This is a genomic window from Spirosoma validum (assembly GCF_014699035.1).
Taxonomy (GTDB): domain Bacteria; phylum Bacteroidota; class Bacteroidia; order Cytophagales; family Spirosomataceae; genus Spirosoma; species Spirosoma validum.
Genome location: NZ_JACXAA010000012.1, coordinates 1 through 57,671 on the forward strand (window position 1 = coordinate 1; position 57,671 = coordinate 57,671).

General features: G+C 48.0%; 45 protein-coding genes and 2 pseudogenes (1 of these 47 running past the window's edge). 14 read left to right on the forward strand and 33 right to left on the reverse strand.

Going from position 1 to position 57,671, the window contains the following annotated elements:
• Nucleotides 1–177: 177 nt before the first annotated feature.
• The 16 genes from IC230_RS25655 to IC230_RS25730 form a co-directional block, all read right to left on the reverse strand.
• The gene (locus tag IC230_RS25655; RefSeq protein WP_191041935.1) at nt 178–1,860 is read right to left on the reverse strand and encodes a glycoside hydrolase family 43 protein; all 1,683 of its coding nucleotides are present in this window, start codon (nt 1,858–1,860) and stop codon (nt 178–180) included.
• Between the two features lie 31 nt (nt 1,861–1,891).
• Entirely contained in the window at nt 1,892–4,351 is a 2,460-nt protein-coding gene (locus IC230_RS25660) for a glycoside hydrolase family 95 protein (RefSeq protein ID WP_191041936.1), read from the reverse strand.
• Nucleotides 4,352–4,638: 287 nt separating this feature from the next.
• Complete coding sequence (locus IC230_RS25665) at nt 4,639–6,453, reverse strand: RagB/SusD family nutrient uptake outer membrane protein (RefSeq protein ID WP_191041937.1); 1,815 nt, start codon at nt 6,451–6,453, stop codon at nt 4,639–4,641.
• A gap of 13 nt (nt 6,454–6,466) precedes the next feature.
• A complete protein-coding gene (locus tag IC230_RS25670) occupies nt 6,467–9,928 on the reverse strand; it encodes a TonB-dependent receptor (protein ID WP_191041938.1) in 3,462 nt (1,153 codons plus the stop codon).
• A gap of 234 nt (nt 9,929–10,162) precedes the next feature.
• Nucleotides 10,163–11,230 (reverse strand): FecR family protein, encoded by a 1,068-nt coding sequence (locus IC230_RS25675; protein WP_191041939.1) that lies wholly within the window; start codon nt 11,228–11,230, stop codon nt 10,163–10,165.
• 58 nt (nt 11,231–11,288) lie between these two features.
• Entirely contained in the window at nt 11,289–11,879 is a 591-nt protein-coding gene (locus tag IC230_RS25680; RefSeq protein WP_191041940.1) for an RNA polymerase sigma factor, read from the reverse strand.
• A 283-nt stretch (nt 11,880–12,162) separates the two neighbouring features.
• Nucleotides 12,163–13,119, reverse strand: a complete 957-nt coding sequence (locus IC230_RS25685) for a transketolase family protein (protein ID WP_191041941.1) — start codon at nt 13,117–13,119, stop codon at nt 12,163–12,165.
• 13 nt (nt 13,120–13,132) lie between these two features.
• Nucleotides 13,133–13,990: a transketolase gene (locus tag IC230_RS25690; protein ID WP_191041942.1), complete on the reverse strand. Its 858-nt coding sequence runs from the start codon at nt 13,988–13,990 to the stop codon at nt 13,133–13,135.
• Between the two features lie 71 nt (nt 13,991–14,061).
• Entirely contained in the window at nt 14,062–15,393 is a 1,332-nt protein-coding gene (gene xylA, locus IC230_RS25695) for a xylose isomerase (RefSeq protein WP_191041943.1), read from the reverse strand.
• Between the two features lie 23 nt (nt 15,394–15,416).
• Nucleotides 15,417–15,656: a hypothetical protein gene (locus IC230_RS25700; RefSeq protein ID WP_191041944.1), complete on the reverse strand. Its 240-nt coding sequence runs from the start codon at nt 15,654–15,656 to the stop codon at nt 15,417–15,419.
• A 260-nt stretch (nt 15,657–15,916) separates the two neighbouring features.
• Nucleotides 15,917–16,603, reverse strand: coding sequence for an NUDIX hydrolase (locus IC230_RS25705; RefSeq protein WP_191041945.1), 687 nt, complete (start codon nt 16,601–16,603; stop codon nt 15,917–15,919).
• A gap of 396 nt (nt 16,604–16,999) precedes the next feature.
• Nucleotides 17,000–18,727 carry a RagB/SusD family nutrient uptake outer membrane protein gene (locus tag IC230_RS25710; RefSeq protein WP_191041946.1) on the reverse strand — a complete coding sequence of 576 codons (1,728 nt, stop codon included), beginning with the start codon at nt 18,725–18,727 and terminating at the stop codon, nt 17,000–17,002.
• Between the two features lie 22 nt (nt 18,728–18,749).
• A complete protein-coding gene (locus IC230_RS25715; protein ID WP_191041947.1) occupies nt 18,750–22,052 on the reverse strand; it encodes a SusC/RagA family TonB-linked outer membrane protein in 3,303 nt (1,100 codons plus the stop codon).
• 197 nt (nt 22,053–22,249) lie between these two features.
• Nucleotides 22,250–23,356, reverse strand: a complete 1,107-nt coding sequence (locus IC230_RS25720) for a FecR family protein (protein WP_191041948.1) — start codon at nt 23,354–23,356, stop codon at nt 22,250–22,252.
• Nucleotides 23,357–23,404: 48 nt separating this feature from the next.
• Nucleotides 23,405–23,983 carry an RNA polymerase sigma factor gene (locus tag IC230_RS25725; protein ID WP_191041949.1) on the reverse strand — a complete coding sequence of 193 codons (579 nt, stop codon included), beginning with the start codon at nt 23,981–23,983 and terminating at the stop codon, nt 23,405–23,407.
• 1,018 nt (nt 23,984–25,001) lie between these two features.
• Nucleotides 25,002–26,363 carry a hypothetical protein gene (locus IC230_RS25730; RefSeq protein WP_191041950.1) on the reverse strand — a complete coding sequence of 454 codons (1,362 nt, stop codon included), beginning with the start codon at nt 26,361–26,363 and terminating at the stop codon, nt 25,002–25,004.
• Nucleotides 26,364–26,515: 152 nt separating this feature from the next.
• On the opposite strand from IC230_RS25730, the gene IC230_RS25735 reads away from it, so the two are divergent.
• The 4 genes from IC230_RS25735 (at nt 26,516) to IC230_RS25750 (ending at nt 28,875) form a co-directional block, all read left to right on the forward strand.
• Nucleotides 26,516–26,779, forward strand: a complete 264-nt coding sequence (locus IC230_RS25735; protein ID WP_191041951.1) for a redox-active disulfide protein 2 — start codon at nt 26,516–26,518, stop codon at nt 26,777–26,779.
• A 493-nt stretch (nt 26,780–27,272) separates the two neighbouring features.
• The gene (locus tag IC230_RS25740) at nt 27,273–27,578 is read left to right on the forward strand and encodes a hypothetical protein (protein WP_191041952.1); all 306 of its coding nucleotides are present in this window, start codon (nt 27,273–27,275) and stop codon (nt 27,576–27,578) included.
• Nucleotides 27,579–28,296: 718 nt separating this feature from the next.
• Nucleotides 28,297–28,581 (forward strand): TlpA family protein disulfide reductase, encoded by a 285-nt coding sequence (locus tag IC230_RS25745; RefSeq protein WP_191041953.1) that lies wholly within the window; start codon nt 28,297–28,299, stop codon nt 28,579–28,581.
• A gap of 90 nt (nt 28,582–28,671) precedes the next feature.
• Complete coding sequence (locus tag IC230_RS25750) at nt 28,672–28,875, forward strand: hypothetical protein (RefSeq protein WP_191041954.1); 204 nt, start codon at nt 28,672–28,674, stop codon at nt 28,873–28,875.
• 512 nt (nt 28,876–29,387) lie between these two features.
• Here the strand turns inward: IC230_RS25750 and IC230_RS25755 are convergent.
• Together IC230_RS25755 and IC230_RS25760 are read right to left on the reverse strand one after the other, a co-directional pair.
• Nucleotides 29,388–30,293 (reverse strand): NAD-dependent epimerase/dehydratase family protein, encoded by a 906-nt coding sequence (locus IC230_RS25755; protein ID WP_191041955.1) that lies wholly within the window; start codon nt 30,291–30,293, stop codon nt 29,388–29,390.
• A 226-nt stretch (nt 30,294–30,519) separates the two neighbouring features.
• Nucleotides 30,520–31,587: an SDR family oxidoreductase gene (locus IC230_RS25760; RefSeq protein ID WP_191041956.1), complete on the reverse strand. Its 1,068-nt coding sequence runs from the start codon at nt 31,585–31,587 to the stop codon at nt 30,520–30,522.
• Nucleotides 31,588–32,109: 522 nt separating this feature from the next.
• On the opposite strand from IC230_RS25760, the gene IC230_RS25765 reads away from it, so the two are divergent.
• Both IC230_RS25765 and IC230_RS25770 read left to right on the forward strand, forming a co-directional pair.
• Entirely contained in the window at nt 32,110–32,904 is a 795-nt protein-coding gene (locus IC230_RS25765) for an SDR family NAD(P)-dependent oxidoreductase (protein ID WP_191041957.1), read from the forward strand.
• 11 nt (nt 32,905–32,915) lie between these two features.
• The gene (locus IC230_RS25770) at nt 32,916–33,830 is read left to right on the forward strand and encodes a helix-turn-helix domain-containing protein (protein WP_191041958.1); all 915 of its coding nucleotides are present in this window, start codon (nt 32,916–32,918) and stop codon (nt 33,828–33,830) included.
• A 211-nt stretch (nt 33,831–34,041) separates the two neighbouring features.
• On the opposite strand, the gene IC230_RS25775 is transcribed toward IC230_RS25770, so the two are convergent.
• Nucleotides 34,042–38,208 carry a hybrid sensor histidine kinase/response regulator transcription factor gene (locus IC230_RS25775; protein ID WP_223860846.1) on the reverse strand — a complete coding sequence of 1,389 codons (4,167 nt, stop codon included), beginning with the start codon at nt 38,206–38,208 and terminating at the stop codon, nt 34,042–34,044.
• A gap of 540 nt (nt 38,209–38,748) precedes the next feature.
• Here IC230_RS25775 and IC230_RS25780 point away from each other — a divergent pair.
• Complete coding sequence (locus tag IC230_RS25780) at nt 38,749–39,153, forward strand: hypothetical protein (RefSeq protein ID WP_191041959.1); 405 nt, start codon at nt 38,749–38,751, stop codon at nt 39,151–39,153.
• A 21-nt stretch (nt 39,154–39,174) separates the two neighbouring features.
• On the opposite strand, the gene IC230_RS25785 is transcribed toward IC230_RS25780, so the two are convergent.
• The 4 genes and pseudogenes from IC230_RS25785 to IC230_RS25800 form a co-directional block, all read right to left on the reverse strand.
• A complete protein-coding gene (locus IC230_RS25785; protein WP_191041960.1) occupies nt 39,175–39,678 on the reverse strand; it encodes a hypothetical protein in 504 nt (167 codons plus the stop codon).
• 1,001 nt (nt 39,679–40,679) lie between these two features.
• Nucleotides 40,680–40,826 carry a hypothetical protein gene (locus IC230_RS25790; RefSeq protein WP_191041961.1) on the reverse strand — a complete coding sequence of 49 codons (147 nt, stop codon included), beginning with the start codon at nt 40,824–40,826 and terminating at the stop codon, nt 40,680–40,682.
• Nucleotides 40,827–40,912: 86 nt separating this feature from the next.
• Nucleotides 40,913–41,062, reverse strand: a pseudogene (locus IC230_RS25795) (transposase); the annotation flags it as partial.
• A 74-nt stretch (nt 41,063–41,136) separates the two neighbouring features.
• Nucleotides 41,137–41,576, reverse strand: a pseudogene (locus tag IC230_RS25800) (glycosyltransferase family 1 protein); the annotation flags it as partial.
• A gap of 282 nt (nt 41,577–41,858) precedes the next feature.
• Between IC230_RS25800 and IC230_RS25805 the strand changes: the two are divergent.
• Entirely contained in the window at nt 41,859–42,347 is a 489-nt protein-coding gene (locus tag IC230_RS25805) for a response regulator (RefSeq protein ID WP_191041963.1), read from the forward strand.
• 15 nt (nt 42,348–42,362) lie between these two features.
• Here the strand turns inward: IC230_RS25805 and IC230_RS25810 are convergent, their stop codons facing one another.
• The 4 genes from IC230_RS25810 to IC230_RS25825 all read right to left on the reverse strand — a co-directional run bounded on the left by IC230_RS25810 (nt 42,363) and on the right by IC230_RS25825 (nt 45,657).
• Complete coding sequence (locus IC230_RS25810) at nt 42,363–43,145, reverse strand: LytTR family transcriptional regulator DNA-binding domain-containing protein (protein ID WP_191041964.1); 783 nt, start codon at nt 43,143–43,145, stop codon at nt 42,363–42,365.
• Nucleotides 43,146–43,174: 29 nt separating this feature from the next.
• Nucleotides 43,175–43,591: a response regulator gene (locus IC230_RS25815; RefSeq protein WP_191041965.1), complete on the reverse strand. Its 417-nt coding sequence runs from the start codon at nt 43,589–43,591 to the stop codon at nt 43,175–43,177.
• A 186-nt stretch (nt 43,592–43,777) separates the two neighbouring features.
• Complete coding sequence (locus tag IC230_RS25820; RefSeq protein WP_191041966.1) at nt 43,778–45,091, reverse strand: sensor histidine kinase; 1,314 nt, start codon at nt 45,089–45,091, stop codon at nt 43,778–43,780.
• Nucleotides 45,092–45,324: 233 nt separating this feature from the next.
• Nucleotides 45,325–45,657 carry a hypothetical protein gene (locus IC230_RS25825; protein WP_191041967.1) on the reverse strand — a complete coding sequence of 111 codons (333 nt, stop codon included), beginning with the start codon at nt 45,655–45,657 and terminating at the stop codon, nt 45,325–45,327.
• 317 nt (nt 45,658–45,974) lie between these two features.
• Here IC230_RS25825 and IC230_RS25830 point away from each other — a divergent pair, with 317 nt between their 5' ends.
• The gene (locus IC230_RS25830) at nt 45,975–46,583 is read left to right on the forward strand and encodes a hypothetical protein (protein ID WP_191041968.1); all 609 of its coding nucleotides are present in this window, start codon (nt 45,975–45,977) and stop codon (nt 46,581–46,583) included.
• Between the two features lie 406 nt (nt 46,584–46,989).
• On the opposite strand, the gene IC230_RS25835 is transcribed toward IC230_RS25830, so the two are convergent.
• The 4 genes from IC230_RS25835 to IC230_RS25850 all read right to left on the reverse strand — a co-directional run bounded on the left by IC230_RS25835 (nt 46,990) and on the right by IC230_RS25850 (nt 50,269).
• The gene (locus IC230_RS25835; protein WP_191041969.1) at nt 46,990–47,898 is read right to left on the reverse strand and encodes a manganese catalase family protein; all 909 of its coding nucleotides are present in this window, start codon (nt 47,896–47,898) and stop codon (nt 46,990–46,992) included.
• A gap of 213 nt (nt 47,899–48,111) precedes the next feature.
• The gene (locus IC230_RS25840) at nt 48,112–48,522 is read right to left on the reverse strand and encodes a DUF4142 domain-containing protein (RefSeq protein WP_223860847.1); all 411 of its coding nucleotides are present in this window, start codon (nt 48,520–48,522) and stop codon (nt 48,112–48,114) included.
• A 91-nt stretch (nt 48,523–48,613) separates the two neighbouring features.
• Nucleotides 48,614–49,693, reverse strand: a complete 1,080-nt coding sequence (locus IC230_RS25845; protein WP_191041971.1) for a winged helix DNA-binding domain-containing protein — start codon at nt 49,691–49,693, stop codon at nt 48,614–48,616.
• A 90-nt stretch (nt 49,694–49,783) separates the two neighbouring features.
• On the reverse strand, nt 49,784–50,269 hold the full coding sequence (locus IC230_RS25850) for a GNAT family N-acetyltransferase (RefSeq protein WP_317171843.1): 486 nt from the start codon (nt 50,267–50,269) through the stop codon (nt 49,784–49,786).
• Between the two features lie 207 nt (nt 50,270–50,476).
• On the opposite strand from IC230_RS25850, the gene IC230_RS25855 reads away from it, so the two are divergent.
• Nucleotides 50,477–51,013, forward strand: coding sequence for a pyridoxamine 5'-phosphate oxidase family protein (locus IC230_RS25855; protein WP_191041973.1), 537 nt, complete (start codon nt 50,477–50,479; stop codon nt 51,011–51,013).
• Between the two features lie 190 nt (nt 51,014–51,203).
• Here the strand turns inward: IC230_RS25855 and IC230_RS25860 are convergent, their stop codons facing one another.
• Nucleotides 51,204–51,410 (reverse strand): DUF4287 domain-containing protein, encoded by a 207-nt coding sequence (locus IC230_RS25860; protein WP_191041974.1) that lies wholly within the window; start codon nt 51,408–51,410, stop codon nt 51,204–51,206.
• A 217-nt stretch (nt 51,411–51,627) separates the two neighbouring features.
• Between IC230_RS25860 and IC230_RS34685 the strand changes: the two genes are divergently transcribed.
• Both IC230_RS34685 and IC230_RS25870 read left to right on the forward strand, forming a co-directional pair.
• Nucleotides 51,628–52,410, forward strand: coding sequence for a helix-turn-helix domain-containing protein (locus IC230_RS34685; RefSeq protein WP_191041975.1), 783 nt, complete (start codon nt 51,628–51,630; stop codon nt 52,408–52,410).
• Nucleotides 52,411–52,486: 76 nt separating this feature from the next.
• Entirely contained in the window at nt 52,487–53,137 is a 651-nt protein-coding gene (locus tag IC230_RS25870; RefSeq protein ID WP_191041976.1) for a hypothetical protein, read from the forward strand.
• A 33-nt stretch (nt 53,138–53,170) separates the two neighbouring features.
• Here IC230_RS25870 and IC230_RS25875 read toward each other — a convergent pair whose 3' ends face one another.
• Nucleotides 53,171–54,277, reverse strand: a complete 1,107-nt coding sequence (locus tag IC230_RS25875) for a serine hydrolase domain-containing protein (RefSeq protein ID WP_191041977.1) — start codon at nt 54,275–54,277, stop codon at nt 53,171–53,173.
• Nucleotides 54,278–54,592: 315 nt separating this feature from the next.
• Between IC230_RS25875 and IC230_RS25880 the strand changes: the two genes are divergently transcribed.
• Nucleotides 54,593–55,183: a hypothetical protein gene (locus IC230_RS25880; RefSeq protein WP_191041978.1), complete on the forward strand. Its 591-nt coding sequence runs from the start codon at nt 54,593–54,595 to the stop codon at nt 55,181–55,183.
• A gap of 402 nt (nt 55,184–55,585) precedes the next feature.
• Nucleotides 55,586–57,671, forward strand: the 5' portion of a protein-coding gene (locus tag IC230_RS25885) for a SusC/RagA family TonB-linked outer membrane protein (protein ID WP_191041979.1). Its footprint extends 1,040 nt past the window's final position; the window shows 2,086 of its 3,126 coding nt (coding positions 1–2,086); the start codon lies at nt 55,586–55,588; the stop codon falls past the right edge of the window.

Here is a 57,671-nt window from a genome sequence, read left to right on the forward strand (position 1 = left end):
GTTTTGCCGTCGCCCGAAGTGGGGTAAAATATGATCAAAAATTAGCCTTACCTATTGTTTCTTAACACAGTTCATCCTGACGTAGGAGGGATCTTCGGGTAAATGGTTTTTTTGTATTCTCCGGAGATCCCTCCTGCGTCGGGATGACAAAAAAGCACTGCTAATCAATCCATTTATTTACTTCCCCAACATCGGGTCATCACCTGCGTATTTCAGGTACTGGAACGAAGCCGAATTCGTGCTGGCTTCCCCCGACGACGTAGCGTACAAGCCATACACGCAGCCGATAAATCCACCTGACACTTTGGTACTCAAGAATTTGCCGTCTACTTTGTCTTTCAGCAGCGTCCAGTTTTTCGAATCGGTGGAATACTGAAACGAATAGCTATCGCCCTGCGACGTGATACGTAGACCTACTTTACCCGCTTTAGCGTCCAGCGGCACTTCAGTCAGCAATTCCATCGTCTTCTCTTTAGGAACGCTTTTGTAAAGTTGCAGTACGTCTTTATCCTGAGATTTCGATTTACACAGGAAGTAGAAGTGGCCCTCATCCTGTAGAATCACCAAACCGGCTTTTTCCTTGTCCGATTTTGGTGTAAACATTAGCTCCGTTTCGGCTGTACTATTGAGGTGTTGTTGGCGTTTTCCGATAAAGGCCGGATTGCCCAGCTCCATCACAGTTTCGGGCTTCAATTTCAGCGTCAACCCATCTTTCTTCGATAGTGAGTACCAACTTTTGTCATGAGTCCGCATGAACAAAAGCGACGGGTCAAGTTCTTTGTCCAAGGAGATTGTGTAAGCAAAATTGCCCGACTGCGGCAGTGCTCCTTTCTGCTTAACTTCTTTGTAATTAACAGGGTAACTATATGCGATAGCCTTCTCGCCATGCTCGATCATCGGCCAGTCATCTTTCCATGTCAAGGGCGCAATAAACGTTTCGCGGCCCGTGTTGTAGTAATCGCCTTCGTAAGGACGTACCGCTAGAAAAATCGAATACCATTTTCCATCCGGGCCTTCCACAAACTGCGCGTGCCCCGCCGACGTAATGGCGTCTTTGCGGTCGGCAGGCAACTCGCGCTGCGTCAGGATCGGATTGCCTTCAAACGGTACGTATGGTCCCCAAACATCTTTACTACGTAGTACCACTTCGGAGTGATTGACCGACGTGCCGCCTTCAGCCGCGTAGAGGTAGTACCAGCCGTTCCGTTTCAGAATATGCGGTCCTTCAATCCAGACTGGTTTTTTAGAAAGATCCACACCCCCGTTGACCAGTTGTTTCTCTTCACCAATTACGGTTAGTTTGATCGGGTCAAACTCATACATCCGAATGGTTCGGTGGCCCGAGTACAGCGGCTTTCGGTCGGGTGCATCGCTGTTATAAATGATATAGGCTTTGTCGGTACTTTCATCGAAATAGATAGATGGGTCGATGCCTTTCACCTGCGGAATCTTCACCGGATTGCTCCACGGACCGGCTGGATTTTTGGCTGTTACGACAAAGTTGCCGTCGTGGTCAATATCGGTGCAGGTCACGTAGAACGTTCCTTTGGAATAACTGATGCCGGGTGCGAAAAGACCGCGAGTCAGCCGTTCGCCCATGAAATCCATTTGTTCAGGGCGGTCGATGACATTGCCGATCTGCTTCCAGTTTTTCAGGTCTTTGCTGTGCATGATCGGAAGACCGGGGAAGTACGAAAACGTCGAATTAACCAGGTAGTAATCCGGGCCAACCTTCACGATGCTCGGATCGGGGTAAAAGCCGGTCAGAATCGGATTAACCAACGTGGTTTGAGCCGAAACCGGATGGCTCAATAGTAGACTAAGCGCTGCGAAAAAAACAGCGGCAATACGTTTTCTCATTGTCTTGATCGGAGCAGACATAATCTTTAATTTATTGCGCCACCAGCGTATACACCTTCCCGCTTTGCGTTGGCATATCGTAAACTACTGTTTCTTTTAACGTCGGTGCTGTTACGTTAGCCTGTGGTGATTTGATGGCCGCTGGTGTCTCTTCCACTACGTAGAACGGATTCAGATTCTGCCCTGATGCGGGTTTTAATTCACTGCCACTACTTACTTTCAGTGCATTCGGCACTCTCAGACGAAGGTTACCGCCCAGATTCGACTTGACGGTGACCTTGGTCAGCTTACCGCCTTTCCATTCCATATTTACGACCTCAAAGCCACCGCGTGCTCGCAAGCCGCTGATGCTGCCGGTCGGCCACACATCGGGCAACGCGGGCAATAGATGCAGGCTCCCGTCCGCACTTTGCAGCAGCATTTCCGTAATCCCCGACGTACAACCGAAGTTGCCGTCGATCTGGAATGGTGGGTGAGCGTCGAACAGGTTGTTGTACGTACCACCCCCGTCTTTGTTGACGCCCAGCGGAGTCAATTGATTCTGAATGAGCGTGTAGGCATGATTACCATCCTGAAGCCGGGCCCACCAATTTACTTTCCAGCCCATGCTCCAGCCCGTCGATACGTCGCCCCGATGAACAAGGGATGTTTTGGCGGCAGTATACAGGTCAGGCGTCCGATAGGCTGAAATCTGATTGGAGGGAAATAGGCCGTACAAATGCGAAATGTGCCGATGTTTATCGTTTGGATCATCAATATCTTCGAGCCATTCCTGCAACTGGCCGTGTTGCCCGATGTGCATAGGCGGCAACTTGCTACGTTTCTGCACCAACGTATCCACGAAAGCGGCATCTTTATTCAGCGCCTGGGCGGCCCGGATGGCCGTGCTGAACACATCGAAAGCAATCTGATTGTCCATCGTCGTACCTGCGTCGAGCGAAGAGCCGCCGTGCGCTTTCGGTGCGTTTTCAGGCGACGTACCGGGGTTCACCACCAGCCAGTGATACTTGGGATGTTCAACCAGATAGTCTACGTAGAACAGGGCTGCTCCTTTCAGCGCCGGATAAACCGAGGCCAGGTACGCCTTGTCGCCGTTGTAGAGGTAGTGTTCCCACAGGTGCTGGCTGGTCCAGCCGCCCCCAGCGATCCACATGCCCCACAACGCCCCATCGATAGCACCGGTTGCCCGCCAGATGTCGGTGTTGTGGTGGGCCATCCAGCCTCTGGCTCCGTACATGACCTTCGCCGTTTCCTGACCCGTTTCCGAAAGCTCTCTCACCATTCGCAAAAACGGTTCATGCAGTTCAGCCAGATTGGTCCGTTCGGCAGGCCAGTAGTTCATCTGAGCGTTGATGTTGATGGTGTATTTGCTGTCCCAGGGTGGGCGCATTTTGTTGTTCCAAATCCCCTGCAAATTGGCGGCCTGCCCCCCGGGCTGTGAAGAAGAAATCAGCAGATACCGCCCGTATTGATAATACAACGTAACAAGTTGAGGGTCGTTGACAGAGCGAAAATTGCTTAGTCGTTCATCGGTGGGCAACTTGGCGGCTTCGGTCGCGCCTAAGTCGAGCCTGACCCGATTGAAGTATTTCTGATACGTAGTAATGTGCGGATGCAGAATGGCCGCAAATGATTTTGGATAGGCTTTGTTTAGGTACGTAGCGGCCCGTGCATTTTCGTCACCACTAATGTCTTTGTAGTTATTAAAATTGGTCGCAATCGCTACATATACCGTTGCCGCATTGGCATTTTTCACGGTCAACGTAGTGTCGTTTGCCGAAAGGGTACCGCCTTCTGATTTAATCCGGGTAATGCTTTTAAACTTTACCATGCCCTTTACACCTTCGTGATCCGACGTAGTGCCAGAAAGCGTGAGTTCGTTGGCTGATGAGGTTTTACTTTCGTATGGTTTATGCTGGGTGGAATAGGAAGCGGAAAACGACAGCTTGCCAGGTTTACTTGCAGTTAAGTGAATGACAATAACATTATCAGGAAAAGACGCCAGTATTTCCCGCGTGTACGTTACATCGCCAACGGTGTAGGATGTTTTCGCAACGGCCCGTTCGATGTCCAATTCGCGGTAATAGTTTGTAACATTGTCGTGTCCATCAAACGTAAGATTGAGATTGCCAACGGGTTGAAACATCTGCCCGTGGGATTTTTTGGACAAGATGGATTTATTAGCCAATTGTTCGGCTTCTTTTTGCTTTCCATCAAAAATCAATTGCCGGACCTGGGGTAAAGCGGCCAGTGCATCGGGGTTATCGTTCCGGTTCGGGCTACCGCTCCAAACGGTATGTTCGTTGAGTTGGATGGTTTCCTTCGCTATGTTCCCGTAAATCATGGCACCCAGTTTACCGTTACCAACGGGCAGGGCGTTTTCCCAGGTTTGCCCGGCGGGTTTGGTGTACCAAAGTTTTAAGGCTGGCCGGGTTTGTGCATAGCCCGCCGTGGTGATGATTAGTAAAAAAAAGCAAAGAAATTGTCTCATCAGTTGTCAGCAAATCTTTTATCGATAGCGCTGTTTAATACGGTTGTACTCTTCAAATAACAGTTTTTTCTGTCATCCCGACGCAGGAGGGATCTTCGGAGAATACTAAAAACCATTTACCCGAAGATCCCTCCTGCGTCGGGATGACAGAAAAGAGATAACCTAATCACCCAGGTCAGATAGCTATAAAGGATGCATAGTTGAGCGATTTGTTGTAAAATAAATAATGCAGCCTGAGTGATGGCCAATACATCAGGCTACATTATGCATCTTAAGCTTCCCTATTCTTAATAGCCCGGATTTTGCGGGAACTTTGGCCCATCAACAACCCGGTCAATTTGCGTTTGCGGAATGGGACGTAGCATATGAAAATCCTGTACATAGGGAGCTGCTTCCGGATTCCAGGCTTTTACGCGCCGAACGAGCGACCGGGTACGGACCAGATCATGCCACCGTTGCCATTCGCCAAAGAGTTCGCGGGTCCGTTCATCCAGAATAAAGTCAACCGTTACGTCGGAAGCCGTAATGGTCATAGCTGTTGCAGCGGCTGTATTTTGAGCGGCTGTGTTCGTTTTTCGGTAAGCGGCCCGTTGTCTGACCGTATTCAACAAAGCAGCCGCTTTTGTCGCATCACCTGCTTTCAAATAGGCTTCGGCCCCCGTCAGGTACACATCGGCAAAGCGGTACAGCACACAGGGCCGGGTCGATGGATCGTTGAAGTTGGCACCCCGACTCGGGTCCATGAATTTCTTCAGAGCCGGGAAAACATTATTATCCCATAAGCTAGGTGGAACAACAATTCCCTTAAAAGGACGTGTCCCGATAAATTGTGGGGCACCGGCCACTTCAACATCAGGCAGCCAAATGGCGGTATCCGCGCCAACCACGGTTGTATAGCCAATACCCCGGCTGTTGTTGGCGGCCGTAGCGGTATTGGTAACAGACGTATTAGCGATGTAAACCGTGTAGAACGAGTTTATAAACCGCGAATCGACATTCCGGTTGGTAAACGCCTGATCCAGAAAGTAATTCTTACCCGCATTGGCACCAGATGGCCATTTGTAGCTGTTTGGGCGCATACGGCTGTAGGGACGTCCATACTGTGAATCGCGGATCATCAACGACGTACCATTATTGACAATCGTTCCCGCAGCACTTTTATAAGAGTTAATGCCGCTGAAGTTGGGGTAATTCCAGTTCGTAAACCAGGGGGACAGATTATTGGCAAATCCTCCACCTTCTGCAGCACCTACCTTATAATAGCCATATTTCGGGTCAAGTACGTGGTCACTGACGAACATGGTTTCCTTCCCATAGTCATTAGCCGGTACAAACGCATCGCCGAAATCTTGCCATAGATCGAGTCCGTACGTTGATTTATTGGCAATAATGTCGGCGCAAAGAGTAGCCGCCTGCGTAAAATCAGCGGCCGTGTTGTTGAGCCAGCCCCGGGTCAGATACGCTTTGGCCAGCAGTAACTGGGCCACCGGTTTCGTAGCGGCTTTTCCCAAAAATGGAGCCGTAGGCGTGTTGGGAAGATCGGCCGCTGCTTCGGTTAAATCTTTGATAATTAGTTCATAGACCTGAGCTGCCGGTTGACGGGAGGCCGCCTGGGAGGGTACCGTAATGAATTCGGTACTGAGCGGTACATCTCCCCAGGTCTGTACCAGATAAAAGTACCAGAACGCCCGTAAAAACTTGGCCTGAGCCAGGTATTGCTTGCGGGTAGCGTCAGGTAAATCGATCGTTTGGCCGTATTTAAGTACGCCATTCAGCGTGTTAATGTCCTGAAAAGCTGTGCCCCAGGCTGAACCGAAGTTACTCCCGTTTAACCCATTATACGTATAAGCCGGGCCTCCTCCGCTACTGGAACCCTGGATAAAATCGTCGGTACCTACCTGCATTTCTACCGTGAATCCTTCGGTACCCCACTGACCCCGAATGTCGTTGTAGACTCCGGCAATCCCGCCCAACACGCCCGATGGACTATTGAAATAGGTAGGAACAATTTGGGACTGCGGGTTCTCCTGTAATATTTTTTCGCAGCCCGTGTTGAGCAGGGCGGCAAGGCCAATGATGGACCAGATTTTTATTGTCTTCATTGTTCGTCAATGATTAGAATTTAAGATTTACCCCAAGCGTGAATTGCCGCGTGGGTGGGTTGTTCAGGTTTACGGCGATCTGACGCTCCGGTGTACCGCGCTCACTGGCATTCTGCGGATTCAGCGTCGACTGACCACTGGCATAGCTGTTTCCTTCCGGATCGATGGCTAGCTTCTGGCTCACCAAGGGCGAATAAAGGATAAACGGATTCGTGGCGTTGAAATAAACCCTGGCCGAGTTCATGCCGATTTTTTTGATCAGCTGGCTGGAAAAGGTGTAGCCCAGGTTGATACTTCTGACTTTAATGAACGAACCGTCGTAATAGCCTAACGTAGAACCAAAGTTGGCAACCGCACCACCGGCATCGGGAGCGGGATAGTTATTGGTCGGGTTCGTTTCTGTCCAGTAATCAGTTTTCACTTGGTTTACCCGACCCTGGTTGAAAAACGCAAACCCACCCGAACCCGTAGAGTTACCTGTCAGATAGGGCACGATGACCTTCATACCCATGCGGGCAAAGGTTACAATGGATAGATCAAAGTTTTTGAAGCTAAACCGGTTGGTGATGCCTCCTTCCCAGTTCGGCTGGAAATTGCCAAGGATCTGCCGGTCAGCCGGATCAATTTTACCATCCCCGTTCACATCCTCAACCCGAATCTGGCCGGGAAACTGAACTGGTGATGTTTGTTTGGCTAACGTACCGTTTTCTTTGTCCGATGTCTGCCAGATACCAATTTTCTTATAGTCGAAAATCACCGAAAGAGGCTGTCCTACAAACCATCCTGCTCCTAGATTGCTAAGTTCGGTTGGCGTCGTGAGCTGCGTGATTTTTTCCCGGTTAAAGAAATACGTTAGGTCTGTGCTCCAATTGAAGCCCTTCGGGTTCCTGAAAATTTCAAACGTCATCGCAACCTCTAGGCCCTTACCTTCGGTTCGTCCCAGATTTTTCAGGGTCGAACCGGCCCCATTGCTAGGCGGCAGTGGCACGGACAATAGAATATCTTTCGTTTGCTGGTGATACCAGTCGACCGAACCTGTAATCCGGTTATTCAGGAAACCAAAGTCAATTCCAAGGTCCACCTGTGAAGTTGACTGCCACCCCAGACCGGTTGCGGGTAAACTGGTAACCGTGTACGCCAGTTGCTGTCCGGCCGTACTCGTACCGAAATTGTAATAACCAGCTGATAATGCTCCCAATGTCGCGTAAGCCCCTACGTTTCTATTGCCGGATAACCCCCAGCTACCCCGCAGTTTTAGATTCGATATGGCAGGAACTTCTTTCATGAAGCCTTCCTCTATAATGTTCCACCCCGCCCCGATTGCCGGATAGTTGAAATACTGGTTACCGGGCGATAACGTAGAGGAACCATCCCGTCGCAGCGTCAGGGTTAACAGGTAGCGATCGTTGTAGCTATAGTTCACCCGACCCATGTAAGAAAGCAGGCCGAGTTCCGAAAAGGAGTTACCGAAGTCCGAAGGGGCAACCGGCGTTCCGGAAGCCAGCGAGAAATTAGATGTCTTGATGTAATCGGCCGGAACCCCCGTGATCGTAAATCGGCTGCCCAGCGAATGGTTTTTCGTAATCTCATAGAGCCCGGTAACGCCTATTCTATGTTTGCCAATCGTCTTGTCATAGTACAACAGGTGCTGGAGGTTGATGTCCCAGTATTCGGTGTTGCTAATCTCAGCACTAGAGGACGATTGAACCGTAGCGTTATTGAAATAGGTGAGTGGGCCGCCATAGCCATTGTAGCTCGACTGGCTGTAATTCAACCCGGCATTCATCCGATAGCGCAAACCAGGTAAAATATTCACCTCGGCATAGATGCTATTGAACGTTCGCAAGGCGCGTGTACGGCCCAGATACGAGTCTTTCTTAGTAATAATTGTCAATGGGCTAATCGTAGCCGCATCAATAGAGCCTTCCGCCGGGAACAGGTTTACTGAACCGTCGGCATTGTAAGGGGCTGCCAATGGCGTTAATCGCACCAGACCACCCGGAACACCACCACCACCCGGTGTATTGGTATAGGTAAGGGTGTTTAGTGTGTTCAAACCAATCTTGATACGTTTGCCAAGACGTTGGTCGATCGTTGCCCGGATGGTATAGCGTTCAAACTTTTGACTGGGAATAATACCCGTCTCGTTGAAATAACCTAGCCCCAACGAATACTGCGTATTTTCAACCCCTCCGGCCATGCTCAACTGATGGTTGGTATTGAAGCCGGGTTTGTATAGTAAATCCTGCCAGTCGGTTGAAATCCCGGCCGCTAAGGCATCTTTCTCTTTCTGCGTAAGCGGATAGGCGGTCGTGCCAGGGCTGGTGCGGTTATATTTGGTCGCATCGTCTTTAAACTGAGCATATTCCTGACCATTCATTACGTTGAACTTGCCCATAACCGAGGTCACACCGTGGTAGCCGTCGTAGCTGAATACGGGCTTTCCGATCTTACCGCGTTTGGTCGTGATCAAAATAACGCCCCCCGATCCTCTCGACCCGTAGATGGCCGTCGCCGACGCATCTTTCAGAATCTCAAGGTTCGCGATGTCATCCGGATTTATATCGTTGAGCCCACCATACGGTATCCCATCGACCACAACCAACGGGCCATCCAGCCCATCACTTGAGCCAGAGCTGGTCGTTAAGGTTCTGTTCCCTCTAATTCTGATCTGTCCCTGAGAACCCGGAGTCGAGCCATTACTGACAATCGTTACGCCCGCGGCCCGGCCTTTTAACTGATTGACCAGGTTAGGGGCGGGCACTTCTCGTAGAGTTGTTTCATTAACCGACACGACCGAGCCCGTAACGTCCCGTTTACGTTGAACGCCATATCCGACGACCACCACTTCGTTCAGTGTTTTGTCATCCGTAGCCAACGTAACATTGATGGTCGATTGCGAACCAACGGCTACTTCCTGAGTAACGTAGCCAATGAAGGAGAAAACCAGTACAGCGTTCCGATCCGGGACACTAATTCGATACGTACCGTTTCCGTCGGTCGTCGTTCCGCGCTGGGTTGACTTAATCTGAAGGTTGACACCCGGTAACCCTTCGCCATTTTCAGCCGTAACCCGGCCCGTTATCTGGATGTCCTGCGCCTGCTCTACGTTGATCTCGCCGGAGGTCTTGTTCTGCTGAAGGTTTGCTGGCAGTGCCTCTCTCTTAATCACGATTTGTTGACCAACGACCTCATAGCTTAAATTAAGTGGTGCCAGAATATGGTCTAAAACCAGAGACAGCTGTTCATTTTTAGCCTGATAATTAACCTTCCGCTTCGACTGGATAATCTCCCGGCTGAATAAAAACTGAACGTTAGCCTGTTTTTCAATTCGCCGGATCGTCACTTCAACATCCTCATTCTGAGAGGAAATCGTGACTCGTCGACTCAAAAGTTCCTGGGCCTTGCCATCAAGGGCAAAGCCTATATTCGTTAGGGTAAGGGCAAGTAAGAGTTGCAGGCTTGAAATTTTCATAATCCTGATCCAAACGTTGCGATTGGTGAAACTGTAATGCATACATTTATGCGTTTTTGTTGTTTTGGGAAGAAATGACAAAAAGCTGTTCCAGCTATAGATAAAGAGCTAATGTGTGTATCTGACACATTTGCGAACATGCGAGCGATAGTGTTGGTAGCACTATCGCTTTTCTGTTAAAAAAGGATAGTTTTTAAACCATAGGATGAGGGGGTGTTAGGGTTAAAGGTGTACTTAATGACAACCGTGGCTGTGAATGATTACCTGGTTATCAACGATTTCGAACGTAGATTCAATGGTTAGACAGATCAGTCTGATTTTTTCAGAAAAAGGTACATCGTTAAGTTGTCCGGTAAATGTACAGTTGCTGAGCAGCTGCCGGTCATAGCGAATGGGCATATTGTAGCTGGATTCCAGTTGCGCAAATATGTCTGGTACAGGCGTGAACTCGAAGCTGAATTGCTGATCAACAATAGTCGACGAAGTTTCCTTTGCGGGAATTATTGCTCGTTTAACGACTTTATCCGTTCTGGTTTCCAGACTGAGCTGTTCGTTTTTTGTCAGCAACACCGGTTTATCAGGAGAATCGACCGGAGTAACCGACACTTTACCCGTTTTTACCTTTACATAGGCTGCCGTCTCCTTATCAAAAGAACGTACCTGAAAGCTGGTGCCCAGTACTTTAGTCGTTAGATTGGTGGTGTAAACGATGAACGGCTTAACCGGATTTTTGGTCACTTCGAAGAATCCTTCTCCTTGCAGATACACTTCCCGAAGGTTACTGGTAGTCTGTTTGGCATACCGTAGCTGACTACCCGTTGATAGCAACACCGACGAGCCATCGGGCAGCAACACAACTAACGATTGCCCCGTACCATTCTTTACCGTCTTCCAAAGGTTCTGTGGTACAGGTTGATCTACCTTTTTAGTAAATATCGCTAGTTGTTGGATAGTGGAATTGCCCAATTGCCACCAGATCAGCAAGCCAGCCACCGCTGCTGCGGCAGCCCAGCGCCCCCACTGCCATAAGGGTTTAATTACCGTAAACGAATCGGGGATATGGGCAAGAATTTTCTCTTTTCTGTCCCTTACCTGCTGATCAGACAGGTCAACCTGTTTTCCCTGAATCACCAGGAATGTAGCAACAGCTTGCTCATACAAGTCCCTTTTTTCGGGGTATTGCGCTAACCATTGTTGCCAGTACACCTGATCTTCCGGCCGCCGTTTCGTGACCCAGGTCCGAAAAGCGTCGTTTTCTAAAAAATCCTCGACTGTAGAAAAATTTTCGAAAGGAAGGTGCATTGGTACTTTTCTGCGATTTTCATTGATAGTATGGAGAATCGCCCTGATGATACCCTACTTAAAGCAAATTTTTTTGAAAAAAAATGCAAATAGTCAAAAATGCATGGACAAGCCACTGATTGCGAAGCTTGCTGAGTGCTTTCTGAAGAAAATTGGATACCGACTGCCGGTTTACATTCATCACCTCGGCAATCTCCGGAATGGATAAATCTTCGTAAAAGCGCAGGTAAAGTGCCTCCCGTTCACGAGCTGGTAACAAGGCCAGCTGATCCTGAATCGTCTTCGTCAGATTGACCAATGTTTCCTGACGTATTAATAATGTTTCTGAATCTACGTCGGCCACTACGGATGTATCCCAGTCTAGTTCGTCATATTGCACCCGTTTTTGACTCCGCAAATGCTGAAGGATATGATGTCTAAGCCCTTTTAACAAATAATGCCTAACCGACTCCGTTTCATTAATCTGTAGTCGATTTTGCCAGAGCTGTAGAAATAATTCCTGTATGCAATCTTCGACCACCGCTCCATCAACCATAAATTTTAGGCCGTAGTGTTTTAGCGCTCGGTAATAGCGTTCAGCCAGTACTCCTAAAGCCTGTTTATCACCGGCGCGGAATAATTGCCATAACACGTGGTCGTCAGAAGTCATGAAATTTAGGGATATATACTCAGGCTAAACTAAGATAAGATATAAATATAGGCAAAATTGTACAATAATGAGCCTATATTCTATAAAATAGCTAACGTATTTTTTCCTGCTTCTCACATCGAACCCGTCGACATAAATTTGGTCCAACATAGTAAGAATAGCTCCACCAGATGCTGATGGAGCTTTACCAACTACTAACCTATGATAAAACTTGAGCTGATCAATATCGACTTCTTACCGTTGTCTGTATGGTCAGACGCATATGAGTAAGAATCAGCATCAGTTACTTTTTTCGCTGGATGACGGCCAGGGCTTTAGCCACAATAGAAGCCGCCGTTAACCCGTATTTTTCCATGAGTTGATCCGGCGTACCGCTCTCCCCGAACGTATCATTCACGGCTACCATTTCCAGCGGGGCCGGATGGTTCAGGGACAGTACCTGCGCGACGCTGTCGCCCAGGCCACCGTTCATCTGGTGTTCTTCGGCCGTGACAGCACAGCCCGTTTTTTCAACTGATTTTAGAATGGCTTCCTTATCCAGCGGCTTGATTGTATGGATATTTATAATGTCTGCTTCTACACCCTGCTCAGCCAGTAATTTACCCGCTTCCAGCGCCTGCCAGACCAAATGGCCCGTAGCAAATATGGATACGTGATTTCCTTCCGTTAACGTAATGGCCTTGCCAATTTCGAACGGCTGATCAGTAGGTGTAAAGTTGGGAACTACCGGACGACCAAAGCGCAGATACACGGGCCCGTCCCAGTCGGCAATGGCGATAGTGGCGGCCTTAGTCTGGTTGAAGTCACAGGGATTGATAACGGTCATACCGGGCAACGATTTCATCATACCGATGTCTTCGAGCACCTGGTGGGTAGCGCCATCTTCGCCTAAGGTCAGACCCGCGTGTGATACGCAGATTTTTACGTTCTTATTCGAGTAAGCCACCGCCTGTCGAATCTGGTCATAGACCCGGCTGGACCCAAAATTAGCGAACGTAGTGGCATAGGGAATCAGGCCGCTAAGCGTCAGACCAGCCGCTACGCCAATCATGTTCGCTTCGGCAATGCCACACTGAATAAACCGCTCCGGATTTTCTTTAATGAACGTATCAAGTTTAAGCGAAGCTACCAAGTCGGCACACAACGCCACGACGTCGGGATTCTGACGGCCCAGTTCGGCCATACCCGCGCCAAAACCAGAACGGGTATCTTTTTTTTCGGTAAATGTGTAGGTTTTCATGGTGCGTTCGAAATTAGTAATCGCCGAAAGATTCGTCCAGTTGAGCCAAAGCTGCCTTTAGTTGCTCATTGTTGGGAGCCGTACCGTGCCACTTGTGGGTGTGCATCATAAAATCAACACCCTGCCCCATTTCAGTTTTCATGATGATACAAATGGGTGACCCTTTACCCGACGCCTGCTTCGCTTTCTTCAGCGTTGTCGTTACGTCGGTTAAATCGTTGCCATCCATGTGCAGTACGTTCCAGCCAAAGGCTTCGTATTTTTTACCCAGATCCCGGTTGTTCAGCACGACGTCGGTCGGTCCGTCGATCTGCTGGCCGTTGAAATCAACAAACGCAATCAGGTTGTCTAATTTCCGATGCGGAATAAACGCAGCCGCTTCCCAGATTTGCCCTTCCTGCTGTTCGCCATCCCCCATCAGGCAATAAACCAGATGCGGGTCTTTGCGAATTTTCTTGCCGTAAGCCGCTCCGGCAGCCGCCGAAAGTCCCTGCCCCAGCGACCCCGATGCAATGCGAATGCCGGGCAGGTGTTCGGCCGTGGCGGGGTGCCCCTGCAAGCGGGAATTCAGCTTGCGGAACGTAGCGAGTTCAGACACCGGAAAATACCCCCGGCGTGCCAGCACCGAATACAGTACTGGCGAAATATGGCCGTTGGACAGAAAGAACATGTCTTCGCCCGATCCGCTCATGTCGAATACAACCGAACCCTGCTCATCGGTTTTCAGATTCATTACGTCAAAATACAGGCTGACCAGCAAATCCGTACAACCGAGCGATCCGCCCGGATGCCCGGAGGCTACGCCATGCACCATGCGCACGATGTCCCGGCGCACTTGTGAGGCTACTTTTTCTAGTTCAGTGGTTTTCATGCGGCAACAAGCTGGTTTGCTTTTTTATGATCGCTTAAAAATTGCATATGGTGAGATTGGTAAAATCGAGGTTAGATGTACTGATTGATAATACTTTCAAGCCACTCCTGCTTACCGCTACGTAGCTGCGGTTCGCCGTTTTCGAACGTATAATTTCGCAGATCTTCCAATGTCAGCTTGCCGTCTTCAAACGCTTTTCCCTGGCCGTTATCGAACGTAGCGTAGCGTTCCTGACGGAATTTGAGGTAATCGGAATCCTGCAAAATGGCGTCGGCCACGATGAACGATCGGGCAAAGGCATCCATACCACCAATGTGCGCGACGAATAAATCCTCCAGATCAGTCGAGTTCCGGCGCACTTTCGCGTCGAAATTGATTCCGCCGGGTTTGATTCCACCCGCCTGATGAATGACCAGCGCGGCTTCTACGAGTTCATACAGATTGATTGGAAACTGGTCGGTATCCCAGCCGTTCTGGTTGTCGCCCCGGTTCGCATCGATGCTACCCAGCATACCGGCATCGGCCGCTACCTGCAGTTCATGGTCGAACGTATGACCCGCCAGCGTCGCGTGGTTTACTTCAATATTCAACTGAAAATCTTTATCCAGACCGTATTGACGTAGAAATCCGATAACTGTAGCGGCATCGTAATCGTACTGATGCTTCGTCGGCTCCATTGGTTTGGGCTCAATAAAGAACGTACCGGTAAAGCCTTGTTTGCGGGCGTAATCGCGGGCGATCGTCAGGAACTTGGCCAAATGCTCGACTTCCCGCTTCATGTTGGTGTTCAGCAGCGACATATACCCTTCGCGACCACCCCAGAATACGTAGTTTTCACCGCCCAGCGCGATGGTCGCATCGATAGCGTTTTTCACCTGCGTACCGGCGTAGGCCAGCACCGCAAAATCCGGGTTTGTCGATGCGCCGTTCATGTAGCGCGGGTTCGAGAACACGTTGGCGGTACCCCACAGCAATTTCACTCCACTTGCCTGCTGCTTCTGCTTCCCATACTCAACGATCTTCTGCAACCGACCTTCGTACTCACTCGCCGATGCGCCTTCATCGACCAGATCGATGTCGTGGAAACAATAATAGGGCGCTCCTATTTTAGTAAAGAATTCAAAGGCCGCATCCATTTTCAGGCGCGCCCGCACGTTCGCATCGTTATCCTGATCCCAGGCAAAAACACGCGTGCCGGGGCCAAATGGATCGCCCCCCGTTCCAGTGAACGTGTGCCAGTAACTGATGGCAAAGCGCAGTTGCTCACGAAGGGTTTTTCCGCCGAGGACCAGGTCGGGATTATACCATTTAAAGGCTAATGGGTTTTTGGATTTAGGGCCTTCGTAGGCAATGGCGCCAATGCCTTTGAAATATTCCTGATCGCCCAGCGTAATACGTGACATGTTTTGTAAGTGGTTTTATATGGTTATGCGTTAATTAATTCGGTTGACTCAAATTGAGAACGCCATCGTGCGAAAGCATCCTGATATGCTGCCTGAAGCACTGGAGACGGTTCCGTTAAACCAACCCGTTCCAGCGATGCCCCCGTCGTGTTGACAAATGCTTCCCGAAACACCGGCCTCAGGAACGTATTGGCCGTGTCCTGCACGAACCGTCTAAGTCGAGATGAACTACGGATGTTGTAACCCGGTAAATAAGTAGGCATGTGCTTCTATATGACGTGCTAATGAAAGTCCAATACATGCTAATGAAGTGATGGCAACAAGTTTCAGGCAACCTGGAAAGATGAAACGTTGGTTCTTGCCGGGAACAGGTAGCTTTTACATACACTATTTATTAGTGTAAAAGTGACACTTATTTTTTAAATGTCAAATCGACACCTAAATTTTTTGTTAAATAAATTTGGTGATTGGCTCCTAGGGAAACCTAAACGGGCAAAGCAGGAAGATTAGGCTACAGGCCTGATTAAGAAGGGATAAAATTCAGAAAAGAGTCGGTAGTCTGCTGGTATTTTGCCATATCAACCTGATAGTAGTAAGCCCCGCGTTTGGAGAACCCTTTCTGTTTCTCATCCAGCTTGATCAGTAGATTCGTCGAAAGGATTTTCCGGCTAAAGTTGCGCTTATCAAAGTCGGTGTTGTAAATGGCGTCGTACAGTTTCTTCAACTGGGGAATCGTAAATTTCTCGGGTAACAATTCAAAGCCAATGGGGTGCTGTGCCGCTTTATACCGTAATCGTTTTATTGCTAGATCGACCATATCCCCGTGGTCGAAAAGGAGTGGCGGTAAATCGTAAATTGAAAACCAGCGAGCCTGAAACGTCTCCGAAATTTTTGACGCATAATCGGCCACTTTAACCAGTGAGAAGTAAGCTACGGAAATGGTGCGAATAATCGGGTCACGGTGGGGCTCGCCAAAGGCAAACAATTGTTCCAGATAGACATTCGTTAGTCCAGTGAGTTCAAACAGGATGCGGGCAGCGGCTTTTTCGAGGCCTTCATCAGGTTGTAGCCATCCCCCCATTAATGACCAGGTTTTTTCCTCTACTCCCCGCTTCACCAATAGTACTTTTAGGCTTTCACCATCGAACCCGAAAATGATGGAATCAAGTGCCAGTAAATAGGGATGCTGCTGTTTATACTGATCTAACATAGGCGACTGCCAAGCCTAAATTTTATTTTATGTACGAAAGTAAAGATAACCCTAATTGAACCTAAGTATTCATATGTCTTTAAAATTACTCTTAGAGCAATTACACACACCTTATGTTGGCGGCCGAATAAGACCCGTTTGGTTGACCGCTCCGACAGACTGATTATGTAGAAGTTTTGCGCCGGATGTGCTCGAACTTGGTCGGCAGTTGTACGTTTTTAACAACTGTAGTTAGTAGACTGGACTGTCAATGCAATAGCCGCTCAAGTTATACTGCAATAAAAATTGTTCAGGAAAATCGTCACTCTTAAACCCATAAATGATTCTATTTTTATGGGTTCAAGAGCGACGATTCCTGGATTTCCTTTTAGCCGCTTGATCAGAAAAATGCCGAGATCAATAGCCGGGATTCTGTTTTAGCTGCGGGGAGACATTCAGTACGTTCTGTCCAATCGGGAAAATAGCGGTGTGATTGTCCGCATCGGGTTGTTTATCCCACCAAGTGCCGGTATTGAATACACCCCAGCGAATCAGGTCGGTACGTCGGCGACTCTCTACCAGAAACTCCCGGCCCCATTCATCAAGCATCTCCTGATCGGTTAACTGGCTACCATCGGGCTTGTATAGACTGGGTGAACCTGTCGGGTAATTTCTCGCACGAACCGTATTCAAAAGCACCGCAGCCCCCGCTTTATCACCCGCCCGGTATTTGCATTCAGCCAGTGAATAATAGATTTCAGCCAGCCGGATTTCGGCGTAGGCTGACGATATCTTATTCGGATCACTGCTCGGATAATAGGGGTACTTCACTGGGGTAAGCCCTGAATTCTGGTCGGCATTGTTCATGTTCGACGTTTTGTCGGCGATTTTTGTGCCCGGCTTAGCTGCCAGAAACATACCCACCTGATCGCGGAAGAACAGCGCGTACGGGCCTTTCGTCGAGCGTACCGTATCAAGCTTTCCGGCTGAATTGGTGTAAGGCAGATAACCTTGTAAAAACATACCTTCCCGTTTGCTATTGCCCAGGTTCTTATACGTTTTTAATCGAACATCATCGGGGTACTTCCGAAACTTTAGATACGGTTTACCCAGCGCAAAATTGTACTCGGTGCTATCAACGTCCCGGCCAGGCTGAAGAGCGTATTTGGGGTTGGCCGTTCCAAAATCTGTGAATCCAAAATAAAACGTAGCATTATTAGGCAGCATCCAGAAATACATGCCGCTGTCGTACTGCCAGTGGGTCAGGCCAAAACTTCCGGGAAAGCCGAAAACCGTTTCTCCTGAAGTTGGATTGGTGTAATCAAACGGTGCGTCCCAGCGGGTTTCCAACGCGTATTGACCATACTTACCACTAATAATATCCTGACAGACCGTTGCACAATCCGCAAAATGATCGGTACCTGTATAGACTTTCGCGTTCAGATATAACCGAACCAGCAGCGCGGCAGCTCCTCCCTGCGTCCAGCGACCGACGGCGTTGGCTCCCAGGCTTTGGCGCGTGGGCAGTTTCGGCAGCGATTCTTTTAGCTCTTTTTCAATGAAGTTAAATGCGTCCTGGGGTGGAACCTGGGGGCCGCTCTGCGTTTCACCTTTCACTTTGGTCACGATTACAATATTGCGGTAGAAATCCAGCAGTCTCAGGTTGAGCCAGGCCCGAAGCGTACGAACCTCGGAAATCATACCATCAAGCTCTGCCTGGGTCATGCTATATCGGGACGGGTCCTGAATGGCCTGCAAATCCTCTAGGGTGTTGGTCGCTAACGTAATACCTCCGTAAAGCGCATTCCAGGCATCACTGGTGTAGTTGTCATTCGGGGTCCAGGTATGGTTATGAACCCGCTGGTATTGGCCCCCATCGAACCAGTCGCCCTGTCGGTTCGGGGTCATCAGTTCATCCGAGCTATCTTCCTGAAGCATAAAGGTTGAGCCGCCCTGAATTGACCAGTAGCTGTGTTCAAAAGGCCGTAGAAAGTCACGGATAACATCCTCCTTGGTTTGCAGGAAATTTCCCGACGTAATCCGATCGGAGAGCACTTCATCTAAATTAGTACAGCCTCCAGCCGCTATCAGCAGTAACGAGACAGACGCACTACGTATGGAATTGAAAATTTGATTTCGTTTCATGAGTTTACGATGCCGCTTAAGGTTAGAACGTGACCTGAAGGCCCAACAAGAGTTGAGTAGTCGATGGGAAATAATTCAGCGTGCCGTTATTGTCGCTGTTGGTGCTGACGCCCGGATATAAGCCGTTCACCTGAATTAAATCCGGATCGCCACCGGTAAATTTGGTGAAGGTCTTCAGGTTCCGGGTTGTCGCATAGATACGTACCGAGCGTAGAAATTTGCTTGTAACCGGCTGCGTATAACTCAGCGTTACGTTATCAATTTTAACAAAACCACCCGGCTCCAGGAAGTAATCAGAAAGAGCCGAGTACGTAGCGGCACTGGTCAGTTTTGAGTATTTACTGCTTGGGTCGAAAGCAGATGTCAGCAAGTTGGCATTCTGCTGGGCAGCGGGCGTTCCCAGATAGGAAGCAAAGGTGTTGAAAATCTTGTAGCCAAACGTTCCCCGTAGGAATATGCTTAAATCCCACTTCCGATATTGGAAATTATTGGTCAGACTAGCCGTGAATTTAGGTAGGCCATTTCCAACAAATTGCCGGTCGTCATTCGTCGCTTTATTGGCTACGATCACATCCCCATTCTTGTTGTAGACCAATAACGCACCGGTTTCATCGACACCAGCTGAGCGTAGCATATAAAAACTACCAATTCGGGTACCTTCCTGTAAACGTTGCGCTGTACCGGGGCTGCCGGGAGCGGGCATGCTTACGACGTTGACGAAGTTTTGACCCCTATACGCTTCGTTGGAAAATGAAACAAATTTGTTGCTGCTGGTAGCGCCGGCAAATGCTACGTTGTAGGTGAAATCCTTATTCGTAATAACAGCAGCACTCAACTGGATTTCCAGACCAGAGTTCTCCATCGTTCCGACGTTAGCAAAGGTCGACCCCTGAACGTTTGGCGGATTAGAGACCGTGTAGGAACCCAGCAAATCTTTATTAGTGCGAACGTAGTAATTCAAACTACCCGTTAAGCGGCTGTTTTTGAATACATCGAAATCAACGCCGACGTTAAAGTTGATCGCTTTTTCCCATCGCAGGTTGTAATTGGTGTTCTGGCTGGGTCCCCAAACCTGATAGGAAGTTCCATTATAGAGATAATACCCATAGCCACTATACGTATCCAGCGAGCGGTAATTATCGAAGTCCTGGTTACCGGTTACGCCATAGTCAGCTCTCAGTTTCAGTTCGTTTAACCAGGGAAGTCCCTGTGCGAATTTTTCCTGGGTAATGCGCCAGCCCACCGAAGCGGCCGGAAAATCCCCCCATTTGTTATCATAACCAAATTTCGATGAGCCCTCATGGCGCAAACTGGCCGACAGATAATACTTTTGGTCATAGTCGTAATTTACACGACCAAAAAAAGCCGCCAGTTTGGAGTTATTTCGATAGGAGCCTACGTTATTGATGCCCTGTTGCAAATTCCAGAGACCTGTGCCCAGGCTGTTGTAGGTCAGTACGTCGGAGGGGAAATTTTCGTTGGAAGCATTGAATCCTGATGCCGTAAAGTACTGATAGGAATAACCAGCCAATAGTTTCACCGCGTGCTTTTGTGCATCCAGAGCGTAATTACCCGTCCATTCAAAACTTTTCTGGTCTCGTTCATCCAACGACTGGGAACCCGTGTTCCGCTTGGTCCCGTTCACGACCGTTGATAATGTAGACGGCGTAAAATTTTCGTTTCGAAAGGCCGAACTTACTTCCCCTACAGTCACCAGGGTCGAGAGGTTATTGAGCAGATTTAACTTAAACGAGCCGTTAATATCCAGGTATTTTATTTCCTGCTGAGCCAGCACATTTTTGGCCCGTTCAACGGGATTGTTCGCAAAAAAACCAGACGTTATGTAAGCATACCGGCCCGTATTATCAAAAATCGGCTGCGTCGGATTGAGCGTTAAGGCATAATTGAACGCACTGTAGTCGGCCGTATTGGTGTTGGCATAGCGGGGAGCCGCTGTGAACGTAATGGCATACAGATTATTGGCCGAGGTATGGTTAATGTTTACCCGGCCGCCGTATTCCCGCTTGGAAGAACGTAAGTCGATACCGGTCGCGTTTCGATAGTCTACCGATGCAAAATAGTTGGTTTGCCCATTGCCCCCCGAGAATTGCAGGGTATGTTTCTGCGAGAAAGCCGGATTCCGGCTAACGGCTTTCGTCCAGTCGGTATTGCCACCCAGATCGACCCCACGCTTATCGGCGAGAAACTGGTCTTTCGACAATACATGGAGCGGATTGGTAATATAATCAAAGGAGCTATAGCCGTCATAGAAAATGCGGGATTCCGAAGAGCCTTTTTTCGTGGTAATCACAATCACGCCGTTACTGCCGCGGGTTCCATAAATAGCCGAAGCGGCCCCGCCCTTCAGTACGTCGATGGACTCAATCTCATTCTGGTTGATGTTATCCAGGTTACCCCCGGGAATTCCATTGATGACAAACAAAGGCCCTAAGCCCGCGCTGCGTGACGAAGCGCCCCGAAGCTGAATGTTGGGCGTCGAATTTGGATCACCAGCGGCTGTATTGGTCACGGATAAACCAGCTACTTTCCCCTGGATAGACATTAAAGGACTATTGCTACCGACCCGAAGCAGATCCGACGAGGATAGGTGTGTAACGGCGCTGGTCACTTCCTTACGGCTTAATGAACCGTAGCCTACAACGACCACTTCATTGATGGATTTCACATCGGGTTTCAACTGCACAGAAAGGGTCGATTGATTGGTCGCCACAACTTCCTGCGTTACGTACCCTACAAAGCTAAACACCAGCGTATGCGGCCCATCCGCAACAGTTAGGCGATACGTTCCCGACGCATCGGTCACCGAACCACGGGTCGAGCCTTTCACCACAACACTGACACCTGGCAAGCCCTGGCCTTTTTCGTCGGAAACTACCCCGGTAATGGTTCGCTCTGCTGGTGCTTCGCCCTCCTCGATAGATTCGCCTAACTGAATACTAACGGGTGATTCGACCGTGCGGGCTAGAATGATTTGTTCGCCGGAAATACTGAAATTGACGTTTAACGGAATGAGCAGTTTTTCCAGCACCTCTTTTAACGTACTGTTCTGTACCCGCATCGAAACCAGTTGTTTAGAACGGACAATTTGCGGGCTGTACGAAAATTTGACATTCGCAGCTTTTTCAATGCTGCGCAACACGGTCTTGATGTTCTGTTCCTGGATGGTTAGGCTTACGCGCCGGTTGAGCAGTTCCTGAGCTGAAACATCGGTGGCCCACGAGACTCCCATGAAAAGCAACGCCATCAGGAATTGCAGACACGTAAGTTTCATAAACCTGAGTACGTAAAGGTTTACGTTTTTCATACTGTTACTTGGTTTAGTCGGTTAAAAATTAGATAAGACAATCCCCATCAGTGCACTACGGGCTGTATCGCAGCAGGGGAACCGTTGAGCCAGGGGGCTGGCCCATAACTGAATTTTCAGGAATGAAGCAGGTAGTGTTAATTCATATGTTTATAAAGAGTTAAATAGTTATATCTATCGACAGCAGAGGTTATGGTTCACGGTTGCTGACAATTACCACCGTTGATAATCACCTGTCCATCAATGATGTCGTAGGTTGCGCCAACGGTCGCACAAATGATGCTTAGCTTCTGCTCGAATGATTCATTTGTCATCGACGAATTCAGTTGACAACTGGCCAGCGCTTCCCGGTTGTAACGAATCTCAATACCGTAGGCCTCTTTTAGTTCCTGCAACACCTGAGGAATGGGTGTATCGTTATACACAAAAGCAGGCGCTTTCTTTGGCCGGATCGGACTGGTGACGAGAATAGGGGCCTCCACCAGCATCTTATCAAACTGAGCCGTTTCTCGGTTAAAGACAACCTGCTGGTTAGGTAGCAGCATAACCCCTTTTTGTCTGGTAGTCGATGGGGATGACTCATTGTGGTAAACCGATACCTGACCGGACTGTACCTGAACCCGTACCCGGTTCTCTTTTGCAAACGCCCTCACTGTAAATCTTGTCCCCAGCACTTTCGTCACCACTTCGTTGGCATGTACCAGAAAGGGTTTCCTAGCATCCCTGGTTACGGCAAAGGTCGCTTCACCCGACAGGTATACCATCCGATTTTGCTGGCCGAAATCAGCGGAATAACTTACCCGACTCTCAGGAGTCAGCGAGATCACCGACTGATCGGGCAGGCGAATGATCTGGACCTGTTGAGTGGTATTTATTTTTTCGGAAACCGTTTTCGTTAACGTAGCCAGCTGTTGCTCATACGGAGATGTCTGATGACTGATTTGCTGCCAGATTCCAATGCCCAGCGCTAGAATAACGCAGGCTGCAGCCGCCCACCACATCCAAGCTACCCGGCGAACGGGAACTACGGTCTTGTGTATTTGGGTATTTGTCTCTCGAATCCGGACTAAGAGCTGGTGGATCGTTTCTTCAGGTAACTGGGTTTGTGCATAGGCGTCAAGGCCTAGCCGAATGGCGGTTACTAAATCAATGGCCTGTTGGTATTCCCGCTGCCGGTTCGGGTGCTGGTCAAACCAGTTTTCCCAAAAATGGGTTGACTGGATCGTCGGTCTAAGCTGATGGTTGACAAAGGCGTCATCCGTTAAAAAGTCGGCGGCTGAAAAAGTCTCGTAATTAGGTTGCACTGGCTACTGAATTTGTCAGTAGATGACAACTTTTTAAAAACGTACTCACTAAATTCTAAAAAAAGTTAAAATAGTTAAAATAGGTAGAACAAACCAGCTTCGTAATTTCTCAACAGCGCGGAAAACGAGGTTTTTGGCTGACTGCTGATTAACAGCCAGCACTTCACCAATCTGGCTATAGTCCATGTTTTCAACGAAGCGCAGCTTCAGGGCTTCCTGCTGACGTGGGGGTAATTGGGCGATGAGTCGCTGAAGTCGTTCCTGGCGGGTACTGGCCGCTTCGAGTTCTTCAAGTATTTCCAGATCATTGGGTTCCGCCCAAAGTGCTTCGTAATCGGTTTCGTCTAAAGATTTGGCGGGGCGCTCTTTCCGCTCAAGCAAATGCATAATCCGATTCTTAAGTGCTTTTAGCAGATAATGGCGAATGTTATCGGGGATTGTCAGTTTGGTTCGCTTAGCCCATAATTCCGTAAAAACATCGTGCACACAGTCCAATACAAACGCTTCTGAAGCGGCAACCAGGCTCATACCGTAGCGATACATGGCCCGAATATGCAACTGATATAGCTGCGTATAAGCCTCTTCATCGCCCAATTGGAAAGCGGTCCAAAGTTGCTGTTCGTTCACCGGAGGTCTTTGTGCAATTAATTCTTTTCTTAAGTAGTCCGTTTACCGTTTTTACTGTCAAATAGCCCGATTGTATCTTAGCAATATAGGCTAGATTAATACTAACATTATTTATATCAGGCACTAAAAACAAATACAATATATGACTAAAGACGCCATAAATTAAACAAATCTAATAATTGCATTAGAAAACGATTGGATTTGGGTATTTACACTTTATAACTAAGGAGTAGGTCTAAATGGGTATCAGCGACTATTAAAGGGTTGACGACCAAATCAATCCAATGCCACCCGCAGTTCCATGAAAGCCAAATTACTGCATTTGAGGGATAGACAAAATTGAAACGTGGCCTTAAAAACCTCTGAACTGTCTAGCTACCGCTGATTAGTGAAATTATCGTACGTAATGACTTGAAAAGTGCCACTGGCTACCAGTAAATAGGCACTCACCCGATCTAAGATTGTGTAAAGCAACATCATATTACCCCTTAGGTCGGTAAGTTCTTTAACGAGTGCAGAAGTCAGCTCGATAGAGGGTTTCCGACGACGGTAGGTGAGCCTGCCAGCCCAAAAACCCGCCATATCATTTATTGCCGTTTCGGTGGTCTGGAAGGAATCGTTCGCGGCCCTACCGTTTCAAGGTAGAGCGTAGTGACCAAAATAGAAAAGCGATCATAGATGGTTTGTAAAAAACGGATGGCGAAACACCCACTGTCGGCCACCACGACACCAGGTCGTTCCCCTAAAAGAGCCACTAATGTCTCAAACGTAAATTATGGTTGGTGAAGCTTTTTTAGTACGATGCCGGTAGGCATCTCATGTTTATAAGTGATAAACCTACCCCTCAGGCATGCATATGATAATGAACCTCTTATATCTATAAACATATCACGGCAGCGGCCGCCCGTCCCTCTGGGGTAAATTATCCATAACTCACGTTAAATAGCCGCTCGTGTTCAGTAGGAAGCGGCTATCTGGGTGTGAAGCAGATAAGGCTGGCTAAGTAAGGGCGACTAGATTAGGGTTCAGGTACGTACCAGAATGGAATCGTCACCAGTTCATCGGCTTCTTTTTTTCGGGGGTCTTGCAGGGCCACGCGGAGCAGGTTGTGGCCTACTTTCAGATTGCCCGGTACTACCACCGTTTGCCAGCCACTTTGCTCCTGAATCCCGGCTTTGGTAAATAGCAAGTCAGGTTGGGCACAGGTCGAATCGTTAATGGTAATGCGAATCAGCTTATTAATCTGCTGGTTGCTCCAGATAGCATACTGTTGCCGACGCGCTTGCCTCGACAGCGTATCGCTCCAGACTGGTTCGGGGGCAACCTGCTTGAGCTTCGTATCAAGCGCTTTGGGATAGGCAATGAACAAGCGCAAATAGGGTTCCCGAATCACGTCTGACTGGATGGAAGCCGTGCTAACAAACGCTCCCTCGGGGCGCTGGTTGTCATAAGCTGTAGGCTCGATATAAAGACTATCGACACGGGCCGAGTAAAGATGTCGGCTGTTAAAAAGAGGCATCCGTCCACTGGTACGCGAGATATCGTTGGCGTATTCAAGGAAGAACACCCCAAAAAATACTACTACGAAAATCGCTGCCGTCTGAATTAATTTGCCGGGCCGGATATTGGCGTAGAACGTGTTAGTGACATAGGACGAGTGTTTGTACATACCCAGCATCATCAGTCGTCCTGCTTTGGTAAACCGGTAGTTAAGTTGAATGCCCCTGGGTGTCTCTTTTATTTTCTTCTGATTCAGCACCATAGAAGCTAAGAAGAACAAGGTCATTAGTATGCCTAAGGCAACTTTGACCCCAAACCAGACGTTGGGGGTCACGTTGGGTTGAACCACTAAGTAGACCAGTAAACCCAGCAGGTAGAGTATGGCAACGACCACCAGCAGGAACACGAACTGAAACGCGAGAGCAAACACGACGTTGCACCGTTTATCGAGCCAGAGAATATAGCGGTCCAGTGGGCCAAACTCGTCGGCTAGTCGTTGCTGGGCATAAGGCGTAGAGAAGGGAATACGGTCGTAGTGGATGCCCGACGGAAAAACGGCTAAGAGACCTACCAGACCCACCCAAAACGCCCGCATCACAAAATTGGCCAGAAAGGCCGCAAACAAGACGTGACACATGGCCCGTATCAGGCTATATACCATCGTGGGTAACATGACCGCTGCACCCTCGGTGTGGGTCATGTAATTGTAGCGGATGTAGCTAAAGGCTGACTCTAGCAAATCGGGCAATTGCAGGATGGCGAACATGGCCACCCCGGAGATGGCTAATTCGAGGTTCCAGCTCTGAGTGGTTAATTCCCGAAGCTTGTCTTGCTGGTCGGGAGTAAGCTGCGAAGCCGTCGATGGGTTGTTATCAGACATGAATGATCGTGTGTACTGATGGTTATACGCTACGTTGTAAAATCATCTTTATATTCGCCAAAGTACGAAAACATCAAGCTAAATACTCATTGATACATTGCTTCATTAAACGCCCCCAGTACAGTAACTTTTCTTAACCCTAACTTAGTCAGATGAAAAACCGGAAAATCCAGGAGATGAGCAATGAGGCTTGGCTCAACCAAAAAAAAACAACCCAGCTCGCAACGGGTATGTTGGCTGGGGCGCTTTTGGCACTGCTAATTATGGTAGTGCTTTTGGCAAGCAAAAAAGGACTTCATGCCACGAGCATAGGTCTGGGCGTAATTCCTTTTGCCTTTATGCCAATCCTATTTCTAAACTGGAACCATTTAAAAGCAATCAAGAAAGAACTCAACTCCAGACAAAACGCGGTTTGAGCAGTAACTTGGTGATGCCGGCCTTGCTCAGCATAGACATGTTGCAGGCGACAGGCCGCACGGCTGGAAGTCAAGCCCGCAGCCCAACCAAAGGGATGTGTAAAGGTTCAGGTACGCATATTTAGTGGCGTTTAGCGCCCACCATCAACACTCATTGGCGTCGGGTTAACACAACAGGCAATAACGTAGTGGTGAGCTTATATACTAAGGTCAGCAAGGTTGCTGCTTTTCAACCCCTTTTCTAACTACGTCTCACAAATCACTCTTGCTTGAGACAACGAAGCTTACGGATTATTATGCTTCAATATTCGGGCGTTTCTTGAAACAGATAAATCCTGTTGCACGTTGGCCAACGTTTAACTGAATTATCGATGTATATGAGCCCATCTAGTACAATTACAAATTTATTTATAATTTTTCATATACTAACTAAAGTATTAGTTATAATTGCATTGCGTTCCCTTCATTCTCTGTAATTGCTTACCCCTCCATCATGAAGGAATTAATCGCCTGTTTACTAATCGGCCTGATAGGTCTTTCAACGGGTATGACCGCTCAAGCCGCTACACGACGGCCCATAAATCTTCGTCAAGTTTCTCCGGCTGATACAATGCGCTATTACTTGGATGGCAAACGTATTAGTGCCCAGCAATTTCAGCGATTGGATACCAAGTTGTTATACAAGATGGATGTGGATACCAAAAATAAGATAGTAAAAGCCTTCTCTAGAAGCGAAAGCAGTTCCGTTGAGCCATCAGATAAGCTTGAAGAACCATCTACTTACACTTCAGCCCGTTGAACTTAAGTCAATCCAAATCGCTGGTAATACGCCAATGGTGATAAAGTTGCCCCTGACAAAGCGTCAATTTATTGATGTAAAGATCGGTGACAAGCTATGTCCATTATTGGTAAGCCCTGGAGACAGCTTACAAATTAGCTATACCAAGCAAAACTTGATTCCCTTTCAGTTTTCAGGTCCAGGCGCTCCCGTGGCCACCTATTTAACGCAAATAGCCACTATTTGGCGTTCTTATGAGACAAAAAATGGTAAACACATCCTTCAACTAGAGCCTCAGGCATTTGTGAATCGACTTGATTCAGTTCAAAAAGCTTACACTCGTCTGACTAAGCCTACACTGACGACAAGGGAGGAGTCAGCTCAGATTAGCCATCTATTGGCCCAAAAGAATGCAATGCAACTGCTAGCTTACAAGTTGAATTATAGTATGGCCCATTTCTACCCGTATCCCCCCCAACACGCCACCACCAGCCGCATTAAGCCATGTCACGGATGAAGTACCCTTTGATGAAAGCTTGCTTCGAGCGAATATGTATGAATATGGTTTTGTCTTGACCATGTATCTGCAAGCCGCCCTTATCCCGTCTTTATTTGCGGGTAAATCCAAAGACCAAAGCTTAGTTATAACTGATAACCTACCGCGTTTAGCCAATCAGCAAATTCTTAAGAAAAACTACCAGACCCCATTCGTGTTTATTTACAGGCTAAACAAGTGGATATGGCTCTTAGTATGCAGGGATTGACGCCAGGAACAGATTCTGTACGGATTACCCTTAATAAGGAGCCTGATTATGGGTTATATGCTCCCACGATTCAGCAAAAGTATACCAAATGGCAAGCGTTAGCACCGGGTCAAGTTGCCCCTAACTTTACTGGAGTTACCCCAGATGGTCAATCCGTGTCTCTATCAGATTTGAAAGGTAAAATAGTGTATGTGGATGTATGGGCCACCTGGTGTATGCCTTGCCGGGAAGAGTTCCCAGCCGCCAAGCAGTTGCAATAACGGTTTGCCCGAAAGGACCAGGTCGCTTTTCTATACGTATCAATTGATCGGGACGTATCAATTGATCGGGATCAACAGGCCTGGCAGAAAATGTTGGGTGCAGATTCTACTTTTAAGGGCATTCATATCAATATCCCGCCTGGTGAAAGTTTCAATGCTTTCTGGCAGGCCTATCAGTTCAGTATTATTCCCCGCTATCTACTAATTGATCAGCAAGGGAAGTTAATCAACGTCAATGCAGTTCGCCCCTCGGCTAGTATCATTACGGAGACGATTGACAAGCAATTGAAGTGAACGCTCTTAACTAATTTACAATAATTAAATTCTATGAAAGATGCTTTACTATTCACATGCTTATGAAAATAACCGTTGATTGAGCTAGAAGCTTCATGTACCCTATTCTTAGAAAACGCTCCCCAAAATGAGACGAAGGAGCATTCATGTATCTGCTTCATAGATGGGGCTATCACTGAAACAGCATTTAGCTAGAAGTTTCGTAATTTGGCTGATACATAACACATTGTAAGACATCTAAATCTTTGTCAATTATGAAAATTAACAATTTAGGTCTCCTAATCCTCAGCTTCATATGTGTGGTTATGATTGCTGTGACTGGTAATTATATATTTTCTCTCCCGGCTGACTTTTTCGTCTTATTATCCATTTGGCAACAGCATAGATTAAACCAGCAATAGCTGAATGCCAACAACGTCTGAATATACGCTGGTTTTAACATCTGTCTAACTCAATGCGTAGCAGACGGAATTTGCCAACAGTATCCAAATGGACAAAAAACCCCTTGTACCTTACGCCCCCCAGGTCACGTATTTTTGCCAGTTGTGTTGTTCCTTAAAGCCCAGCACTTCCCGGATTTTGCGATTGGAAAATAAGGCTTCATAAGTCCCCAAGGCCCGACTGATGGGTACTCCCGGGAAGAACCGTTCCACCAGCTCCAGGCTGGGAAGAATGGCCCCGTTGTGATCGTTACCGGCATTGAACACCTGATAACCCAGCCCCTCTTTTTGCAAACATAAGTCCACAATCTGGCCCAGATCCCGGGCATCGATGTAATTGAAGGCATTCCGGCGTCGCACCTCAGGATGGGTAAAATAAGCAGGAAACAACTCGGCGTATTCGTGGGGTTCAATCACATTACCGATCCGTAGGGCATAGATATCTACCCCTGAGCGTCGCTGAAAGCTACGGGCTGTTTGTTCATTGACTACCTTGGACAAGCCATAGCTGTCCATGGGATCGACGGCGTAGTCCTCCTCCAGCGGCAAGACGTGCGGGTTGGTTTGGCCATCGGAAAAGCAGATACCGTAGGTTGTCTCGGAGGAGGCAATAATAATCTTTCGGATGCCCAGTTTAACGGCCGCTTCAATTACATTGTAAGTTCCCATCGTATTGACCCGAAACGTCTCATTATCGGGCTTGAGCAAGATTCTGGGCACAGCGGCAAAATGAACGACTGCATCAAACGTAGGGACGCCGGTACCAGGCTCCAGTTCATCTAAGCGGGCGTACGAACTCAGGGCATTGAACATCTGGCCAGAATCGGTAATATCAGCGACCAGATTATTGACCCCCGGATAATCCAGGGGCATCAGGTCGACATTCAACACGGTATGGCCCTGGTCGAGCAGGTAGGGAATGACGTGCTTACCGGCCTTGCCCGATCCGCCGGTAAAAAATACTCGCTTTTTAGTCATGGGTTAGCCTGGTTAGGCGGTGATTTTTTCGGTTGTTAACTGATGCTGCTGGCGCATTTTATTCCAGCCCAATTTATCATGATTCGTTTGCGTAGTAACTCTAGAACTCGGAACAAGATCATTGCCATTCAGCAGGTACGTCGTTATGGAGGAAGGGAGTAACCTGTTACGCCCGCTTTTGACCTGCTTAAAAATAAACCAGGCTTGCGGATGTGTCGTAATAGCGTTACGGGATCAACCTTTCCTGCCGAAGCCTGACAAACAGATCAATAAATGAATCCCGCGTATCCTGGTAAACGGTAAAGCCCAGCTTTCGGCTCTTCGACATATCCGTCATCACCTCCAGGGGACGGCCTAGATCTAAATCCGTGTGCCAGGCCGAGGCCAGACGCTCTAGCATGGGTTCTTTCAACTTGTGGCTGGCCGCTATAGCGCGCCACAGCGTCGCGTCGGCTCCGATGGCGGCTTGAAGGGGGTGTATCGTCCCATCGAAGCCTCTGGCTTCCAGGCCAAACCAGTTGGCAAGCTGCTGCCAGAGCCAGTTCCAGCGGAACACATCGCCGTTGGCAACATTGAAGGCCTGATTACGGGCGGCTTCGGTGGTCGCAGCCCAGATCATATGCTGGGCCAAAACCCGGGCATCCGTTACGTCTGATAGCCCGTTCCACTGGGCGTCGGAACCAGGAAACTGAAAGGGTCGGCCGGTTTCTTTGCAGATGGAAGCATAGACGGCCAGCGTGGTGCCCATGTTCATCATGTTGCCCACGGCTTTGCCAATTACCGTATGCGGCCGGTGAATACTCCAGGTAAAGCCATCCCGTTCAGCCGCAGCATACACTTCATCTTCCTGAGCGTAATAGAAATTCTCGATCGCCAGTCTGGGATGTTCTTCCCGTACCGGCGTTATAGGTAGTGTGCCGGCTTTGGCATAAGCCTCAAACGGACCTAGGTAGTGCTTAAGTCCAGTGACCAGCGCCACGTGCTGCACAGTATTGGTTGGCCTAACCGCATCCAGCAGGTTGCGAACCATCAGGCTGTTTACCCGGATGTTTTCAGCTTCGGTTTCGTTGCGCATCCAACTGGTAATAAACACGTGAGTGGGACTAACTTCAGACAAGGCCGCCTTCAGACTATCCATACGCAACAGGTCCGCTGCGATGGGGATCAATCCGTTTAGCTCTGTGGCGGGATTACGGGCCAGTCCATACACGGTCCACTCCTGGTCGAGCAGCCTTTGGGCCAGATTACTGCCAGTAATACCGCTGACACCGACTACTAAGGCTATTTTTTTCATAACAAGCGTTGACTAGCTGGGTACATCTTCAGCCGCGAATAATGACCCTTCAGGAAAATAAGTTGTAAACCCTGCTGTGTGTTTAGAATTAGGACTATTGCCGCTGTCTTGTGAGGCTATAACACCGGGTGAGCTTCTGATCGGTTTGTAAAAGACGTAATGGCTAGTCTATTTGATTGGACATTCGATTGTGGAAGATCGTATACTATGGATTAGTGTTGACAGTTATCAAAAGATAATTGTCTCAAAAAAACGCTCCCAAAGGTGAGACACTAGCACTTTATGTACAATTCGACTAAGTTGTTTAGGGCAGTGCAATTTAGTAATTGATCTTAGGTTGCCACTAAGGTTTCGTCCAACGGCTTGGTTAATCCTTTCTGCAAGCACAATACAATACTTCTATTGCCTTACCGGAAGTAAAATTATCCCAGGATCATCTATGATTTGAACACAACGAACCGCTATTTGAACACGGTTTTTAGTACGACCTATCTCAAATTTGCCTCATACTTAGAACAAGATATGAATGTTACCTTAATAACCGGAGCTTCAGGCGGTATCGGCGAAGCCCTGGCCACCCAACTGGCCGTACGAAAACATAATTTGTTGCTAGTAGCCCGCCGTGCCGACAAACTCGAAATGCTTTGTACACAACTCACTGAAACATATGGCATTCAGGCTCAATATATTCCGGCAGACCTAAGTAAGGCCGATGCGGCCGGGCAGGTTTTTGAAGAATGTCGAAAAAAAAAGCTGACAGTTACCCTATTGGTAAATAATGCAGGCATTGGCTCCAATGGTGAGTTTATAAAAAATGATCTGCAAGCTGAGTTGGCAATGCTGCAGTTGAACAATGCTTCCCTGGTGGCTCTGTGTCACTTTTTTCTGCCCGATATGATCGCCAACAATAAGGGTGGTATCATCAACGTAGCCTCGCTAGCCGCGTTTTTTCCAAGCCCTTATATGGCTGTTTATGCGGCTTCCAAAGTATTTGTACGGTCGTTTACGGAAGCCCTTACCCAAGAGTGCAAACCATACGGCATTCGGGTGCTTTTGTTTAGTCCCGGTTTCACTAGTACCAATTTTATGAATACTCCTGCCAACGATAATGCCTGGGGCAAAGCCCTGACTGATGGGGCTTATACGCAGACGGCTGAACAGGTTGCCATCGAACTGATCCAGGCTTGGAAAAAGAAAGAAACTTTTCACGTATCAGGCCGCTTTAATGCCTGGGCAGTGCGGCTGGGAGCGTTGATACCTAATGCCACCATCGCCCGGATGTTTGCCAGTCGAAAACGAAAGCAAATGAGTCAGTGAGCCGAGTTACCATGCAAAAAGATACCCTAACAACCCTCAACATAGATACCATTGCACAAAGCCATAAAGCATTGGGCATTGGTAAGCCGAAGCATCCGTTGTTTAGCATTCTGCGATTTGAGGACTTGCCAAGAATAAACAATGATGCACGGGTGCGTTTGATTTTTGATTTTTACCAAATCGTATTGAAAAAAGACTGTCCCGGCAAAATTCAGTATGGTCAAACCCCATATGATTTTGACGAAGGCATCATGTCTTTTTTTGCCCCCAGGCAGGTCAGTATTCTGGAACCTGGCAACGTATTGGCCAAATCCGGCTGGTTGTTGACTATTCACGCTGATTTTTTCAGAACTTTTCCCTTAGGGAAGAGAATAAAGGACTATGCCTTTTTCGAATACGCTGTTAATGAAGCTCTAATCCTGTCGGAAGATGAGGAACAATCGATTGATACCATCTTTCAACAAATTGAAAAAGAGTACAATTTGCCTATTGATAGGTATAGTCAGGATGTGGTCTTATCGAATGTGGATTTGATGCTCACCTACTGCAATCGATATTATAATCGGCAATTTATTACCCGTAAACCCAGACACAGCGAGTTGCTGAGTAGAGTTGAACGCATACTCAATGAATCGGTGCGAAACGCAGCCGAGCAAGGCCTACCAACTGTCAATGTCCTGGCGTCGCATATGAACCTGTCGCCTAACTACCTGAGCGATTGTCTGAAGCAGCTAACTGGCCAAACTGGCCAGCAGTATATTCACGAAAAGCTGATTGAGCGCGCTAAAGAAATCTTAGCCACCACTGAATTGTCAGTCAGCGAAATAGCCTACCAATTAGGATTTGGATACCCACAATCATTCAGCAAGTTATTCAAGAGCAAGACCGGTCTATCCCCCCAATCATTTCGGCAAAGCTTTAACTAAGGTTGGCAGATTGTATATGGTTTATTTCTCACATGAAAGCTCAAAAGTGAGACTAGGGAGCTTTCATGTGATGCATCAGTATTCGGGCGTTAAAAAAGACAGTAAATTGGGGGGGGGGTGCCAACATTCGTACGATTTGGCAAAACTACCAGAGAAGAGTGTAGCTCGGCAAAAGGCAGAACTGTTCCAACGAATGGGAAAGGCAGATCGGTTACTCCATATCCCGAAAGCTACTAGGGGAGACCCCTTTTTCTTCCGAAAAAACCCGGCTGAAATACCGAGGATTGTCGAAGCCCACTGCGTAAGCAACATCGGCAACGCTCAACGTTGAATTTAGCAGTAACTCTTCAGCTTTTTGTAGGCGAAGAGCCCTCAGGTAAGGAATGACCGACAGGCCTGTCAGCGCCATTACCTTGCGGTACAACGAGTTCCGGCTCATGCCCATCAACTCACAGATCATGTTCGTATCCAGGGCCACGTTATCCAGATGACGTTCCAGAGTACTTCGTAATTTCACCACAAACTGGTCTTCCCGCGTATCAGTCTCACCGGCGAGACCCGGACTAGGCTGCTGGTTTCCCAGCGCTCGCTGGCTGTAATAGCGCTGCAACAGCCGTCTGGTCTGAAGCAGATTACCCAGCACAAGCAGCAGTTCTTCCCGCTGGAACGGCTTCACCAGGTACGCATCCCCCCCCCGCCGTAAGCCCGCCATCCGGTCGTCCACAGCAGCCCGGGCCGTGAGCAATACAATCGGAATATGGCTGGTGCGTTCGTCGTTCTTCAGGGTAGCGCAGAGTTCAAATCCGTCTTTAACGGGCATCATCACATCGCTCAGAATCAGGTCCGGTGTAGTGGCCAAGGCCAGGTCGATGCCGATCTGCCCGTTTTCGGCCCGAATGATTTGGTAATCCTCCCGCAGGCAGGTCTGGATATAAGTGGCGACATCGTTATTATCTTCCACCAGCAACAACATAGGGCGATCCGGAGCCTCCTCCGGATCGGATCTGCCCCCCTCGTCCATTTCGCCCGAGTCAGGGGTGGGCCGTACATCGTCAGCCAGGGGTGCCTGCCGGGTTAGAGGCAGACGGACCACGAATTCAGTGCCAAGACCAGGTCCCGCCAGTCCGCCCCCCCCCAGTCCGGGACGGTTGCGAACGGCCAGGCCACCCTGCATCAGATTAACCAACTCCCGCACCAGCGAGAGACCAATGCCCGTACCACCACGGACTGATTCGGCCTGAGGTGGCCCGGCCTGGTGCGGCCCAGCCAATCCAGGCCGGGCCTGATAAAAGCGGTCAAAAATCTTGGTCAGACTGGCCGGGTCAATGCCGGGACCGGTATCGCTGACGGTGATCTGAATCCATGGCTCATTTAGATGACTTGTGGGCGTCAGTGCTTCGTGGTAGCCCGCAGGGGCAAGCGGTTGCCAGCGGGTCTGAATAGCTACCTCACACCTGACCTCCCCCCCCGGCGGGGTAAAATTGAGGGCATTTCCCAGCAGGTTGGCCAGGATGTCCTGTAGTTTGTCCGGATTGAAGTCGGCCTCACAGACGTCCTTCTCCGCATGTACGATCAGGTCTACCCCCTTCGCCTGGGCTTGCCATTGAAACGATTCACCGACGTAGCGGATAAAGCGGATTAGGTCGGTTCGCACGAGTTTGATCGGCATCTGGCCAGCCTCCAGCCGGGAGAGGTCCAGAATCTGATTGATCAGACGCAGCAGGTTGCGGCCGTTGCGTTCGATCAGGATGGCCGACTGACGCAGTTGGGGGGCAGCCTGCTGGTGGAGATTGTCAGCCATGCCCAGAATCACCGTCAGGGGCGTGCGGAACTCATGGGAGATGTTGGCAAAAAAACGGGATTTGGTCTCGTCGAGCTGTTGCAGATCCTGGGCCTGCCGGGCAATGACCCGGGTGGCCTCGTTGATCTGGGTTTGCAGCCGGATCTGTGCCCGCTGGTGTCGCCGGTCTCGCCACCGTCCCCAAACCCACCCCCCGCCCAGCCACAGGAACACCAGGGCAACGGCAAACCAGCCGCGCAGGTAAAACGGCCGCAGTACGTGCACCCCGATGGATAGCGTAGCCGACGACATTCGGCCGTCGGCGGCCTGCCCCCGAATCAGCAGTTCATGGTCGCCGTAGGGCAGGTTGCCCAGCCGCAGCGAGGACTCCGTCTGATACCGCCAGGTATTATCGACCCCCTTAAATTGGTAGGCGTACGTATTTTTCTGGGCATCGGTGTAATTAAGCAGCGCGAAGTCAAGAATACTGCTCCAGTCGTCGGGCAGTAGCGTAATCTGCCCGGTCCTGAGTAGTTCCCCGGTCTTGTCGACCAGCGTATTGCGGTCTGCGTCGAACTGGCGGAAGGAAACCACACGAAGGGGCAGAGAGGGCATTGGGGATTCGGCTTCGAAATCACGCGGGTCAAAAGCCGTCACCCCGTTCAACCCACCGAAATAGAGCCGCCCCCGCGCATCCTGATAGTGGGCGATGCGGTTGAATTCGTTGTGGGAGATGCCCTCCTGCACTGTATAAGTCCGCGTGGTGAGCCGGACGGGATCGAACTGCATGATGCCGTTATCGCTGCTGAGCCATAGGTGGCCCCGCCGGTCGGCGTACACCGCGTAAATATTATCGTTATTCAGCCCGTCGGCCCGCCTGAACTGGCGGTAGAGACACCGGACGCGATCCCAGCGTACTAGTCCGGCATTGGCCGTAGCTAGCCAGAACAGCCCTTGAGGGTCCTGGTAAAAATGCTGGTAGCTGTCGACGGGTAGCTTAAAGGGCCCGCTTCCACCCCGCCAGTAGCGAGCCGTAACGCCCTTTCGGGGATCGACCGTGTAGAGTCCCGTAGTAGCGCACAACCAGAGCGTACCCTGTCGGTCAGCGCCAATATGAAGGACATGAGCCCGGGTTAATTCGGGAAACTGGTTATAATTCCTGAACGGTACTACGTGCTGTGTGAGCGGATCGACCAGCCACAAACCGGGGTCGCCACCCGCGAGCAGCCGATACGGGCTGACCGAAAATGAATGCATGGTCCATATCGTCCCCAGGCTGGGCATAAGCATTACCGTGGTTTTCGTGGTTTGGTAATCATACCCCACCAGGGTATTTCCCTGACCTAAGTACAACTTTGCGCCCAACGTATCGCTCAAACTGTTGAAAACGTCCTGCTTAACCAGCAGCTGACGAGCATCTCCACCCGAATACGTACTGCTGAATAGCCCCATATTTTCCAGATTCGTATAGAGCGTACTCCCCACAGCGGTAATTCCCCGAACGGCAGGTTTTTCCCCATCACCAGATTTATAGAACAAGCGATGAAAGTAGTTTTTACCCACCCGAATATGGTAGAGCCCAAAGCTGGTCCCCATCCACATACCTCCATTTTTGTCAACAAAGAAACTTCGGTCGTCAATCAGGCCGCCGGGCAACTGGTTGGTGATATCAAGAACGGTTTTTCCGGTGGAGTCACGCAGTTGGCAGCCATTCCAGAGTAACCCACTCTGATCAAAGACGTAGGCGAGTGGATACTGTATTTTCTCCGATTCGATGGGCTCCGGAGATTGTGTCTGAACATGCCCAGCTCGGTCAACTTTATACAGCTTGTCTATAGGATCGGATGGATCATTTGAGGTTGTGTACCGACAAAAGAACTCCGCATCGGCATTGGGCTGGCCTAAACAGGCATAGAGTGCTCTTGGGTGATCATTGGTTTGCAGCACGCGCCCATCCATCGTCAATTCGACCAGCCTGGTTTCGTCGGCAAAAGCCCAAACGGTATTCCGAGCCGTAACGGCCCCCAGCACCAGGGTCTTGTACTGGGGGAATGACACCATCCGCAACCCCGTTCTAGGATGGTAAACATTCAGTCTGGCTGGCTGGTAATCAATAAAAACAATGGCTCCGTCTGCGCTACTCAGCAGAAACTGCTTTACCGAGGGGGGGTGCATGGGTCGGGTCCGATGAAAGCGCTTCTCGAAGGAGGTGGCCACGCCCGTCACTGGGTTGAACAGGGTGATGGCTGACTTCCCCACGGGACCCATGAGCCACAACAGCCCGTTGGCATCCTGGGCGATGGAATGAATATCGTCAAAATCAAGCCCGTTGCTTTCCTTAGTATACGTAGTGAACCTAGCCCCATCGAAGCGGCTGAGCCCAAGCTTGGTGCCAAACCACATAAAGTCCCGACGATCCTGAAGAATGGCATTTACTTCGCGGTGTGCCAGACCATTCTCAGGGCCATACCGCTGAACGGAGGCCACAAAGTGTTGACCTCCGGCCCATGAGTTGATGCCTAACAGGAAAGCAAGGATCAGGCTGATCGTTTGCCAATGGTGATTACTTATTGTCTGACTCGGAGGATGGGCTGTCAACTCTAGTTAGCGCCTTAGTTTAATACGTGCACCCAGTAGGCAATTCGATTGCTGCCATCATACCCCGTGCTGGATCATTACTATAAATAGAGAGCTTTCCTTCTGCCCTGGTAGTGAGGTTTAACACGGCAAGAACATAGACTCACAGCTAGGTTAACCTGGACAGATCAAGTTTGTTTTCCTGAACGAATGAAACAAATCGACTCCTTCTTTTTCACTTTTTGGTTAAGGTGTAACAAAAATGCACTGGGTTGAGCAAAATCTGCACCTATTTGGGCGAAATCTACACATCGATCTGGCCGCTTTGGGCTAAACTTGCCCACTCATTCGACACCCAAAAGGGCTCTCTGTTTCCATCCTCATTAGAAGAGAGTAAGCCGGGATTGGCGGCCGTCGAATCTTGATCTTTTTTTACTTGATCCCTGCTAAATGCTTCCCTTGTCTACACGCCCCTGCGCGGGCCGCGGGCCTTGACCACCCCCGCAGCGATTCACCTTACCGTTTTCTTTCTTTAGTAACTGTCTGTTTCAACGCATCTGTATGACGCTTTCTTTACCTTTCTTTACCCACTTTAGAACGGGAGCCCTCAGCCTGCTCGTACTACTGCTCGGCACGGGCCTGCTGGCTCAGGGCCAAACGATCCGCTACGTTAAGCCAGCTGCCACGGGCACAGGCGTTATAATCCGAATTGCCGAATTGAATCGAGATGCTATACATGACCTTCCTATCAGGGCAAGAGAGCACTTTCACTTAAGTACTAACGTGGATCTAAGTAAAAGTTCGTCGGAAGTGATTGTCGGAAGGCTGGATACCAAAGGGACTGGTAACTTCTATAATATGTACGTTTCAAAAGACGAACAAGCGCCTTCTGGACTTTTGCAACAGCCACTACGATTATGTAAAGGGAAAAAAGCTAGAGCTTCTAAAAAGGCTAGCCAGATCTAATCTTAGCTTTGTGCTAATTACTCAAATATCTCTGAAAAGTTCGGTTTTGCCATCTGGGTAAACCCGGATGCGTACTTCATTATGAAGATTGCCCGCTATAAGCGATTTTACCCGGTGTACAGTTCCATCGGCTTCTTTGACATAATTGACAAAAGCCCCTTTGTCTTCCTCTAGTCGTTTAAAACGTCGATCAACTAACTTATCAACTGCTTCATGATAAGCTTGAGGAAAGTTTAAATGACGTTCATACCCGTAGCGGATTAGTATAAGTACATTATCAATAAAGGTATATTGAGAAGGCACTTCAAACATTTTAAAGTAAGAAGTCCGTTCTTTATCAATGGCGCTCAAATGGAATTGATACCCATTTTGAAGCTGATTGTATTGAAAAACGATGATGCCTGTTGAATCTGAAATCAAGGCTAAATTTCTCGCTTCTCGGATATAGTTGTGAATATGATGTAATGAAGTTGAATCTTGAATCTCAATACGAGTAGGAGACTGAGCTAAGCCTAATTGAGCCATTAATAGTAGGATACAGACTACTGAAAATCTCATATCTAATTTTGTTGTATAAGTGGCATTACGTAAAGGGATAAACGATAGAACCCGCCATTCTCAGTGAATACCAGATTACTTCAACCTTATTACTTTCCTCCTATTTCGGAGTGCCACCCTAGCTTAGTTATCCCTTCTTTCCTGGTTTTGTGTTTCATTTGCTTTTTTTCATTTCGATACCAAAAAAGCTGACTTATCTGAAACCATGTGTTTTTATACCAGCGCTCTAGTTGACTCCATTTCATAAATAGGAGACTAAATTTTAAGATAAAAAATTAATCCTTATAGAGTTGTCGTATAAGTGGCATTAGGTTATTTACTTTTTCCAGTAAAGAAAAAAGCTGAACAAGGATGTTTCAATTAAGGAAGTGATAGGATTCAACTTACCACTGAGCCCAGTAGAACAAACTCAGAATACCCGCATAGATCATTAGGATATATAACCGATTAGGTAAGGCTATCAACATGTAGATCAATGACACCCATATGCAAACTTCCTGACTAATATGCTCACTGAGCTGATAGCCCTGAGTAATACCGTACCCGACTAGCCCCAGCAAGATAATTTTTAGGGGGCGCTGTTTCAACGGGAAAATGGTTTGTAAGTACGCTATCATAATGAAAATCAGGTCACTCTTTATTCTATAAGTGGAGTTATATTAACTTAGCTACTTTCTTAAGTATTTAAGTAGGACTAGGATACCTAATACTCCTAAGGTTAGACCTACAATGTAAGCCAAAATAGTGAAAATGATAAAGAGAGTTTGGAGGTATTGAAACGATTGGTCCATAGCTGATTTTCCGTTGTATAATTTGCTTTGTGTTAATTCGTCCTTACCCATTTGGTGAGCCCGTTTCGGCTTGAGGTCAAAAATCTGTTATGTTTTCCATAGCTGATATGACGTAATGACTCCTTACTTTCAAAACTGATAGTTCGGTTGAACAGCTCTATAATTTTGCCATTCGTTTCAATTCACTATCGTTTCGGCACTATCGCAAAGATCTGATAATTTTTCACTCAGGGTTCTTAAATAGCTTTCGGAAGTTAATCCATTTTCAGCTAATTCTATATCCTGTAATAAGCTATCGATTTTGAAGAAATCGTCATCTTCCATAATCGTCCGTTTATTGTGAGTTGCACGAGCAAAATAATCAACATCACCTTTGTATTTTTTATATATCCTCAGTTTCTGAAGGCTAATACCTGCATACCTATATGCTTAGCTTTCCATCCGTAAAAGGTAGCTTCGCTGATGCCGTGCTCTCGGCTGATCTGCGCGACGGTTTGGCCACTGTCTTGCTGTTTGAGAATGGCTACAATCTGAGCTTCGGTGAATTGTGTTACTTTCATTTCCCCTTTGTAAACCTGTGAAAGTTAGTTGTTTTACTCTACTTTTCACTGGCTCTCTTTTAAGGGATCAAGACACCGTAAGTCTGCACTACGTCGCGGATTAGTGTGGAAACGACTGGTAAACCTGCCGCTAAATATTCCGGCGTTTTGGTTGGGCTAATAAACTGCGTTGATTTATTAATCGCGAACGGCATCATGGCAACCTGCCAGTTGCTGAAATAGGCTGGTAATTCGTTGTAATCCTTCATAACCAGATAATGCAGCTTGGGGCCGATTGGCAGCGTTGCCGGGTTTATTTTGACTACAGGACCTAACAGTATAAATTATTGGGCTGGCGGCTGGCCAACTCACGTAGTAATACCAGGTCCAATCGCTCATCAATAACACCATTGTACCCGATTCGCGGGTAAGCCATGGCTGCCTGATCGGCAGGATCGTCTAAACTAGTCAGCGATTTAGTCGAATTGGCAGAGCAAAAATGAGTATAATCGATACAACTCGGGAAAGCGGCAATTGCTGATCGATCAATTGACCCACCACTGTTCAGACGTAGAATTCATAGTTGAAAGCGTTAGGATTGATCGGCGCTGGTAGCCAATTTATTTAGCTGGAGAGCTTATATAAACCCAACCCATCGGCCAGCACTTTAACGAACTCAGCTTGTCTGCAAGTGAGGTAACGGCTCTTTCGATATAGAAGCAACTTATTGTAAATCTCCCCTATTTACCTAGTAAGTCTCTAGCTTTTAGTTACTTTATGTTGTAATTTTGGTGAACGACATACCCAAGCAACGTTCATGAAGAATCAATTACCTGATAACCCAACCGCTCGGGATAACTTTAAAAATGCCAACCTGTTAATTATTGACGATAATCCGGATCATGGAATTTTAATGAAGGATACTATCAATCAATGTTTACCGGAAGTCAAAACCGCGCTTGTCTCTTCTGAAACCGAAGCCCTTTTCTTTCTCAATCAGTGTCGCACCGAAGAGTGGAATTACCCCAAATTAATTCTACTGGATCTATACCTGCCCGAACCCCAAAATGGCTGGCGGTTGCTGGAACAAATTAAAGCGATGCCCGCAGCCATGGGTAAAATTCCGGTTGTGCTGTTAAGTCAATCGAGCAGCCAAACTGATGTTGCTGAAGCTTACCAGCGTGGGTGCTCATCCTATTTAGTTAAACCCCGCCTGGCCTCCGATTGGATTCGTTACTTTCAAACCCTGCGCACGTATTGGTGGGAAACGGTTACCTTACCCAAGATTGAGATTTCGTTATTTTAGTCGAAAGCGGTTTGGTCAGTCAACTAATTGAACGGTTTTCAACCAATAGTCGACTATCTGGTTGAGGATTCGAACCAGCGAACTCGGATCGTCTGGAACAACAACCACGGAATTGGCATCCAGTTGGTATGCCTGCATCATATTTTCTGACGGTGGTATTAGATAAATCACCGGAATTGCCCGCAACCGGGCATGGCCTTTAAGCCTTTGGACCGTCATTATACTATCGGCCCGGTTCATTCGGGAATCAATAATAATTAATTTTGGCCATTGATCAGGTGGGCAAAGAAGCAAGGCTGAGGCCAGTTCTGCGCCCGCTGTTGAGGACTGCAACGTATAGGGTATATCCAGTTGACGAAGGCATTGCTCAGTCAGCAGTAACGTATCACCACTCATAATCACCTGTATCTGTTGCCGTGTTACCTGTTTCTGAGTCAGAATGGGCTGAATAGACAACGAGGGTTCAGAAATATCGATCGCGTTATTCTCGTTTTTTAGTAATTGAGCTACCTCTTTCCATCGCCGACGGCTCACGGGTAGTTCGGTACCATCGACCAGCCGAACTGATCCTGCCATTTTGGGGCGGGGAGGCTGGTGTACACTAATAATACAAGTCGGGTTAATCAGCGCTGTTTTGTGAATGCGAATAAACGTCGGTAGCCGTTCTTCAAAATAAAGTAAGGGTTTTGCCAGTAACCGTCGTTCGCCACTGCGAAACTGAAGCCAGGCATAATTATCCGCTCCAATGAAGTAAGCCAGTAAGGACGGCTGTTCAAGAAGTTGGTGGATCAGTAGCACGTTTATTTCGGTTTGTAGGAAGGAAAAATTCAGTTGTTTTTTAGTGCAGACCCATTGGTATCAACCCAGTAGGTACAGACCTGTTTAAATAACTTCGTCATAGACGGTATATTCATAGGCTTTGCCAGGCAGGAGTTGGCTCCGGCTTCGTAACACGCCTGAATTTCTCCCTGCCCTGTTGCACTAGTTATCATGACTACTGGCATCAGCTTCCAGTCTTGTCTGGCCTTGAGCTGCAAGAGTGTCTGATGACCACTCATTCCAGGCATATGTAAATCAAGCAATACTAAAGCTGGCTGTTTCGGACTTGCTACTAAGCTGCTCAGCATAGTCTCACCACTGGAGAATAGTAAAACGGAATAATCCGGTAAGAATTCAACAAATACGTACTGAACTAACTGTAGGTAGTCTGTCTCATTATCAATTACATAAATTAATGGCTTCATTACGTAGGCTTAGCTGATAGGTTAAGAATAGGGTTAACTAGGTTGGGGATGTGAAGCCATTTTTGCTGGCGAGAGCAGATAACCCAGGACAAGTTTTAAACAGGCATCTCGCTTGGTAAAACAGGAAGATATTATAGGTGAAACGGATTTGGTTGACAGTAACGTGACGCTGCATGGAAATGATTGTTATTCCTCTGTGTGTCTGTCACTATACCGTATTGGAAACCGAATACGAAACAAGGTACCCCGGCCCGTAATACTTTCGATTTCCAGGTTAGCTTTTAAGAGTTCACACAATCGCTTCACAATCTGTAATCCGATACCTTCTCCCTTCTTGGCCTGATAACTTATTTCACTCAGTTGTTCTGGTGGAGGAATGGTTGGAACATTGGTCGGCAAAACAGCTACGGGTTCTGCGGCATCAACGGACAACACACTGGTTGCTTCGACAGTTGGCTTTAACTGATCACCCAATACACCCGTTAGTGTGGGGGGCAAACCTGGTCCTGAGTCCTGGATACTAACGATCCAGCGAGCATCGTTCTCCAATGCCCAGGAAATCGAAATAAATCCATTGGAGGTGTATTTCAAGGCGTTCAACAACAGATTCTGCATAATCCGCTGTAGCTTAATGGGGTCGGTTTCAACGTGTAGCGAAGCAGGACCCTCGGCTCTGAGTATCAGTTTTCGTTCAGTAGCCAAGGCTTGTCCACTCTGAACCATCTCATGCAGGAAGGGCGCTACGTCTATAGATTCAATCTGACGCTTTTCTTCACCCGCTTCCAGTCGGGAGAGATCCATTAAGCTTGTAAGCATTACCTCAACGCTTGCCAGATTACGGCTTAACATATCCAGATACTGCACTCGCTGGTCTTCAGATAACCCCTCCAGCTTGAGCATATAAGCTGCTCCATTAATAATGCCAAGCCCCCCTTGCAGGTCATGGGCAGACGATCGCAGCATAGAGATCTGTTCCTGGGATAAGGCGGTCATTTTCTCTACAGCGTGCTGAAGGGTAGCCGACCGTTGACTGGCTTCCAGCCGTTGCAGTTCGTCATATTTAACGACACTACCTTCCATGGCCTCCTGCATGATCTGGGAAATCTTCTGGTTGACATTCAGCAAGATTTGAGCGTCTGTTTGGGGGAAAAGTATTTGAAAACTCTTCAGCTCATTATACAGTATCTGCGTTAAGTGGGCTATTTCCTGCATCGTATCGATCAGGGAAAACGATTTTTGCCAGCGATGCAGCCCATGCACCTGAGCCGTCAGGGCCGGTTCTGCTTCAGGCGCTTTTCCCAGCAGTCGTGCCTCCAGAATATCTAAAATCAGCGGAAGTAAGTTATTAAATTCTTCACGGCTTAATGAATGGCCTTTACCTAACATGGCATCTTCCTGACAAGCCGTTCGCCAGTTATTTAGGATGGTTTCCCGTTGCGCGAACAAATAGGAAACAAGGGCCGATAAGGGCTGGGGAGTGTCGGTGTTAAAGGGTTCCATAATACGTATATATTCCGGCTTTAGTACCGATTATGTAGTTGTTTTTATAAAAGACTAATGCCCGGCCTTGCAACCAATAATTGCCAGACATTCAATTAATTACCTTTTTTTTTAAGAGAATCACCAGGGCGACGGCTTGTTCCCCGCTTCATCCGTTTAACTGGATACCAATCGTTTAAAAATTAAAGACACTAGTAGAGAGGTAACGCCATCATTTTAAAACGTAATGAGCTTTACAAGGCGTCAAAATAGCTGACGGCCATAATACTGGAATCCATAATCAATTGTGTATACCGGATAGGCATCGGTCCAGTTGACTCGTTGGCTACTGCCAACGTACACACAAAGTACCCCACATCACTATGGAGAAGAGCAGCCGTAATCTCTCCATTCGGGGTTACATCACCAACCCGATGATTAATCAGTTCACCTTCATGCTGAAAGGCAAGCTGCTGAATACGTACATCACTCACCTGAAAGCCAATATCCTCCAGCCGTTTTTTACTACGGCCATAGACTTGTTCGGCTTGTAGACTACCAATGGTGAAGGGAACAAAAAACTTCATGATTGTATGAACATCCTGCAAGCCTATTTGCAGCTTGTTAACGCAAAGAGTTGTGAGGCAGTGGTTCCAGTTAAGTTGATAAATCCGACTAGCTATTACTCCAGTTTCTCAGACTGAACGGTACGAACAAGTATTCCAGGCACAAAAATCGAATCACCTGGAAGGGTTCGATTAAGAAGAAATCAGCCGATTGGTACCATTGCCTTACTTCCCGTTACCAAACTGTCTATTGACACCAAATGGGTTGAGTTATACCATAAGCTCAATGAATGCTTACCCTACAGGGCAATTGAGACGTCTTTAATCCGTAAACACGTATGAAACTCAAGGCTGTTGTTGCGCAGATTCAACACGAAAGTAAAGTCGTGCAGGGAGAAGCGACCAGGGATATGACTTATGAAAGCCACCATACCTATCCAGACGAATCGGCGGCCAGGGAAGCCTTTGCCAACTCTACAGTTAAACTGCTGAATGTAAATGGCTGGTCTGCTCTTTCCAGCCTTTCCGCCGATTTTGCACTATATGATCCCATTGGCAGAGCTAAACCGAATATACCCGTTGAGATCGGGGATTTTATCCAGATTGTTTTACCTGGTCCAATGCCAGAAAATTGGGTACGGGTCATTCACCGGCAGACGAGCGACAACCTGGCAGAATTCACAGTTCAACCCTGCCCGGATCCATCAGCCAATAAGCCAGACCAGATTGAGCATTTTTTCTCGGAAGAGGCACGTAGCACCTTTCGGGTCGAAGTATCCGGCTGTACAATCCATGCATCTGAAATTGGCCAGCATGAATCTATTAATAACCAGCAACCCCAGGCTGGAGACCGAGGGCTTGTCAATACAGTTATCGCCGAAGCGGGTTGGCTATTTTATCAAAAAATTCAGTGGAAACTCCTGACTGATTACCTGGTTCACCCATAGATCCAAGATACATTTCTGGCAATCAAACAACTGCTTTTGTTTAGCTCAAACCAATTTACAGGTATTTCTGACACGTATGAGGGAAACCTAAACAGTCAACTTCACGTAACGGCCGATGCGAAGTAAATCTTACAATAGCCAAACATACTGGCAATCGTTTATCAACGCCCCAGTGGGTAACGGGGCTGAACGAACGCTCCAGGCCTTAACTGACTAGGTCAGAGGAAACCTTCGGCTACGGCTGGATTGGGCGAAAAAACAGTAAGCTACAGTGTTAACGATCGAAAATCGTTTGAATAACATACCGCGCCGATGCGCGACTTCTCAGGGATATAAACTAAACGTAGCAGCCGGAAAGCTGCTACGTTTAGTACGAGCTATACACTAAATGGTGCTCGCTTTATTATTAATACTCGTACTTAATTCCCATTTTCTTCGCCATGTCGGCAAACACCTGGGGATCGAAATCGTCCGCACCCGGCGCATTAAGCTGGGGTTCTTCCTCTAAGTCAGGAACCGGATAACCAGGAATGGCTCCCTCCACTACGTAGCATTCCTGTCCGTCGTCGGGGTGCGGGCCATTCCAGATGAGACCAGCCTGCTTATAATCATCCTGGCTAAACGTATATAGAGATAAATGGAGCTTTTGGTCCATAAATTTCCGGGCTTCGGGAAAAGCATTGTTGCTCAGATCTGGAATCGGCAGGAGCTTTGTGACTTCTACACCCGTTAGTTTTTCCAGCGCTTTGGCATAGGCCACGATGTGCAGTCCGCCACGTACCAGCAAATAACCGACCATCGTACGGGCCGTTGGGTCCGATACCATCTCATAGGCCCGCATTTTGTTGCCCCGCGCGCCACATTCCAGAAAGAAATTATGCAGCAAGTCCAGTTTCAGGTTACCACTACTGAATACATTCTGACCCGTCCAGAAATTTCCCATCGAATCGACAGGTAACGATCCCTGGCCGCTGGCTATGTAATGATACGTATTGCGGGCATTAGCGGCATCAGCTAAAGGTGCAGAAACCGGGTCATATCCGCGCTTGGTGACACCCGTCAGCAGCAGGTTGATGGCATAGGAAACCACTTCGATATGACCATACTCTTCCCCGGCGATACTGGCGATTACATCATAAAAAGGACGTATTTTCTTACGTCCCCGAAAGTTGAAGGACTGAAAGGTATAGTTCATCAGCGTGGACATTTCGCCGAATTTACCACCCAGCAGTTCCTGAATGGCTGCGGCATCATTCGCCGATGGGTTTTTGGGTATGGGCAACTCAATAGGAAGCCGATCCATTTTTAAAATCATAACCTTGTGGTTTAGCTAGGAAAACCTGGAACACTTGTCCATAAATCCAACCCACCCTGGTTACCTATAGTTGAAAAGCAGTAGTCCTCTATGAGGCAATGGACCTGTTTATCTAAAGTATATAATTCTCGATGACAGAGAACCTATATACATCAATCAGGGTGGTAACCGTATAAGTCACCACCCTGATTGATGTATGAAAGTAGTCTGTGCTTATAGCTTATTCACAATTTGTTTCGCTACGGTTAAATGAGTTTTTACCAGGGGGTGAGCCGCTCTGGCAACGCCTTTCAAGCTAGCATCAGACGCAGTTGATTCAACTGTCGACATCACTTTGTCGAGTTTCTCATGGCCTTTCACTCCACTTTCGCTAACATACATTTTGTCGAGTGATCCGCCCGACATGCCTTGTAATTTGGTCACCATCGCCTGGGTTTCCGGGTCAGGAGATGCCGGTAAAGTGATTCCTTTGGCGTCAGCAATTTCTTTCAGCTTTGCTAATAATCCCGTTTGTTCCTCGACTTCGGCCTGCGCCAGTTCGCGTACTTCTGGATTGGTAGCTTTTTGCAGGGCCACTTTACTAACTTCCAGTTGCATCATTCCTTCCTTGGCGACCTCTAGCATCAAATATTGAGAGAAGCTATTGAATTGAGTAGTGTCAGATTGTGAAAATAGACTCACTGTCATACAGGTGATCACTTGTTAACACGTACCGTTATTGAATCAGCCTATACTGAACCGGCATATTTATGAACCGTTCAAGTCGATGGACAGCCTCGTCGAACGCGTTACGTTGCCTTTCACTCAGTGGAGCAAAAAAATCAGCCTCAATTATCATCGACTTGCTTCCGGCACTACGTTTCCAGGTGCCGATGATTTGCCCTTCCGCCATAATCATGTTTCCAAACCGGAATGGCGGAGTTAGTGTCAGACTATTTCTAAAGTCAAACGTTGCGCTTCGGTCTTTGTATCCCATGATCCATTCATCGAACAGCGGGAGCAAATGAATATCATGTTCGGCGGGTTCAATACGTTCGGAATTAGCACAGCAGAAATGATCTACCCGGTCAATTGTATTCCTCACCAATTCGGATTCAAGTAGTTGCAGTCCTTTTCGGCAATCGGCCAGGGTCAATCCCGACCAGGTTGCGAAGTCGTTGACAGTTGCCGGTCCCCGACTGGTAAAATACCGTCGGGTGAGTTCCGCCAACGCTTCGTCCCGGCTGATTGCTTCGGTTGCCGGAACGCGTTCTTCCAGAAGCGCATACGTAAATTGATTGCCCTGACGTGGGCCGCTACAAATAAGTCCGGCGAGTTCGGCATTCATCATGATGTAGCTTAGCCGAAACCCTTCTGCACTTATAGTATGCCTCTTGAATTCGTTGTTGATTACGTCGCGGGTGAGGCATTTTCCGCCCTGTAACGTATTGGCAATAATCTCGTTGCACCGATTAAAGATAGGCTTATCCAGTTCAAGTTTCCGGTACATAAACGCGTTGGCCTGGTGTACGCGCGGAGCGGTCAGCATCAGCATCCAGCGAATATCCAGGGGTGTCACGAAATGCCAGGTTGGACGTAGTACGTGTGTTCGCAGGATTCTTCTTTCGGCAAAGTCCTGCTCAACGTCTTTATCGAACAGATGCCGTAACCGTAAGCCCAGCCCCCATTTTGTTTGTGCGTATTCCTGCGCCTGCACCGCCCCAAACCAGCCAACCAGTTCGGTCGCCGACTGAAATGAAGTGCCCAGCAACTGCTGGTTGATCAGGCGCTGTTTCGCTACGTCTGCAAGAGTCATTTTTTGTTGTTTTTAAGCAACCTAAAGTCCGTACGTTACGTCGTCTAACGTTTATCAGCAATTGAGTTAATCGGGCAAAGCAGCCTCCACCTATAGCTTCCGATACATGATGTACGCGTTTGTCAGGCCATTCTTTTGATGGTTAAAGGCTTCGGGTATTTCGCCCAGTATCGAAAACCCCAATTTCTGCCATAGGCGCACGGCCCGCTCATTGCTTTTGATGACAATATTGAATTGCATGGCTTTATAACCCAACCGTTTGGCTTCCTCCAGAGAAAACTCACCCATCGTTCTACCAACGCCTTTCCCCGAACAATGTGGCGACGTCATATAACTCGCGTTGGCAATGTGTGAACCCAGATCAGGCTGATTGTCCTTGATCACAAACGTGCCTACAATTTCGTCATCCAGTACGGCCACATATGTATGCCTGTCAGCGCCGAGCCAGTAGGCCAGCATTTTTTCTCTGGACGAATCCGGGGCAAAAACATACGTATCGCCCGTGGCAATAACCTCTCGGATAATCGCCCAGATTTTGTCGGAATCGGCGGCTGTAGCTTCTCGAATAGCAATCACGTTTTGGTGGTTTACTGGCGTCCCAGAGTTCATAGGGTTCCGAACGAATTGAATTCCAAAGAAACAACAATGTTGATAAATCAGATCAGTCGCTGCTGCTGAACTGGGTTAAACGAAAAAAACAACGCATCTACACTTTTTCAAAAGAGGGTTCGCTTCATTCTTTGTTAGTAGAGGAATACTCATTCTTTAATTAACTCAACTAGTATGGACAGCATCAATCGAGAGCAGCCGGAAGAAAATCACAAAGACCTGACGGGCAGCGAAGCCGGAAAGAAAATAAAAGATCTGGTTGGCAAAAGCAATACGTGCTATTTCTGCACGAAGATCACGACCGGAGAGCCCCTGAAAACAAGGCCCATGTCGGTGCAGAAGGTCGATGAAGATGGCAATTTCTGGTTCTTAAGCGCCAGCGACAGCCACAAAAACGCAGAGATAGAGGCTGATAGCCACGTTCAACTCTTGTTCCAGGGGTCAGATTATTCTGATTTTCTGAGTGTCTACGGGAGTGCTACGTTATCCAAAGACAAGGAACTGATCAAAGAACTTTGGGAGCCGATTCTTAAAACCTGGTTCACCGAAGGGATTGATGACCCACGCATTACGGCGATAAAAGTAGACACCAAGGAAGGCTACTACTGGGACAATAAACATGGCAATGCGGTAGCGTTTGTAAAAATGGCTGCCGGTGCTATTCTGGGCAAAACCCTGGACGATTCTATCGAAGGCAAGTTGACGGTCTAACCGTCTGCTCTGGCCAGGGTTGAAGTTTCGCGTCATGACCGACTTCCGGAAAACTTGAAACAGAATTTAACTTAGTGGGGCCAGATTCTTAAACTTGGCTTCACTAAGTTAAACTCTGATTTGTGTTTGCACCCAGTCTACGTGTGTACGACTGGGTGCAAACACAAATCAGTCTATTTAGACCAGCAAATTATATTAAACCAGCGTCTTTGAAGTACTTATAGATAGCCATCGAATGCCCGTGGCCCAGGTCGAAGTCTTCTTTCAGCCAGGCCACGATAGCACCCGCTTTCGTGCCGGGTTTGAGCAGACCTTTTTCTTCCGCCAGTTGTTTAAAATCGTCCGGACCTTTCCCGGTCTTTGCCCGGATGTTGTCGATGTACGCTTGAAAAGACATGGCCTGTGGTTAGTTCGATCATTCATTTAGTCTACGACGGCCAATTTACAAGTTCCCTCCTGCTTTGGGTCTTGCCCACAGCACTTTTTAAGGAAATCCGACGAGTTTAAGCGATCCGTTACGTTAACTAAATTGTACTTGCCTGAAAATTAGCAACTTGCTATCTTTCAGTATGATCTATCAGCGGATTCTTCCATGTCCTGCCTTGCAAAGCCTTGTGAAGGAGTATTTGCTGCTGCATTTTATCTATGACCCGACAAAGCCTGCGCTCATAAAAGCGTTTCCTCCACTACCAGAGCATGGGCTAGAGTTTTTCCCAAAGGGACTGGTTACGTCTGTTAATCAACGTACTGGAGAAGTAAAAAAGGAGCCTCGAAATACCGTTTTTGGGCAACCAGTTTCCCGAATCAACTTCGTGATGCCCGCCGAAGACTACGTAATGATCCGGGTCATTTTTCACACGGGGGGTTTATTTCGCTTATTACGGGTGCCGCTCACGGAATTTACCGACAAAAAAACGGATGCCGAAGCAGTTATCAATCGGGAAGTTCAGCTGGTCAATGACCGTTTAGCCAATACGGCCAGCTATGTCGACATGATCGAAATTGTTGAGCAGTATTTATTGGAGAAAACTCGCCAGGTGAAATCAGACAGGCACGCTGTTGATAAGATAGGCACATTATTACTGCATAACCCTACCCGTTTTTCGCTGGACTGGCTGGCCGATCAGGCTTGTCTGAGTCCCCGCCAACTGGAACGTAAATTTGTCGAACGGATGGGTATCGGGCCCAAATTATTCGGGCGAATCGCGCGCTTTCACAAAGCTTTTTTGTGGAAAGAGGCCCATCCTCAAGCTGATTGGCTCTCGGTAGCTGTCAACTTTGGGTATACCGACTTTCACCACTTGTTCAAAGATTTCAAGGAGTTTGCTGGCGTTACGCCCAACACCCTCCTCTCCGAATACGCCCGCTCACCCGAGAAAATTCTGCGACTTGTCTGAAAACGTCGCTTTTCTACCCAAATTCTCAGTAGCACTACGCGTAGCTTACATTCTGAAAATCAACTGTATCTACACAATGGAAAAAGCCTACCGAACTAGCACTTATCTTTTTGCTGCCGTACTGCTCATGGTAGTTGTGGGGTTTTACAAAACCTATTTTAGCTTAATCCCGCATTTTAGTGGCATCAGTACCGCGCTACATCTTCACGCCATTACGGTATTACTGTGGTTTGGTATTTTGATCGTACAACCACTATTGGTTCGCGGCAAAAATCTGGCACTTCACCGGTTAATTGGTAAAGGATCGTACATCGTTGTTACGTTGGTCGTACTGTCTATCGTTTGGCTGGAGCGACTGGCTTTTATCAGAAATACGCCCGTTCCACCGGGAGCCGTCGACATTCGCCTGATTGGTATTGCCGATCTTAGCTTTTTTATACTCTTTTACGGGCTTGCCATTTACTACCGACGTAAAGTAAGCTACCACGCTCGATTCATGGTGTTAACGGTATTGCCGTTCATCAACCCAGCGCTGGGTCGTTTGGGTCTTCCAGGGCCGATTCTGGCGCTATTGATCATGATTGGCCTGCTAATTTACGAGCGATTCAACAACAGAATTTACCGGCCTTACCTGATTGGGTTGATCGCTTATCTGGCTATTTATATATTTTTTCTCTTCGTTATAAATGCCGATCAGTGGAGGGCTTTCTGGTGGATGTTTTTCTAGCAACGTCTTCGATTTGGCACATACGGCACTGAGTTATTTTTCAATCAGCGACTCAATCGTTTTCAGAATAACCGGCAGTTTTTCATGGGCGTTGTTACAAAGCAGAATGACGGTTTTATCCCCATCGACGTAGCGAATGATCTGCGTTTTATAGCCGGGGTTATCACCGTCATGCCAGACGATTTTTCCCAGTTTATTGCTTTGTTTCAACTCCCAGCCAAACCCGTAATGGGTTAACGTACCGTCGTTCAGTTTAGCAGGGATAAAAGCGTCCTTCAGCGTCTGCTGACTGACTAGCTGATTCGTGTACAACGCCCGATCCCATTTCAGCAGGTCGTCAACCGTTGAGCTAATACGGCCGGGGCCTTTGCGGTTGCCCAGCCAAATGGCATAGTTGAATTGCGGAAAAGAATCGGCCCGAACGTAGCGTTTTTTCTCCGGCACATACATATGTCCCCAGGCCATATCAGCAAGTTTGATCTTGTCCTCACGAGTGCGGATGTCCGTGTGCGTCATACCAACGGGCTTGAAAATGCGCGTCCGGCATAGCTCAATAAAATCCTGCCCGGATGCTTTTTCGGCAATACTGGCCAACAGCATATACCCCGTATCGCTATACTCGTATTTTGTACCGGGTTCAAATCGTTTGGCCGGATGATACTGAATCAGATAGGCAATGTTGTCGGCGTTACCCGCTACGTTGCGCTTATCCCAGTGTTTATCCATGACGTCCTGATAATCGGGTACGCCCGATGTATGATTCAGTAACTGCCGAATGGTGATGCCCGGATACGGAAGCCCCGGAATGTAGTTCTCGATCAGATCATCGTACGCCAGTTTTCCGTCCTGCTTCAGCATCATAATGATCATTGCCGTAAACTGTTTCGATAGTGACGCCAGTTCGAAAATGGAGGACGTAGTGTTGGGGGCTTTTGTCTCGAAATTTTTGTAGCCAAACGCCTTCCGATACGTTGGCTTGCCTTTATCAGCCATAAGCACAACACCACTGAACTCGGGTGCGCTGGCAAAGAGACTATCTAACGTATTGTTGAGTGAGGTCGGTGAGCCGGTTGGCGGTTTAGTGCAGGAGACGATAAACAGCGCGATAAACAATAAGCCTGTCAGTAGCTTAGCTTTCATGAAGGAGTCGGTTGTATAGAATCGCCAAAATAGTGATTCTTCCATTTCCTGGCCTGTTTATTTCCAGAAATCGTGTTTTCCCTGCTACGTTGGCTACGTTGACACAGCTACGTTAAAGAGAGCTGCTTTTAATAGCTAATTAACACAAAACTTACGCGATTCTAATTTGAGCGACGCAAGTTTACCTCGCCGAACAGGACAACGTATTGACGCTCATGAAACACACGTACCGGAACAACCTCAGATTCATCTAATCAGGACAAAGTCTGACAGTATGGTTCTTTATTTTTCGTTTCACCAATTCGTTTTATTGTTATGAAAACTGTAGTACTGGCAGCCATTGCTGCGCTGCCATTTTCGGCTCTGGCTCAACAAGCCAATAATTTCGTTTCGTTTCCTGACAACGGCGTTTATTTGTCCGCCACCGATTTTTCAAAGCACAAACTGACCGATGGTTTTGATAGCGATCAACCAGGGTATCGTATGCACGAAGAAACCTTTCAGCGGGCGTTAAAAGTGGATCAACCCAACGCGCCTGAAGCCAAATTTGCGCTTTCAGATTTGTGGGGAGAGCGGAAAGCTGGTGTCGATTACCGAAGCTTCGATGGCGAATTGTACCGCGTCGAACACACTGACCGGGTCTACGTGTATAGCAAACCTACGCCCTCCTGGATGATGACCAGCGGACCAGCTCAATCGATCACTTCATATTACTTCAGTCGCGAGGCCAATTCGCCGATTCATTTGATCACCAGTCAAAATCTGGAGGATATCTATTACGATCAACCCGACAAACAAGCTGCCTTCGATCAGATCGACGACTTGAGTAAGGATCCGGCCAATCAGGCGAATCATTTGGTTCGATTGTTTTATGCGACTGATAAGTCCACTCATGCTGCCGACTAAATCGCACTAAGCTTCTGTTTAATCAGTTTATTGGGTTTACATGGGCCAGTCTATTTGACTGGCCTTTTTGCGTTTACTGATTTGGCCGCCGTAAACACGTAGATTAACAGTTTTGTTGCCCCACTACGCTCAGCCTTACCATCATTTCGCCCTAATCCAGCGCCTTTATGAGCCTAAAAAATTGAGTATCTTCCTAAGGTTAAACCAATGTTAACAAAAAACAGTAAGCAATTTCTATTCGGCTATTTCCATCAGTTAGCAAATTATCTATTAAATTAACGGCACAATTTGAATTTTTAATCAGCTATATCATTATTTCCTGCTATAGCTGTCATTTTCCCTTCTGAGTATATCCCGAATCTATATACTTATTTTATTACCCATTTTAACTTAACTAAACTTATGCAAAAATTAGTACTCTTTTTTGACCAGAGGAGTGTTGGTAGTCGTAAGCTGCGCAGTTGTGCGGTTGTACTGCTGGGCGCCTGGATGGCATTCGTGTCCGCACCCGTATCGACATACGCGAATCCCGGGAAGGATAAGATGAATACACTTCTGGCGAGAGATGTTTCCGGAACCGTTAAGGACGGAAATGGCTCTCCACTACCGGGTGTAAACGTAGTAATCAAAGGAAGCAGCCGGGGCACGACAACCAATAGTAGTGGGGCCTACACGATCACGGTAGAAAACAATAATACGGTTCTGGTTTTCTCGTCCATTGGAACCCTGAGTCAGGAGGTTACTGTCGGCGACCGTTCGGTCATTGACATCATGCTTCAGGAAGATTCGAAGCAGCTGAATGAGGTGGTCGTTACGGCGCTTGGTATCGAGCGGTCGGCTAAGACCCTGACCTACGCTACCCAACAGCTCGATGGCAAAAAATTGACGGACGTACGCGATGCGAACTTCGTCAATACGTTGTCTGGTAAAATTGCCGGATTGGTTGTTACGCAAGGGGCATCTGGTCCGGGTTCTGCTACGCGGGTCGTACTACGTGGGAACCGCTCGATTACGGGCAATAACAACGCTCTGTTCGTTATCGACGGGGTACCGGTAGACAATACAGTCCGGGCCCAGGTTACGGGCGACTTCGGGGGCATCAACGGTAGTGATGGCGCCAACAACATCAACCCGGACGACATTGAGTCGATGAACGTACTGAAAGGGCCAGCGGCTTCGGCACTGTACGGTAGCCGTGCTGCCAACGGCGTTATCATGATTACAACCAAGAAAGGCAAAGCTGGAAAAGTAGCGGTAGACGTTAATTCGGGAGCGTCGATGGAGTCGCCATTCATGTTGCCGAACCTTCAGAATACCTATGGCCAGGGCGCCGGTGGCAAAAGCAGCGAGAACTCACCCTATAGCTGGGGAGCGCCTGCCACTACGTATCCAAACAACATCAAAGACTTTTTCCGGAATGCCCTTTCGACCAACAATTCAATAGGCATTTCAGCGGGTGGCGACAAAATACAGACGTATCTATCGTACACGAATAACTACAATCAGGGTATTCTGCCCAACAATTCGCTGATGCGTCATACGCTGAACCTGCGAATCAACACGCAGATATCGAAGCGGTTTTCGACTGATGCCAAGATCACGTACGTAAACCAGAAAATAGACAACAAGCCCCGTTCTGGTGAGGAAAGCTCGGTTACGATGAACCTGTATAAGGTGCCCCGTAGTGTGGATCTCAACAACGTCTACAATACGTATGAAGATGCAACGGGCAAGCCAACGTACTGGACCAGTTCGGGTATTTATATGAACCCATACTGGACGCTTAACAAAACCTTTGCGCTGGAAAAACGGAACCGGGTGATCGCGCTGGGGTCGGCTAAATACGATCTAACGGACTGGCTGAACATTCAGGGACGTATCAGCTACGACTGGTATACAGACCGCTATAACTTCGGTTATGCAAATAATACGTTATTGTTTGCTGGTACGGGCGGGTCGTATTCCGATTATGTGGGCGACCAGATCGAGCGGAACATGGACGTGATCGTTTCGGGGAACAATAAGCTCGGTAAAAACCTGGCTCTTACCTACAATTTCGGGGCCGGTTCTACGTACAACCGCTATTCGCAGGTAGGTGCCAGCACGAATGGCTTGTCCGTTGCAAACCGCTTCGACCTGTCGTTTGCACCAGCTGCGGCACTAACTCCGCTTACAGCTTACAGTGAAAAGGAATTGCAATACGTATTCGGAACGGCGTCGCTTTCCTTCCGCGACTACCTGACGGTCGATGCATCGGTTCGGAATGACTGGTCGTCAACACTGCCGAAGCCCTATTCCTACATCTACTCGTCATTCGGTGCGAACCTGATTTTGTCGGAAGCCGTTCGGATGCCTAGCTGGATCAGTTTTGCTAAGATCCGGGGTTCATGGGCGCAGGTGGGGAACGATGCCGCTCCCTATAGTCTGTTGCAAACCTACACCTTCTCTCAGGGAGGATCGGGCGGATTTCTATCCCGCAACACCCGGC

Excerpts from the sequence above, each read along its gene's own strand:
- IC230_RS25880 (WP_191041978.1), top strand. The coding sequence starts at position 54,593 with ATGAAAACTGTAGTACTGGCAGCCATTGCTGCGCTGCCATTTTCGGCT.
- IC230_RS25790 (WP_191041961.1), bottom strand. The coding sequence starts at position 40,826 with ATGGAAGATGACGATTTCTTCAAAATCGATAGCTTATTACAGGATATA.
- IC230_RS25870 (WP_191041976.1), top strand. The coding sequence starts at position 52,487 with ATGGAAAAAGCCTACCGAACTAGCACTTATCTTTTTGCTGCCGTACTG.
- IC230_RS25860 (WP_191041974.1), bottom strand. The coding sequence starts at position 51,410 with ATGTCTTTTCAAGCGTACATCGACAACATCCGGGCAAAGACCGGGAAA.
- IC230_RS25705 (WP_191041945.1), bottom strand. The coding sequence starts at position 16,603 with ATGTTAGATCAGTATAAACAGCAGCATCCCTATTTACTGGCACTTGAT.
- IC230_RS25780 (WP_191041959.1), top strand. The coding sequence starts at position 38,749 with ATGACGCTTTCTTTACCTTTCTTTACCCACTTTAGAACGGGAGCCCTC.
- IC230_RS25840 (WP_223860847.1), bottom strand. The coding sequence starts at position 48,522 with ATGCTAGAGGTCGCCAAGGAAGGAATGATGCAACTGGAAGTTAGTAAA.
- IC230_RS25715 (WP_191041947.1), bottom strand. The coding sequence starts at position 22,052 with ATGAAAAACGTAAACCTTTACGTACTCAGGTTTATGAAACTTACGTGT.
- IC230_RS25655 (WP_191041935.1), bottom strand. The coding sequence starts at position 1,860 with ATGAGAAAACGTATTGCCGCTGTTTTTTTCGCAGCGCTTAGTCTACTA.
- IC230_RS25875 (WP_191041977.1), bottom strand. The coding sequence starts at position 54,277 with ATGAAAGCTAAGCTACTGACAGGCTTATTGTTTATCGCGCTGTTTATC.
- IC230_RS25835 (WP_191041969.1), bottom strand. The coding sequence starts at position 47,898 with ATGATTTTAAAAATGGATCGGCTTCCTATTGAGTTGCCCATACCCAAA.
- IC230_RS25845 (WP_191041971.1), bottom strand. The coding sequence starts at position 49,693 with ATGACTCTTGCAGACGTAGCGAAACAGCGCCTGATCAACCAGCAGTTG.
- IC230_RS25855 (WP_191041973.1), top strand. The coding sequence starts at position 50,477 with ATGGACAGCATCAATCGAGAGCAGCCGGAAGAAAATCACAAAGACCTG.
- IC230_RS25670 (WP_191041938.1), bottom strand. The coding sequence starts at position 9,928 with ATGAAAATTTCAAGCCTGCAACTCTTACTTGCCCTTACCCTAACGAAT.
- IC230_RS25820 (WP_191041966.1), bottom strand. The coding sequence starts at position 45,091 with ATGGAACCCTTTAACACCGACACTCCCCAGCCCTTATCGGCCCTTGTT.
- IC230_RS25815 (WP_191041965.1), bottom strand. The coding sequence starts at position 43,591 with ATGAAGCCATTAATTTATGTAATTGATAATGAGACAGACTACCTACAG.
- IC230_RS25730 (WP_191041950.1), bottom strand. The coding sequence starts at position 26,363 with ATGTCTGATAACAACCCATCGACGGCTTCGCAGCTTACTCCCGACCAG.
- IC230_RS25785 (WP_191041960.1), bottom strand. The coding sequence starts at position 39,678 with ATGGCTCAATTAGGCTTAGCTCAGTCTCCTACTCGTATTGAGATTCAA.
- IC230_RS25830 (WP_191041968.1), top strand. The coding sequence starts at position 45,975 with ATGAAACTCAAGGCTGTTGTTGCGCAGATTCAACACGAAAGTAAAGTC.
- IC230_RS25660 (WP_191041936.1), bottom strand. The coding sequence starts at position 4,351 with ATGAGACAATTTCTTTGCTTTTTTTTACTAATCATCACCACGGCGGGC.
- IC230_RS25680 (WP_191041940.1), bottom strand. The coding sequence starts at position 11,879 with ATGACTTCTGACGACCACGTGTTATGGCAATTATTCCGCGCCGGTGAT.
- IC230_RS25690 (WP_191041942.1), bottom strand. The coding sequence starts at position 13,990 with ATGAAAACCACTGAACTAGAAAAAGTAGCCTCACAAGTGCGCCGGGAC.
- IC230_RS25745 (WP_191041953.1), top strand. The coding sequence starts at position 28,297 with ATGGCTCTTAGTATGCAGGGATTGACGCCAGGAACAGATTCTGTACGG.
- IC230_RS25700 (WP_191041944.1), bottom strand. The coding sequence starts at position 15,656 with ATGCCTACTTATTTACCGGGTTACAACATCCGTAGTTCATCTCGACTT.
- IC230_RS25825 (WP_191041967.1), bottom strand. The coding sequence starts at position 45,657 with ATGAAGTTTTTTGTTCCCTTCACCATTGGTAGTCTACAAGCCGAACAA.
- xylA (WP_191041943.1), bottom strand. The coding sequence starts at position 15,393 with ATGTCACGTATTACGCTGGGCGATCAGGAATATTTCAAAGGCATTGGC.
- IC230_RS25710 (WP_191041946.1), bottom strand. The coding sequence starts at position 18,727 with ATGAAACGAAATCAAATTTTCAATTCCATACGTAGTGCGTCTGTCTCG.
- IC230_RS25805 (WP_191041963.1), top strand. The coding sequence starts at position 41,859 with ATGAAGAATCAATTACCTGATAACCCAACCGCTCGGGATAACTTTAAA.
- IC230_RS25665 (WP_191041937.1), bottom strand. The coding sequence starts at position 6,453 with ATGAAGACAATAAAAATCTGGTCCATCATTGGCCTTGCCGCCCTGCTC.
- IC230_RS25735 (WP_191041951.1), top strand. The coding sequence starts at position 26,516 with ATGAAAAACCGGAAAATCCAGGAGATGAGCAATGAGGCTTGGCTCAAC.
- IC230_RS25765 (WP_191041957.1), top strand. The coding sequence starts at position 32,110 with ATGAATGTTACCTTAATAACCGGAGCTTCAGGCGGTATCGGCGAAGCC.
- IC230_RS25755 (WP_191041955.1), bottom strand. The coding sequence starts at position 30,293 with ATGACTAAAAAGCGAGTATTTTTTACCGGCGGATCGGGCAAGGCCGGT.
- IC230_RS25685 (WP_191041941.1), bottom strand. The coding sequence starts at position 13,119 with ATGAAAACCTACACATTTACCGAAAAAAAAGATACCCGTTCTGGTTTT.
- IC230_RS25740 (WP_191041952.1), top strand. The coding sequence starts at position 27,273 with ATGAAGGAATTAATCGCCTGTTTACTAATCGGCCTGATAGGTCTTTCA.
- IC230_RS25750 (WP_191041954.1), top strand. The coding sequence starts at position 28,672 with ATGTTGGGTGCAGATTCTACTTTTAAGGGCATTCATATCAATATCCCG.
- IC230_RS25760 (WP_191041956.1), bottom strand. The coding sequence starts at position 31,587 with ATGAAAAAAATAGCCTTAGTAGTCGGTGTCAGCGGTATTACTGGCAGT.
- IC230_RS25770 (WP_191041958.1), top strand. The coding sequence starts at position 32,916 with ATGCAAAAAGATACCCTAACAACCCTCAACATAGATACCATTGCACAA.
- IC230_RS25675 (WP_191041939.1), bottom strand. The coding sequence starts at position 11,230 with ATGCACCTTCCTTTCGAAAATTTTTCTACAGTCGAGGATTTTTTAGAA.